General features: G+C 72.1%; 52 protein-coding genes and 1 pseudogene (1 of these 53 cut by a window edge). 28 read left to right on the forward strand and 25 right to left on the reverse strand.

Annotated elements, in window-relative coordinates; all coding sequences use genetic code 11:
- Positions 1 to 1,424: helix-turn-helix domain-containing protein (locus tag ACWEVN_RS07995; protein ID WP_452050691.1), on the forward strand; the 1,424-nt coding region annotated here is incomplete at its 5' end.
- Here ACWEVN_RS07995 and ACWEVN_RS08000 read toward each other — a convergent pair.
- On the reverse strand, positions 1,390 to 2,160 hold the full coding sequence (locus ACWEVN_RS08000) for an alpha/beta fold hydrolase (RefSeq protein ID WP_452050692.1): 771 nt from the start codon (positions 2,158 to 2,160) through the stop codon (positions 1,390 to 1,392). The genes ACWEVN_RS07995 and ACWEVN_RS08000 overlap by 35 nt on opposite strands.
- A gap of 534 nt (positions 2,161 to 2,694) precedes the next feature.
- Positions 2,695 to 4,395 carry a TIGR03086 family metal-binding protein gene (locus ACWEVN_RS08005; RefSeq protein WP_452050693.1) on the reverse strand — a complete coding sequence of 567 codons (1,701 nt, stop codon included), beginning with the start codon at positions 4,393 to 4,395 and terminating at the stop codon, positions 2,695 to 2,697.
- 87 nt (positions 4,396 to 4,482) lie between these two features.
- Between ACWEVN_RS08005 and ACWEVN_RS08010 the strand changes: the two genes are divergently transcribed.
- A complete protein-coding gene (locus ACWEVN_RS08010) occupies positions 4,483 to 5,115 on the forward strand; it encodes a TetR/AcrR family transcriptional regulator (RefSeq protein WP_452050694.1) in 633 nt (210 codons plus the stop codon).
- Positions 5,116 to 5,173: 58 nt separating this feature from the next.
- Here the strand turns inward: ACWEVN_RS08010 and ACWEVN_RS08015 are convergent, their stop codons facing one another.
- Positions 5,174 to 5,413 (reverse strand): hypothetical protein, encoded by a 240-nt coding sequence (locus ACWEVN_RS08015; protein WP_449686374.1) that lies wholly within the window; start codon positions 5,411 to 5,413, stop codon positions 5,174 to 5,176.
- Between ACWEVN_RS08015 and ACWEVN_RS08020 the strand changes: the two genes are divergently transcribed.
- A complete protein-coding gene (locus tag ACWEVN_RS08020; protein WP_452050695.1) occupies positions 5,295 to 6,122 on the forward strand; it encodes a hypothetical protein in 828 nt (275 codons plus the stop codon). The genes ACWEVN_RS08015 and ACWEVN_RS08020 overlap by 119 nt on opposite strands.
- 62 nt (positions 6,123 to 6,184) lie before the next feature.
- Here ACWEVN_RS08020 and ACWEVN_RS08025 read toward each other — a convergent pair whose 3' ends face one another.
- Positions 6,185 to 6,937, reverse strand: a complete 753-nt coding sequence (locus ACWEVN_RS08025; protein WP_449686367.1) for a trypsin-like serine peptidase — start codon at positions 6,935 to 6,937, stop codon at positions 6,185 to 6,187.
- 203 nt (positions 6,938 to 7,140) lie between these two features.
- Here ACWEVN_RS08025 and ACWEVN_RS08030 point away from each other — a divergent pair, with 203 nt between their 5' ends.
- The 3 genes from ACWEVN_RS08030 to ACWEVN_RS08040 are packed head-to-tail and all read left to right on the forward strand — an operon-like array spanning position 7,141 to position 9,974.
- Positions 7,141 to 7,722 carry a TetR/AcrR family transcriptional regulator gene (locus tag ACWEVN_RS08030; RefSeq protein WP_452050696.1) on the forward strand — a complete coding sequence of 194 codons (582 nt, stop codon included), beginning with the start codon at positions 7,141 to 7,143 and terminating at the stop codon, positions 7,720 to 7,722.
- A 20-nt stretch (positions 7,723 to 7,742) separates the two neighbouring features.
- The gene (locus tag ACWEVN_RS08035) at positions 7,743 to 8,915 is read left to right on the forward strand and encodes a Glu/Leu/Phe/Val dehydrogenase dimerization domain-containing protein (protein WP_452050697.1); all 1,173 of its coding nucleotides are present in this window, start codon (positions 7,743 to 7,745) and stop codon (positions 8,913 to 8,915) included.
- Positions 8,916 to 8,951: 36 nt separating this feature from the next.
- The gene (locus ACWEVN_RS08040; protein ID WP_452050698.1) at positions 8,952 to 9,974 is read left to right on the forward strand and encodes an LLM class flavin-dependent oxidoreductase; all 1,023 of its coding nucleotides are present in this window, start codon (positions 8,952 to 8,954) and stop codon (positions 9,972 to 9,974) included.
- On the opposite strand, the gene kstD is transcribed toward ACWEVN_RS08040, so the two are convergent.
- Together kstD and ACWEVN_RS08050 are read right to left on the reverse strand one after the other, a co-directional pair.
- Positions 9,971 to 11,695: a 3-oxosteroid 1-dehydrogenase gene (kstD, locus tag ACWEVN_RS08045; protein ID WP_452050699.1), complete on the reverse strand. Its 1,725-nt coding sequence runs from the start codon at positions 11,693 to 11,695 to the stop codon at positions 9,971 to 9,973. The two genes, ACWEVN_RS08040 and kstD, sit on opposite strands and share 4 nt — an antisense overlap.
- 142 nt (positions 11,696 to 11,837) lie before the next feature.
- A complete protein-coding gene (locus tag ACWEVN_RS08050) occupies positions 11,838 to 13,028 on the reverse strand; it encodes a cytochrome P450 (RefSeq protein WP_452050700.1) in 1,191 nt (396 codons plus the stop codon).
- A gap of 195 nt (positions 13,029 to 13,223) precedes the next feature.
- Between ACWEVN_RS08050 and ACWEVN_RS08055 the strand changes: the two genes are divergently transcribed.
- Positions 13,224 to 13,925 carry an SDR family NAD(P)-dependent oxidoreductase gene (locus tag ACWEVN_RS08055; protein ID WP_452050725.1) on the forward strand — a complete coding sequence of 234 codons (702 nt, stop codon included), beginning with the start codon at positions 13,224 to 13,226 and terminating at the stop codon, positions 13,923 to 13,925.
- On the opposite strand, the gene ACWEVN_RS08060 is transcribed toward ACWEVN_RS08055, so the two are convergent.
- Positions 13,922 to 15,202 carry a 6-phospho-beta-glucosidase gene (locus tag ACWEVN_RS08060; RefSeq protein WP_452050701.1) on the reverse strand — a complete coding sequence of 427 codons (1,281 nt, stop codon included), beginning with the start codon at positions 15,200 to 15,202 and terminating at the stop codon, positions 13,922 to 13,924. The two genes, ACWEVN_RS08055 and ACWEVN_RS08060, sit on opposite strands and share 4 nt — an antisense overlap.
- A 161-nt stretch (positions 15,203 to 15,363) precedes the next feature.
- Between ACWEVN_RS08060 and ACWEVN_RS08065 the strand changes: the two genes are divergently transcribed.
- Positions 15,364 to 16,389: a carbohydrate kinase family protein gene (locus ACWEVN_RS08065; RefSeq protein ID WP_449686360.1), complete on the forward strand. Its 1,026-nt coding sequence runs from the start codon at positions 15,364 to 15,366 to the stop codon at positions 16,387 to 16,389.
- A 159-nt stretch (positions 16,390 to 16,548) separates the two neighbouring features.
- Here ACWEVN_RS08065 and ACWEVN_RS08070 read toward each other — a convergent pair whose 3' ends face one another.
- From ACWEVN_RS08070 to ACWEVN_RS08085, 4 genes are all read right to left on the reverse strand, one after another.
- Positions 16,549 to 17,310, reverse strand: coding sequence for an alpha/beta fold hydrolase (locus ACWEVN_RS08070; RefSeq protein ID WP_452050702.1), 762 nt, complete (start codon positions 17,308 to 17,310; stop codon positions 16,549 to 16,551).
- Between the two features lie 74 nt (positions 17,311 to 17,384).
- Positions 17,385 to 17,993 (reverse strand): TetR/AcrR family transcriptional regulator, encoded by a 609-nt coding sequence (locus ACWEVN_RS08075; RefSeq protein WP_449686358.1) that lies wholly within the window; start codon positions 17,991 to 17,993, stop codon positions 17,385 to 17,387.
- A gap of 74 nt (positions 17,994 to 18,067) precedes the next feature.
- A complete protein-coding gene (locus ACWEVN_RS08080; RefSeq protein ID WP_452050703.1) occupies positions 18,068 to 20,119 on the reverse strand; it encodes a PQQ-dependent sugar dehydrogenase in 2,052 nt (683 codons plus the stop codon).
- Between the two features lie 67 nt (positions 20,120 to 20,186).
- Entirely contained in the window at positions 20,187 to 21,068 is an 882-nt protein-coding gene (locus ACWEVN_RS08085; protein WP_452050704.1) for an alpha/beta fold hydrolase, read from the reverse strand.
- 82 nt (positions 21,069 to 21,150) lie between these two features.
- On the opposite strand from ACWEVN_RS08085, the gene ACWEVN_RS08090 reads away from it, so the two are divergent.
- Positions 21,151 to 21,705: a CGNR zinc finger domain-containing protein gene (locus ACWEVN_RS08090; RefSeq protein ID WP_449686355.1), complete on the forward strand. Its 555-nt coding sequence runs from the start codon at positions 21,151 to 21,153 to the stop codon at positions 21,703 to 21,705.
- Between the two features lie 29 nt (positions 21,706 to 21,734).
- On the opposite strand, the gene ACWEVN_RS08095 is transcribed toward ACWEVN_RS08090, so the two are convergent.
- The 4 genes from ACWEVN_RS08095 to ACWEVN_RS08110 form a co-directional block, all read right to left on the reverse strand.
- Complete coding sequence (locus tag ACWEVN_RS08095; protein WP_452050705.1) at positions 21,735 to 22,490, reverse strand: SDR family NAD(P)-dependent oxidoreductase; 756 nt, start codon at positions 22,488 to 22,490, stop codon at positions 21,735 to 21,737.
- A 62-nt stretch (positions 22,491 to 22,552) separates the two neighbouring features.
- The gene (locus ACWEVN_RS08100; RefSeq protein WP_452050706.1) at positions 22,553 to 23,380 is read right to left on the reverse strand and encodes an SCO6745 family protein; all 828 of its coding nucleotides are present in this window, start codon (positions 23,378 to 23,380) and stop codon (positions 22,553 to 22,555) included.
- A gap of 47 nt (positions 23,381 to 23,427) precedes the next feature.
- Complete coding sequence (locus tag ACWEVN_RS08105) at positions 23,428 to 24,624, reverse strand: cytochrome P450 (protein ID WP_452050707.1); 1,197 nt, start codon at positions 24,622 to 24,624, stop codon at positions 23,428 to 23,430.
- A gap of 87 nt (positions 24,625 to 24,711) precedes the next feature.
- Positions 24,712 to 25,440, reverse strand: a complete 729-nt coding sequence (locus tag ACWEVN_RS08110; protein ID WP_452050708.1) for an SDR family oxidoreductase — start codon at positions 25,438 to 25,440, stop codon at positions 24,712 to 24,714.
- Positions 25,441 to 25,609: 169 nt separating this feature from the next.
- Here ACWEVN_RS08110 and ACWEVN_RS08115 point away from each other — a divergent pair, with 169 nt between their 5' ends.
- Positions 25,610 to 27,184, forward strand: coding sequence for a discoidin domain-containing protein (locus tag ACWEVN_RS08115; RefSeq protein WP_452050709.1), 1,575 nt, complete (start codon positions 25,610 to 25,612; stop codon positions 27,182 to 27,184).
- A gap of 76 nt (positions 27,185 to 27,260) precedes the next feature.
- On the forward strand, positions 27,261 to 27,884 hold the full coding sequence (locus ACWEVN_RS08120; protein WP_449686349.1) for an SAM-dependent methyltransferase: 624 nt from the start codon (positions 27,261 to 27,263) through the stop codon (positions 27,882 to 27,884).
- Between the two features lie 54 nt (positions 27,885 to 27,938).
- Here the strand turns inward: ACWEVN_RS08120 and ACWEVN_RS08125 are convergent, their stop codons facing one another.
- On the reverse strand, positions 27,939 to 28,955 hold the full coding sequence (locus ACWEVN_RS08125; protein WP_452050710.1) for a S1 family peptidase: 1,017 nt from the start codon (positions 28,953 to 28,955) through the stop codon (positions 27,939 to 27,941).
- Between the two features lie 151 nt (positions 28,956 to 29,106).
- A complete protein-coding gene (locus ACWEVN_RS08130; protein ID WP_310975853.1) occupies positions 29,107 to 29,403 on the reverse strand; it encodes a GNAT family N-acetyltransferase in 297 nt (98 codons plus the stop codon).
- A 166-nt stretch (positions 29,404 to 29,569) separates the two neighbouring features.
- Between ACWEVN_RS08130 and ACWEVN_RS08135 the strand changes: the two genes are divergently transcribed.
- The 6 genes and pseudogenes from ACWEVN_RS08135 (at position 29,570) to ACWEVN_RS08160 (ending at position 36,226) form a co-directional block, all read left to right on the forward strand.
- Entirely contained in the window at positions 29,570 to 31,726 is a 2,157-nt protein-coding gene (locus ACWEVN_RS08135; RefSeq protein WP_452050711.1) for a terpene synthase family protein, read from the forward strand.
- Between the two features lie 90 nt (positions 31,727 to 31,816).
- The gene (locus tag ACWEVN_RS08140) at positions 31,817 to 32,599 is read left to right on the forward strand and encodes an MBL fold metallo-hydrolase (protein WP_452050712.1); all 783 of its coding nucleotides are present in this window, start codon (positions 31,817 to 31,819) and stop codon (positions 32,597 to 32,599) included.
- Entirely contained in the window at positions 32,596 to 33,177 is a 582-nt protein-coding gene (locus ACWEVN_RS08145; protein ID WP_452050713.1) for a DedA family protein, read from the forward strand. The genes ACWEVN_RS08140 and ACWEVN_RS08145 overlap by 4 nt, the downstream gene beginning before the upstream one ends.
- Complete coding sequence (locus ACWEVN_RS08150) at positions 33,174 to 35,285, forward strand: phage holin family protein (protein ID WP_452050714.1); 2,112 nt, start codon at positions 33,174 to 33,176, stop codon at positions 35,283 to 35,285. The genes ACWEVN_RS08145 and ACWEVN_RS08150 overlap by 4 nt, the downstream gene beginning before the upstream one ends.
- Positions 35,282 to 35,413 (forward strand): annotated as a pseudogene (locus ACWEVN_RS08155) (putative acetyltransferase); the annotation flags it as partial. The gene ACWEVN_RS08150 and the pseudogene ACWEVN_RS08155, both read left to right, overlap by 4 nt.
- Positions 35,414 to 35,458: 45 nt before the next feature.
- Complete coding sequence (locus tag ACWEVN_RS08160) at positions 35,459 to 36,226, forward strand: methyltransferase domain-containing protein (RefSeq protein WP_452050726.1); 768 nt, start codon at positions 35,459 to 35,461, stop codon at positions 36,224 to 36,226.
- Here the strand turns inward: ACWEVN_RS08160 and ACWEVN_RS08165 are convergent.
- A complete protein-coding gene (locus ACWEVN_RS08165; RefSeq protein ID WP_452050715.1) occupies positions 36,204 to 37,004 on the reverse strand; it encodes a TetR/AcrR family transcriptional regulator C-terminal domain-containing protein in 801 nt (266 codons plus the stop codon). The two genes, ACWEVN_RS08160 and ACWEVN_RS08165, sit on opposite strands and share 23 nt — an antisense overlap.
- A gap of 76 nt (positions 37,005 to 37,080) precedes the next feature.
- Here ACWEVN_RS08165 and ACWEVN_RS08170 point away from each other — a divergent pair, with 76 nt between their 5' ends.
- The 3 genes from ACWEVN_RS08170 to ACWEVN_RS08180 all read left to right on the forward strand — a co-directional run bounded on the left by ACWEVN_RS08170 (position 37,081) and on the right by ACWEVN_RS08180 (position 40,714).
- Positions 37,081 to 39,354: an ATP-binding cassette domain-containing protein gene (locus tag ACWEVN_RS08170; protein WP_452050716.1), complete on the forward strand. Its 2,274-nt coding sequence runs from the start codon at positions 37,081 to 37,083 to the stop codon at positions 39,352 to 39,354.
- The gene (locus ACWEVN_RS08175; protein WP_452050717.1) at positions 39,351 to 40,154 is read left to right on the forward strand and encodes a siderophore-interacting protein; all 804 of its coding nucleotides are present in this window, start codon (positions 39,351 to 39,353) and stop codon (positions 40,152 to 40,154) included. The genes ACWEVN_RS08170 and ACWEVN_RS08175 overlap by 4 nt, the downstream gene beginning before the upstream one ends.
- Before the next feature lie 134 nt (positions 40,155 to 40,288).
- A complete protein-coding gene (locus ACWEVN_RS08180) occupies positions 40,289 to 40,714 on the forward strand; it encodes a nuclear transport factor 2 family protein (RefSeq protein ID WP_449686339.1) in 426 nt (141 codons plus the stop codon).
- Here the strand turns inward: ACWEVN_RS08180 and ACWEVN_RS08185 are convergent.
- The 3 genes from ACWEVN_RS08185 to ACWEVN_RS08195 form a co-directional block, all read right to left on the reverse strand.
- Positions 40,704 to 41,867, reverse strand: coding sequence for a cytochrome P450 (locus tag ACWEVN_RS08185; RefSeq protein WP_452050727.1), 1,164 nt, complete (start codon positions 41,865 to 41,867; stop codon positions 40,704 to 40,706). The genes ACWEVN_RS08180 and ACWEVN_RS08185 overlap by 11 nt on opposite strands.
- Before the next feature lie 98 nt (positions 41,868 to 41,965).
- Complete coding sequence (locus ACWEVN_RS08190) at positions 41,966 to 42,568, reverse strand: TetR/AcrR family transcriptional regulator (RefSeq protein WP_310975844.1); 603 nt, start codon at positions 42,566 to 42,568, stop codon at positions 41,966 to 41,968.
- Positions 42,569 to 42,651: 83 nt separating this feature from the next.
- Positions 42,652 to 43,356 (reverse strand): SDR family oxidoreductase, encoded by a 705-nt coding sequence (locus tag ACWEVN_RS08195; RefSeq protein WP_452050718.1) that lies wholly within the window; start codon positions 43,354 to 43,356, stop codon positions 42,652 to 42,654.
- A gap of 101 nt (positions 43,357 to 43,457) precedes the next feature.
- Here ACWEVN_RS08195 and ACWEVN_RS08200 point away from each other — a divergent pair, with 101 nt between their 5' ends.
- The 3 genes from ACWEVN_RS08200 (at position 43,458) to ACWEVN_RS08210 (ending at position 45,960) form a co-directional block, all read left to right on the forward strand.
- Entirely contained in the window at positions 43,458 to 43,943 is a 486-nt protein-coding gene (locus tag ACWEVN_RS08200) for a winged helix-turn-helix transcriptional regulator (RefSeq protein ID WP_449675216.1), read from the forward strand.
- 115 nt (positions 43,944 to 44,058) lie between these two features.
- On the forward strand, positions 44,059 to 44,613 hold the full coding sequence (locus ACWEVN_RS08205) for a snapalysin family zinc-dependent metalloprotease (RefSeq protein ID WP_449686337.1): 555 nt from the start codon (positions 44,059 to 44,061) through the stop codon (positions 44,611 to 44,613).
- Between the two features lie 189 nt (positions 44,614 to 44,802).
- The gene (locus ACWEVN_RS08210; protein WP_449686336.1) at positions 44,803 to 45,960 is read left to right on the forward strand and encodes an AAA family ATPase; all 1,158 of its coding nucleotides are present in this window, start codon (positions 44,803 to 44,805) and stop codon (positions 45,958 to 45,960) included.
- 97 nt (positions 45,961 to 46,057) lie between these two features.
- Here the strand turns inward: ACWEVN_RS08210 and ACWEVN_RS08215 are convergent, their stop codons facing one another.
- A complete protein-coding gene (locus tag ACWEVN_RS08215) occupies positions 46,058 to 47,062 on the reverse strand; it encodes a LacI family DNA-binding transcriptional regulator (protein WP_449686232.1) in 1,005 nt (334 codons plus the stop codon).
- A gap of 153 nt (positions 47,063 to 47,215) precedes the next feature.
- On the opposite strand from ACWEVN_RS08215, the gene ACWEVN_RS08220 reads away from it, so the two are divergent.
- The 5 genes from ACWEVN_RS08220 to ACWEVN_RS08240 are packed head-to-tail and all read left to right on the forward strand — an operon-like array spanning position 47,216 to position 54,250.
- Entirely contained in the window at positions 47,216 to 48,289 is a 1,074-nt protein-coding gene (locus ACWEVN_RS08220) for an ABC transporter substrate-binding protein (protein WP_449686231.1), read from the forward strand.
- Positions 48,286 to 49,851, forward strand: coding sequence for a sugar ABC transporter ATP-binding protein (locus ACWEVN_RS08225; protein ID WP_452050719.1), 1,566 nt, complete (start codon positions 48,286 to 48,288; stop codon positions 49,849 to 49,851). Before ACWEVN_RS08220 ends, ACWEVN_RS08225 begins: the two co-directional genes overlap by 4 nt.
- Positions 49,832 to 50,782, forward strand: a complete 951-nt coding sequence (locus ACWEVN_RS08230; protein WP_449686229.1) for an ABC transporter permease — start codon at positions 49,832 to 49,834, stop codon at positions 50,780 to 50,782. Before ACWEVN_RS08225 ends, ACWEVN_RS08230 begins: the two co-directional genes overlap by 20 nt.
- Entirely contained in the window at positions 50,779 to 51,762 is a 984-nt protein-coding gene (locus tag ACWEVN_RS08235; protein ID WP_452050720.1) for an ABC transporter permease, read from the forward strand. Before ACWEVN_RS08230 ends, ACWEVN_RS08235 begins: the two co-directional genes overlap by 4 nt.
- 28 nt (positions 51,763 to 51,790) lie before the next feature.
- On the forward strand, positions 51,791 to 54,250 hold the full coding sequence (locus ACWEVN_RS08240; protein WP_452050721.1) for a LamG-like jellyroll fold domain-containing protein: 2,460 nt from the start codon (positions 51,791 to 51,793) through the stop codon (positions 54,248 to 54,250).
- A gap of 47 nt (positions 54,251 to 54,297) precedes the next feature.
- On the opposite strand, the gene ACWEVN_RS08245 is transcribed toward ACWEVN_RS08240, so the two are convergent.
- The 3 genes in view from ACWEVN_RS08245 to ACWEVN_RS08255 are tightly spaced (at most 10 nt apart) and all read right to left on the reverse strand, a layout consistent with a single transcriptional unit that may run on beyond the window.
- Positions 54,298 to 54,939 carry a TetR family transcriptional regulator gene (locus tag ACWEVN_RS08245; protein WP_449686226.1) on the reverse strand — a complete coding sequence of 214 codons (642 nt, stop codon included), beginning with the start codon at positions 54,937 to 54,939 and terminating at the stop codon, positions 54,298 to 54,300.
- Positions 54,940 to 54,949: 10 nt separating this feature from the next.
- Positions 54,950 to 55,378: a PGPGW domain-containing protein gene (locus ACWEVN_RS08250; RefSeq protein WP_452050722.1), complete on the reverse strand. Its 429-nt coding sequence runs from the start codon at positions 55,376 to 55,378 to the stop codon at positions 54,950 to 54,952.
- A protein-coding gene (locus ACWEVN_RS08255; protein ID WP_452050723.1) for a serine hydrolase domain-containing protein crosses the window boundary here: on the reverse strand, positions 55,345 to 56,179 show its 3' portion. It continues 593 nt past the right edge of the window; only the last 835 of its 1,428 coding nucleotides appear in the window; its start codon lies off the right edge, out of view — the gene reads right to left on this strand; its stop codon occupies positions 55,345 to 55,347. Before ACWEVN_RS08255 ends, ACWEVN_RS08250 begins: the two co-directional genes overlap by 34 nt.

Genomic DNA, 56,179 nt, shown 5'->3' on the forward strand with positions numbered 1-56,179 from the left:
CGTCGGCGCCCGACCTGCTGCCCGGGATGGCCGAGCTGACGGCGTCCGCGCTGGCCGCGATCGGGCCCGATGCCGACCCGGCCGTGCGCGCGAAGCTCCTGGCCCAGTCGGCGGCCGTCACCGCCGACTACGGGCGGGCGACCGAGGCCGTCGGCACCGCCGCCGAAGCGCTGGCGCTGGCCGAGCTCTCCGGTGACCAGGAGGCGGTGCTCGACGCCGTCCGCGCCCGGATGAAGATCCGGCCGTTCGAACTCCCGCTGGCCGAGCGGCTGCGGCTGGGCGCGCTCGCGGTGTCCCTCGGCGGCCCCGCCCGGCCGCTGGTGGCGCTGTGGGGGCACAAGTGGCGGCTGGACGCGGCGTTCGAAGTCGGCACGATCCCGGTCGTCGACACCGAGCTGGCCGCGATCGCGGCGCTGGCGGCGACGACCCGGCTGCCGCTCGTGCGCTGGCACGAGCTGCGGCTGCGGGCCTCGGTCGCGGCCTACCGCGGCGCGTTCGCCGAAGCCCGCACGCAGAACCGGCTGGCGCGCGAGCTCGCCGAGGCGGAACTGGCCGAGGACCGGTCGGCGGTCGGGATGTCGTTCGCGTTCGCCCAGCAGCTGGCGGAGGTGGTCGGCGACCCGGCGGAGCTCCCGGACGGCTACGAGGAGCTGCTGGCGATCGCCCCGCCGTTGCCGATCACGGTCATCTCCCGGCCGCTGAGCGCGCTGGTCACCGGCCGCCGCGACGAGGCGTGGGCGGAGTACGACGCCCTGCGTCCCCGCCTGCGCGACCCCGACTTCATCGGGCAGGCACCCGGAATCGGGCCGAACCTGCTGCCGCTGCTGGAGGCGTTCGAGGACGTCGAAACGGCGGAATGGCTGGCCAAGCAGGTGGCCGGCGCGTCCCCGGTCGGCTCGGGCGGGGCGGGCACGTTCTGCAGCGACTGCTCCAGCAGCTGGGCCGGTCGCCTGGCGGCGATCCTCGGGCAGCACGCGGAGGCGGTGCCGTTGTTCGAGGAGGCGATCGCCTGGGACACCCGGCTCGGCGCGCGGCCGTACGTCGTGCACAACCGCGTCCGCTTGGCGGCCGAACTGGCGGCGCTCGGCGAACTGGCCCGCGCGGAAACCTTGGCCCGCCAGGCGGCCGACGAAGCCCGCCGGCTCGGCATGCCCGGCTGGGTCCGGAACGCGGCGGCGCTCCTCGACCGGGTCCGCGCCGAGGCCGACCCGCTGACCGGCCGGGAGCGCGAGATCGTGACGCTGGTGGCCGAGCCGTTGAGCAACCGCCAGATAGCTCAGCGGCTCGTGGTGTCGGAGCGGACGGTGGAGAGCCACGTCCGCAGCGTGCTGGCGAAGCTGGGCCTGGCGAACCGGACGGAGGTGGCGGCGTGGGCGCACCGCCGCGGTCTCACGCCGGACCGAACGCGAACACCGCCTCGGTGAACTGGCCGGGGTCGAAGTCCATGGCCTGGTGGGCTTGGCCGCGCATCGCCACGACGTCGGCGGCGGGGATCAGTTCGGCAACGGCGTGGGCGGCCAGCCGGAGGTAGCCGGGGCTTTCGGTGCCGGCGAACAGCCGGACGGGAATGGCGATCTCACTGAGCCGCGCATCGAAGACCATGTTTTCGACGACGTCCAGTTCCCGGGGGATCGTGTGCGCGGCGGCCACCCGCGAGCCCCAGACGGGGGTGCGGCGCATGGCCTCGACGTCCACCCGGAGCGCCTCCCGAAGGAAGATTTCGAGGATCTGCTCGGGATCGTCGGCCGCCCGCATCCGGCGCCGCGCCTCGGGCCCGACAACCGACCCGCCGGGCTCCGGCCGAGGCGGTTCGTAGGCGACCAGCCGGCTGACGGCTTCGGTGGTCCGCGCGGCTTCCAGGGCGCAGAGGGCACCGTAGGAGTGCGCAAGGAGATAGACATCGCCCCCGGCGGCTTCGGCCACGGCGGCGATGTCTTCGCCTTCGCGCCGGATGTCGTAGTCGGCGGCTTCGGCTCGGCTGAGTCCCCGCCCGCGCCGGTCGACGAGGTGGAGGCGATAGCGCTGGGCGAGCCGATCCCGGACGGCAGCCCAGCGGGTGTGGTCGGCACCGGTGCCGTGGACGAGGACCATCGGTGGGCCGTCGCCGAGGGTTTCGTAGCCGATGACCGTCCCGTCGGGCGAGGTGACCGATGCCGTCATGGTTTGGAGGCTAGTGGTGGGTTGGGGTTTTGGTTCTGCTTCGCGCTGACGGCGGCTCGTTCGGGCAGGTCGGGTGGGTGCGCCGCCTGGAGCCTGGTGCGGCGGGGAGGCGACGCGGCCGAGGGCTGTGGGGCAAAAGGAGCGGGCGCGGAGGCCGCGGGTGCGAACGGTGCGGGCGAAGGCGGTGCGGCGGGCGCGGGCGGGGTCTGGGTCGGGGGCTCGGGTGGAGCGAAGCCGGGGCGGGGGACGGCGGTGCAGAGGGTGCCGGTGCGGCGGGCGCGGGCGGGGAAGGCGCGGGGGGGCGGAGGGCGCGGGCGGGAAGGGCGCAGGGTCGAGCGAAGCGGCGGGCGGCGGGCGGCGGGTGCGGGTGCGGGTCACGTGCTCACCGAAAGCGCCAGCGCGGAGGAAGCGGACGTAGGCGGCGCGGGTACCGATGAGGCGCGGGCGCGAAAGCTGCGAGCGCGAGGGGTGCGCATGCGGGAGTGCCGGGCGCCGCCGCTGCGGCTCCCGGCACTTCTGCTCCCCCGCTCAGGCTCAAGCCGTCCACTCGGGGTTGCGGCCCAGGTACCTCAGCAGCGTTGCCACTGCGTCGTCGGCCGGGGACGGGTTCAGCGCCGGGGCGTATGCGAAGCCTCGCAGGGGCTCTGCCAGCTGGTGGGCCACCGGGAGGAGGTGAGCCGCCAATGCCGGCGTCAGCGGGGACTTCTGGCCCGTTGCCACCGCGATGTCCCATGCGTGGACCGCCGCGTCCAATGCTGCCGCTCCGACCGCTACCGGGGCCGGGAGGGCTCCCTGGGGCAACGGGGTCGGGACCGCCTCGGCGTCCCGGGACACCGTTGCGAACGCTGCGGTCGCCGCCGCCAGGGTGGGCTCCAGGAACTCCGAGGCCGTCACCGAAAGCGAACCCGAGGGGGCGAACGGGTTGAAGTCCGGGCCGCCCGTTCCGGTGATCGCCGCCGCGTAGCCGAGCTGGTCTCCTGCCGCGTGCTGGAGGACCTGGGTGACGTTCCACTCCGCGCACGGCGTGGGGGCCGACCAGTCCGTCACGCCCGCGATCGCCGCGCGCAGGGCTTCGTGGGCGGCCTCGAGAACCGGCCAGCCGGCCTGTACGCCCGCGAAGAACTTGCGGATGTCCGCCACCAGGACCTCCGTGGCTTCGTGCGCCGCGTAGTGGCCCGCCGCGTCGCGGGGGCCGCCGCCGGTCGCCGTGACGTCGTAGGTGTTCCAGCTGACGATGTTCGCGTGGTCGCGCTCGGCGAACCTGCGGATCGACTGGAAGTCGCCCTTGAACATCGCCAGGGCCGTCGGGACCGTCGTCGGGCCCTCCGGGTGCGCCGTCGCGCGGGCGTTCTCGTAGTAGAAGCGGATCGACGAGCCGCCCGTGCGGGTCAGCCAGTACAGCGCCACGTTCGCCACCACGAACTCCGGGTCCAGGTGCTCGCCGAACAGCTGGGCGTTCCACGCCAGCAGGCCCAGCGGCGAGTCCGTCAGCGCGAACGCCAGCGTGTGCGGCTGCTGGCTGTGCAGGATGTTGAACGAGAACATGTTCTCCGAGAACCACTGCAGGTGCGCCAGCGCGGCCTGGTCGGCCTCGCTCAGGTCCGCCATCTCCGCCGGGTCGCCCGACGGGAACGAGAACAGCTGCGTGACGTGCACGCCGACGACCTTCTCCGGCGCGAGCCGCCCGATCTCCGGCGAGATCATCGACCCGCCGTCGTTGCCGACCGCGCCGTACTTCTCGTAGCCCAGCCGGCTCATCAGCTCGGCCCACGCCGCCGCCGTGCGGTGGGTGTCCCAGCCCGCCGAGCGGGTCGGACCCGAGAAGCCGAAGCCCGGCAGGGACGGGATGACCAGGTGGAACGCCGGCTCATCGGCCGACGCCGGCTCGGTCAGCGGGCCGATCACGTCCAGGTACTCCACGATCGAGCCCGGCCAGCCGTGCGTCAGCACCAGGGGCGTCGCGTCCTCCCGCGACGAGCGGACGTGCAGGAAGTGGATCTCCTCGCCGTCGATCTCCGCCACGAACTGCGGGTACGCGTTCAGCCGCGCCTCGAACGCCCGCCAGTCGAACTTCTCCAGCCAGTACTCGGCCAGCGCGCGGACCCGCTCGTTCGTGACGCCGTACTCGGCGGGCAGCTCGTCCGGCCACAGCGCCCCGCGCAGGCGGCTCTCCAGGTCCGCGAGGGCGGCCTGCGGGATCTCGACGCGGAACGGGCGGAGGGCGGGGACCGTCATGGTGAACTCCTCGGAAGGGTGGAACGGAATGCTTCGTTCCGAACTGTATCAGACCGGAACGATCCGTTCCAGTGGTAATCTCGGCGGATGCGCGAGACAGACACCGCCCTGCCCGGCCGCCGCGGTCAGGCCGCCCGCAACAACCTCGTGATCCTCGACGCCGCCCGGCACGTCTTCCTCGGCGATCCGAAGGCCCCGATCTCGCAGGTCGCCGAACGCGCCGGCGTCGGCATCAGCGCGCTCTACCGCCGCTACCCCAGCAAGGAAGCCCTGCTCTGCAAGATCTGCCACGACGGCCTGCTCATGTACATCGGCGAGGCCGAAGTCGCCGCGGAGGAGCCGGACGGCTGGGCGGCGCTGACCGGGTTCCTCGCCCGGGTCGTCGAACTCGACGTGCACTCCCTGACCGTCCACCTCGCCGGCACGTTCACCCCGACCCCCGAGATGGGCCGGGACGCGCGGCGGGCGGGCGAGCTGACCAAGCACCTGGTCGAGCGGGCGCACGCGTCCGGGCGGCTGCGCGCGGACGCCGTCGCCGAGGACATCGGCATGATCCTCGAGTGCTGCGCCGCCATCCGCGTCGACGACCAGGACCGGACGTCGGAGCTGCGCCACCGGTACCTCGCGCTGCTCGTCGAGGGGTTGTCGGCGAAAGGTCCGGATCTGCCGGGCCCGCCGCCGCGGCCGGGTGAGATGAACGGCCGCTGGCGTCCCTCCTGACGGCGGCCCCGCAACGCGTCCGGATGGCGGTAACGAATTCCGGGAGTGCGACGACTGATCAGCGTCGGCTGTCCAGAAAAGACCCCAATGCACCATCAGTCAGAGCGGCATTCCCGGACCGGAACAGCGAGATGACGACTATGCAAAGAAGCTGGCGACGGACCACGATCCTGTCTTCGGTGGCCGCACTGGCCACGGCGTTCATCGCAATCGCCCCCGCCGCGCAGGCGGACACGCCCACCAGTTCCGTCGAAGTCAGTCCCACCACGGTACTTCCGGGACAGACGTTCACGGTCACGCAAACCATTCACAACGACCGCGATTTCACGGTGACTTTCGCGAAGGGCGCCATTTACGGCACGCCGACCGCGATCGTCGACGTCGCCGACATCGTGTCCTGCACCAACACCACGGCGGTCGGCTGTTTCCAGGCCGGCAGCAGCTACCGCGCCGCCTTCGGCGACCTCGAGGCGGGCGGCACGAAGACCACGGTGTGGACCTTGCGCGTCAAGGACACCGCGACGCCGGGGCAGTTCACGCTGCAGCACCAGTTCGTCGGGGACAACTACTCCTTCGAAACCCTCGACGGCCCCGTGATCACCGTCGCCGAGCCGTCCACGCAGGCGGACGTCAAGGTCGCGCTGGGCGCCACCGGGCACGGCGGGCTGAACGCGCGCATCGACTACACGGTGACCGTGACGAACAACGGCCCGGCCGCGGCGACCGGAACCCGGGTCGTGGCCACGTATCCGGCCGGTCTGTCGTTCGCCAGCGGCAGCGGCTGCACCCACGTCAGCGGCACCCGGACCGTGAACTGTGACGTTGCTTCGCTGGCCAGCGGCACGTCGGCGACGCCGAAGTTCTCGGTGAACGGCGGCCTGCTCGCGCTCGGTTCGTACACCACGACGGCGAAGCGGACGGCGAGTTCGCCCGCGGATCCCAATGCCGCCAACGACAGCGCGTCGAAGACGTGCTCGGCGCTCACCGGGCTCATCGTGACCTGCTGAGGGTTGACGAGAGGTGAACGGGCTCGTGTCCTCCGCCAGGGACACGGGCCCGGTTCGCGTTTTCAGCCCGTGACCGAGGCGTACAGCTTCGCGATGTCGTCGTCGAAATAGGCGCTGTAGGAAACGTCCGGGGTGTCGCCGCCGAGCTGGTAACCGCCGATCACGCCGATGACGGCGCCGTCGGTGACCCACGGCCCGCCGCTGGTTCCGTCCGGGAAACCGGGGCACGCCACGCGCAGCTGATAAGTGTCGGAACGCGTCGTGTCGCCGGCGCAGACCACCGGGGAATCGGTCGTGTCGGGGTAGCCCGTGAGGGTGATCCGGTGCTCGAATCCGCGATTCGTGCCGAGCACGTTCGCGCCGGTGAGGCTTTCCAGCGAGGCGGGGTTTCCGGCCTGCCGGACGGTCAGGAACGCGAAATCCAGATCGGGATCGTTCGACGACGTCCAGCCACCGGCGACGGCCACCGAGGTCACCGCCCACTGTCCGAACGGCGCGACGCCGTCGTGGTAGCCGGGGGCGAAGGTCATGCCGTCCCGGACGCAGTGCGCGGCGGTGAGGACGAGGTCGCCCGCCGTCGAGTGGACGACGCTCGCCGTGCAGAAGTGGCTTCCGTTCGCGAACAGCGCACCGACCGGGGACGCGGCGGGCTTCGCCGGGGCTGCGGTGGGGGTGGTGGGGACGGGAGTGGTGGTGATCGCGCCCGCGGCGTAGGCGTCGTCGGCGGTCGTGCCGGTGCCGAGGACCAGCCCGGTCCCCAGGACCAGCAACGCCGCCGCGGCCGTCAGCGCGGTGCGGGGAAACTTGATCGCCACCGGTCCAGATCACCACAGGGACGCCGTGTCCGCAGCGTGCGCGGGCCGATGCACAGCGACCTCATAGTGACCTCACAGCGCGGCACAGGCTCGGCTGCCGCGAGGGTCACCCATCCTCACCTGCGCTCCTGACTGTCCGCACAGGCCGAGGAACCCACATTCGGCGCCTCCCACGCACCCATCCCCCTCGGTACGGTGACCGCATGATGCGGAAGGCCGTCGCCGTGCGGCGGGACGAGATCGTGCGGGCCGCTCTCGCGCAGATCCGGTCCCGGGGGATCGCCGGGGTGCGGGCCGCCGATGTCGCTCACTCACTCGACGTCAGCACCGCGCTGATCTTCTACCACTTCGGGACCCTCGAAACGCTCGTCATCGAAGCCTTCCGGCAGGCCGCCGAGCACGAACTGGGCAAGCTGGACCACGAGCTCGGCAAAAGCGGCCCCGCCGACAAGCGGCTGCGCGCCGTTCTCGCCCTGTACGGGCCCACCAAGCACGACAACTGGCCGCTGTGGATCGAAGCCGGCGCCGCCGCGATGCGCGACGCCGCCCTGCGGGCCGTGCTGCAGCGGCTCGACCTGCGGTGGCGGGACGCCGTCGTCGCGCTGATCGCGGAGGGTGTCGGGGCCGGGACCTTCCGGTGCCCCGATCCGCACGGCGCCGCGTGGCGGCTGACCGCGCTGCTCGACGGGCTCGCCGTCCAGGTCGTCGCCCGGCAGGGCACGGTCACCACCGGGGACTGCGAGCGGTGGGTCGCCCAGGCGATGGCGCACGAGCTCGGGTGTTGACCGGGGGATCAGGAGGGGCGATGAGCGGAACGGCGTTGCTCGAAGTGGCGTGGACCGACCCCGTCACCGGGTGCCGCGGCTACCTGGTGATCGACCGGCTCGTGCGCGGCGTCGCCAGCGGCGGGCTGCGGATGCGCCGCGGCTGCTCGCTGTTCGAGGTCCGCGGCCTGGCCCGCAGCATGACGCTCAAGGAAGGCCTCAACTACGACCCCGACGGCCGCTACATCCCCCTCGGCGGCGCCAAGGGCGGTATCGACTTCGACCCCTACGACGAGCGCGCCCGCGACGTCGTCGCCCGGTACCTGCACGCCATGCGGCCGCTCATCGAGCAATACTGGACCATGGGTGAGGACCTGGGCCTGCGCCAGGACGTCATCGACGGCGTCATCGCCGAAATCGGCCTGCTCAGCCCGGTCCAGGCCGTCTACCCGCTGCTCGAAGACCGCGACGCGGCGACCGCCCGGCTCGCGGAGGCCTTCCGGATCGAGGTCGGCGGCCTGGGGCTCGACGAGCTGGTCGGCGGCCTCGGCGTCGCGCAGGCCACGCTCACCGGGCTCGAGCTGCTCGGCATGGCCGGCCGGCCGAACCGGGTGGTGCTCCAGGGGTTCGGCGCGATGGGCGGCGCCACCGCCCGCTTCCTCGCCGACGCCGGGCTGCGTGTCGTCGGCGTCTCGGACGTGCGCGGGGTGGTCGCCAACCCGGACGGGCTCGACGTCGAAAACCTGCTCCGGCACCGCGACCGCTTCGGCGGCATCGACCGCGACAACCTCAAGCCCGGCGACGAGCTGCTGCCCCCGGAAGCGTGGCTGGACGTGCCGGCCGAGGTGCTGGTGCCGGCGGCGATCTCCTACTGCATCGACGCCGACAACCAGGCCAAGATCGGCGCGCACCTCATCGTCGAGGCCGCGAACCTGCCGGTCACCCCGGACGCCGAGGAGCTCCTCGACCGGCGCGGGATCCGCGTGGTGCCGGACTTCGTCGCCAACTCGGCGACCAACTCCTGGTGGTGGTGGACGCTGTTCGGCGACGTCGGCGCGGACGCCGAGGAAGCCTTCGGCAAGGTCCGCGCCCGGATGCGCGGCCTGGTGACCGGCATGTTCGAGGTCGCCACGCTCGACGGCCTCAGCCTCCGCGACGCCGCGCTGCAGCTGTCGGAGAAGAACCTCGAGGCCATCCAGGCCCGGTTCGGGTGAGGGAACGAATCCGCCCCCAAAGTAGTTGAGCGTTGTATGAAACTCGGCATCTACAGCTTCGGCGACCGCGCGCCGGACCCGCGCACCGGCGACCAGCCCACCGTCGCGCGGACGCTGGCCAACACCCTCGAGCGGATCAAGCTCGCCGACGAGCTGGGCCTGGGCTTCTACGGCCTCGGCGAGCACCACCTCGACCAGTACGCGATCTCGAACCCCGGCACGGTGCTGGCCGCCGCCGCGAGCGTGACGAACCAGATCACCCTGAGCTCCGCCGTCACCGTGCTGAGCACCGAGGACCCGGTCCGCCTCTACCAGCAGTTCACCACGCTCGACCAGCTCAGTCACGGCCGCGCCGAGCTGCTCGCCGGGCGCGGGTCGTTCACCGAGTCGTTCCCGCTGTTCGGCAACGACCTCGGCGACTACGACGAGCTCTTCGAGGAGAAGCTCGCGCTGCTCCTGCGCATCGACCGCGAAGACCCGCTGACCTGGTCCGGCAAGTTCCGGCCGCCGCTGGAGAACGCGCGGATCCTGCCCCGGCCGTACGGGGAGCGCCTGCGCATCTCGGTCGGCACCGGCGGCAACCCCGAGTCGTCGATCCGCGCCGGCCTGCTCGGCCTGCCGGTGGTGTACGCGGTGATCGGCGGACAGCCCGAGCGCTTCGCCCCGCTCGTCGACCTCTATCGCCGCGCCGGGGAAGCGGGCGAACAGCAGGACCTGCACGTCACCATGGGCGCGATCGGCTTCATCGCCGAGAAGTCCCAGGACGCCAAGGAAGTCTTCTACCCGTACTGGCTCGAGACGATGAAGTACGGCGCCCGCGCCCGCGGCTGGGCGGTCCCGACCCGCGCGGAGTACGACGAGTTCACCCGCGACGCGAACGCGTTGTTCGTCGGCAGCCCGCAGGAGATCGCCGAACGCCTGATCGCGGTCGGCAAGCTCACCGGCGCGGACCGGTACGCCATGCAGATGGACTGGTCCGGTGTCCCGCACGCCGAAGTCATGCGGGCCATCGAACTGCTCGGCACCGAGGTGCTCCCGCTGGTGGAAAAGGAGTTCTAGACGTCGTTCGCGGCGATGTAGCCGAACGTCATCGCGGGGCCGATGGTCGACCCCGCGCCGGCGTAGCTGTGGCCCATCACCGCCGCGCTCGCGTTGCCCGCCGCGTACAGGCCGGGGATCACCGAGCCGTCCGGGCGCAGCACGCGCGCCCGGGCGTCCGTGCGCATGCCGCCCTTCGTGCCGAGGTCGCCGGGGACCAGCCGCAGCGCGTAGTACGGCGCCTGCTTCAGCTGGGCCAGGCAGGAGTTCGGGGCCACCGACGGGTCCGTGTAGTAGTGGTCGTACGCACTCGCGCCGCGGCGGAAGTCGGGGTCGGCGCCGGCGCGGGCGAAGCCGTTGAAGCGGTCCACAGTGGACTTCAAGACGGCGGACGGCACGCCGATCTGCGTGGCCAGGCCCTGGACGCTCGACGCCTTGAAGACCGCGCCCGCGCTGTACCAGGCGTCCGGGAACGGCAGCAGCGGCGCGATGTCGCGGAAGAGGTACCGGTTGCGGTAGTTCTGGTCGACGATCAGCCAGGCCGGGATGTCCGGGGCCGCCGGGTTCTTGTCGTACATGGTGTGCACGACGTCGCTGTAGGGCGCGGCTTCGTTGACGAACCGCTGCCCGGCCTGGTTCACGATCAGCCCGCCGGGCAGGGTCCGCTCGGCCAGGCAGAAGTACGGGTCGCCCGGGGTCGGGAGGGCCGGGCCCCACCAGGCGTCGTCCATCAGGTCGAGCGCGGCGCCGGCCCGCTGCCCGGCGCGGTGGCCGTCGCCGGTGTTCTCCTTCGCGCCGACGGTCCAGTCGGTGCCGATCGGCTGCCGCTGGTACTGCGCGCGCATCGCCGCGTTGTGCTCGAACCCGCCGGAGCCGACGATCACCCCGCGCCGGGCCCGCACCAGCCCGCTCGGCGTCACCACCCCGGTCACCGCGCCGTTTTCGACGTTCAGGTCGACGAGCGGGGTGTTGAGCAGCACCGGGACGTTCGCCCGCTGCAGGCCCACGCGCAGGCCGGCGGCGAGCGACTGCCCCATGGTGAGCGGCTTCTGCCCGGCCAGCGCGGCAGCGGTGCCGCGGGCGAGACACTCGGCGGCGACCGCGGCACCCTTGGCGTTCACCAGGGCCAGGTTCAGCCACTTGTAGTCGGCGCTGAAGACGACGAGCCCGGGCGGGGTGGCGAGGTAGGGCGGGTTCAGGTTCGCCAGCTCGGCACCGAGCAGGTTCCCGTCGAACTGGTCCGGCTCGATCGACCGGCCGTTCGGCAGCCCGCCCGGCAGCTCCGGGTAGTAGTCGCTGTAGCCCTCCATGAAGCGGAACCGCAGCGGGCTGTTGGCCAGGACGAACGAGATCATCGCCGGGCCGTTGCGCAGGAAGGCCTCCTGACGCGCGGCCGGCACGTCCGGGCCGACGACGGCGGCGAGGTACTGCGCGGCCTTCGCGGGCGTGTCCGGGACGCCCGCGGCGAGCAGCACCTGGTTGTTGGGGATCCAGATGCCGGCCCCGGACCGGGCCGCGGACCCGCCGAAGGTCGGCGCCTTCTCGAGCACGACGACGCTCAGCCCGCGTTTGGCCGCGGCCAAGGCCGCGGTCATGCCGGCGGCGCCGGAGCCGACCACGACGACGTCGTACTCCCCCGCCGGCGCCGCGGCGGCCGGAGCCGCGAGCCCGGCGGTGACGGCGAGGCCCACCCCGGCGGCGCTGCCGCGGAGGAGCTGGCGGCGGGTCAGGTCGGCATCCATGGCGACTCCTCGCTCGCGGGAACGGCGAGGGTCATGGTCTCCGGCACGACCTTAAACTGGAACAGGTTCTACCCGAGTGGAGCAGTGCCGCCCGGCGCGGCTCGGCCGCCGGAGTCAATGGGAACGGGCATTCGGCGCAGGCTCACCCCCGCCAGGTCACCGGCACCTCCTCCGGCCCGCGCACCGACAGCGGCGGCCGCCAGGTGATCGTCTCCCACGGTACCGCCAGGTCCAGCCCCGGCAGCCGGTCCAGCAGCGCCCGCAGCGCGATCTCGCCTTCGAGCCGGGCGAGTGCCGCGCCCAAGCAGAAGTGGATGCCGTGCCCGAAGCCGAGCTGCGGTGCGTCCTTCCGGCGGATGTCGAACGCCGCCGCCGGCGGGAACGCGTTCTCGTCCCGGTTCGCGGCCCCGACGTGCGCCAGCACCGCCTCCCCGCGGCGCACCAGCACCCCGCTCAGCGTGACGTCCTCCAGCGCGACGCGCAGCAGGGACGAGTCGACCGGGCCGTCGTAGCGCATGATCTCCTCGACCGCCCCCGGCGTCAGCGCGGGATCGGCACGCAACGCCGCCAGCTGCTCCGGGTGCCGGCTCAGCAGGACGATCCCGCAGCCGATCAGGCTGACCGTCGTCTCGTGGCCGGCGAGCAGCAGCTGGGTGGCCAGGTCGATCAGCTCCGGCTCGGTGAGCCGGTCGCCGTCCTCGTCGCGGGCGTGCACCAGCGCGCTCAGGAAGTCGTCCGCGGGCCGGGCGCGCTTCTCCGCCACCAGCGCGGCCATGTCCTCGGCGCCGTCGCGGCGGGCCTGCTCGACGTCGGCGGGCGCGTGCTGCATCGGCGTCACGATCACGCGCGACCACCGCGCGAACCGCGCGCGGCCGGCGAACGGGACGCCGAGCAGCTCGCACATGACCAGCGTCGGCAACGGGAAGGCGAACGCCTCGACCAGGTTCGCCGGCGGCCCGTGCGCGATCATCGCGTCGACGAGCTCGTCGGCGATCTCCTGGATCCGCGGCCGCAGCGCGGCGATCCGGCGGACGGTGAACGCCTGCGCCGACAGCCGCCGCAGGCGCGTGTGGTCGGGCGGGTCCAGGTTCAGGATGCTGTGCTCGCCGGTCGAGAAATCGCCCGGCTCGATCAGGCACGGCGCACCCGGGTACAGCAGGTTGCGGCTGAACCGCGGGTCGGAGAAGACCGTGCGGACGTCGTCGTAGCGGGTCACCAGCCAGCCTTCGTGCCCGCTGGGGAACGCGATCCGGGACATCGGCGGGTGCCCGGCGTAGACCTCCCCCATCGGGACGGCGGGGTGGTCCTTCTCGGCGGGGTAGACAGCGGTCATGCCGCCGATGATGGGCGCCCCTCCCGGCATCGCGGAAGGCGGTCGACCACGGGAAACCCGTCCGGACGCCGGAAACCGCCCGGACGGCCTCACCCGCGTGGTGTCCTATGTGGACACAAGCAGTAAGTTGACGTCCTCCTCAAGTTGTGGCTAAGTTGAGAGTGTACTCAACTTGAGGAGGTTGCTTTGCCAAAAGTGCTCGCCGTCCTGGGGGCCGGCCCCGGACTGGGCCTGTCGATCGCCCACCGGTTCGGCCGCGAAGGCTTCACGACCGCGCTGGTTTCCCGCACCGACACGCGGCACGCGAGTTACCGCGCGTCCCTGGCCGGGATCGATGCCCGCACCTACACGGCCGACGTCACCGACGAAGACGGGCTCCGCGACGTGCTCGTCCGCATCACCGCCGACGCCGGCGAGATCGACACGGTGTACTTCGGGCCGGCCGACGCCACGGCGGGCCCGGGCATCACGCCGCTCACCGAAGCCGGTGCCGGCACCCTGCGCGCCACGTTCGATTCCGTCGTGCGCCCGGCGGCGCAACTGGTCGAAGCCGTGCTGCCGGGCCTGGTGAAGCGCGGCTCGGGGTCGTTGCTCTTCGCCGGTGGCCTGAGCGGCAAGTACCCGATGCCGATGCTCGGCAGCCTCGCCCCGGCGTCGGCGGCGCTGCGGATGTACGTGCTCACGCTGCACGAAGCCCTGCGCGAAACGGGCGTCCACGCCGGGATCCTCACCATCGGCGGCCTCATCGAACGCGGCGACATCCACCGCGCGTTCACCGCGCAGGACCACGGCTTCAGCGTGGGCACGCTCGATCCGGACGACATCGCCGAACGGGCATGGCAGGTCTACACCGAGCGGGAAGCCGAAGCGGAGTTCAACGCGATGGCGGCGGTCTAGGCGAGATAAGCGAGTTCCGGGTGCGCGGCGGCGTAGGCGTCGAGCAGCCGCCGGGCGACCGGCACCGAGCCGACCAGCGGGTGCAGCGCGAACGCCCGCAGCGCCGCCGCCCGCGAACCCGTCGTCGCCGCTTCGATCACGGCCCGCTCGACGGCCTTGACCGTCGTCACCAGGCCGAGCGCGTGGTCGGCGAGGGGCCCGGTGGCGAGCGGGCGGGCGCCGCCGGCGTCGACCACGCACGGGACCTCGACGACCGCGTCACCCGGCACGCCTGGCAGGGCGGAACCGTTGCGGACGTTGAGGATCAGCGTCGTGCGTTCGCCGTGCGCGAGGGCGCGCATCAAGGCCAGCGCGACCTTCTCGTAGCCGCCGCCTTCGAGGTCGTCACGCTCCCCTTCGCGCGTTTCGGCCATGTACGTCGCTTCGCGTTCCAGGCGCGTGCGTTCCCACGAAGCCAGCGAAGGCTCCGCGTAGAAACCGCGTTGCTGCTCGAGGAGGAACGCCCCGCGCGACTCCGAACCCGCGGCCTCGCGGGCGAAGTAGTAGTAATGCAGGTATTCGTTGGGGATCGCGCCGAGCGTGCGCAGCCAGTCCGCGCCGAAGAGCCGGCCCTCCTCGAACGACTCGCACGCGGCGGAGTCGGCCAGCAGCCGCGGCAGGACGTCCTCGCCGCCGACCCGCACCGAGCGGAGCCAGCCGAGGTGGTTGAGCCCCGCGTAGTCGAACTTCGCCGCCGCCGCGTCGATCCCGAGCGCCCGGCCGACGCGGCGGCAGAGCCCGACCGGCGAGTCGCAGATGCCGATCACCCGGCCGCCGAGGTGCGCGGCCATCGCTTCGGTGACCAGCCCCGCGGGGTTGGTGAAGTTGATGACCCACGCGCGCGGCGCCAGCTCGCCGACCAGCCGCGCGAGGGCGACCGCGACCGGGACCGTCCGGAGTCCGTAGGCGATCCCGCCCGCGCCGGCGGTTTCCTGGCCCAGCACGCCTTCCGCGTGCGCGATCCGCTCGTCCAGCCGGCGGCCGCGCAGGCCGCCGACGCGGATGGCCGAGAACACGAAGTCCACATCGGACACCGCGGTGGCGAGGTCGGTGGTGGTGCGGACCCGTGGCGCGTCCGCGACGCCGTCCGCCTGCTCGGCCAGGACCCGTTCGATCGCCGCGAGGCGCCCGGCGTCGACGTCGTGCAGGACGAGCTCGGTGACCTCGCCGCCGGCCAGCAGCGCCCCGTGCACCAGCGGCACGCGGAACCCGCCGCCGCCGAGGATCGCCAGCCTCATGGGCGGCCGCTTCGCTCGTTCGAGTCACAGCCGTGCCGCATTCGCCGACCCTAGCAGCCGGGAGCACGCAATCCGTGGCCGAAACGGCCCAGCTCTTGCGATTCTCCGTTCGCTGACGCAGGCTCGGGCCGACCACCCGAGTGATCGCCGTGGAGGCGCCCGTGCCGGCTGAGCCCACCCCCGAAGTCGACGTCTTCCTGTCCGGCCTGCTGTTCTTCGACCTGGTCTTCACCGGGCTCGAACGCCCGCCGGCGCCGGGCACCGAGGTGTGGACGGGCGGCATGGGCTCGGGGCCGGGCGGGATCGCGAACTTCGCCGTCGCGCTGAGCCGGCTCGGCCTGCGGACGTCGCTGGCGGCGGCGTTCGGCACCGACGTCTACGGGCGCTACTGCTGGGACGTGCTGGCCCGCCAGGAGCACATCGACCTGTCGCGGTCGCGGCGGTTCCCGGAGTGGCATTCGCCGGTGACGGTCTCGCTGGCCTACGCGGACGACCGCGCGATGGTCACCCACGGCCACCCGCCGCCCGTCCCGGTCGCGGAGCTCGCCGGTTCGCCGCCGCCGAGCCGGGCGACGGTGGCGCACATCGGCCTCGACACCGCCGAATGGGTGCACAGCGCGCACCAGTCGGGCAGCCTGGTGTTCGCCGACGTCGGCTGGGACCCGTCCGAGGCCTGGTCGCCGGCGCTGCTGGAGCAGCTGGGGTGCTGCCACGCGTTCGTGCCGAACGAGATCGAGGCGATGCGCTACACCCGCACGGACACGCCCGAGGCGGCGCTGGCCCGGCTGGCGGAGCTGGTCCCGATCGCGGTGATCACCCGCGGCGGCGAGGGGGTGCTGGCGGTGGACGGGACGACCGGCGAGACGGCGGCGGTCCCGGCGCTGCCGGTCGACGTGCTCGACGCGACGGGCGCGGGCGACGTGTTCGGCGCCGGGTTCGTGGCCGCGACGCTGACGGGCTGGCCGCTGGTGGAGCGGCTGCGGTTCGCGTGCCTGACGGCGAGCCTGTCGGTCCAGCACTTCGGCGGCGCGCTGGCCGCCCCGGGCTGGCACGAGATCGCGCAGTGGCACGCGCGGACCCGCAGCCCGGAGTACGCGTTCCTGGACGACGTGCTGCCGTCCGAAACCGTGGCCGGCACCCGCCGCGGCCCGGTGACCCTCGGCTTCGGCGACGACGCCTGGCGCTGACCCGGCCCAGGTGCCGGCCCTGACCAGCTGATGGACGCCGAGCCTGCCTTCCACGTGGACAGCGCGCTGCTGCCGGGGATGGTCGAGGTCGACTGGCTGACGGCGTCGGCCGCGAGGAGACGCGAGAGCACCTCCTGCGCTCTCGCGTCTCCTCGGCGGCTAACCGTCCAAACGGGACCAGAACGCGGTCAGGGCGCGCGCCACCGGGTGCGGGTCCGTCACCGGCCACCAGTGCCCGGTACCGGGGAGCTCGGCGATCTCGGCACCGGCGGCCTCGCCGGCGAACCGGTGCTGCGCGGGAGTTCCGCTGGCCTGGTCGGCGTCCGCGAGGGCGATCAGGGCCAGCCCGGGCCGTTGCCGGGCCTTCGCGAGGTCGCGGCCCGCCTCGGCCATCGCGGGCTGGGCGGCCGACCGCAGGAGCGAGAGCACCGCCCGCCCCATGCCGTCGTCCATCCCGGCGGCCACGCGTTCCGCGGCCGGGCCGGTCATCCCGAGCGCGGTGACGACCGCCAGCCGCTGCTCGAAACTGCCGCCGAAGATCTCCTTCACCGAGGCCTCGCCCGCCCCTTCCTGCTGCCACACCTGCGCCCGCGCGTGCCAGACGTAGTCCGGCGCGAAGAGGCCGAGCGCGTCCGAGGCCCAGCTGCGGATCAGGTCCGGGCGGGTCATCGCGATCTGGGCGACGTGCGCGCCGCCCCAGTCGTGGCCGACCAGGTCGACCGGTTCCTTGAACTGCTCCAGCCGCGCGGCGAGCCACTCGCCGTAGCCCGCCACCGTGGCGGAGAAGCCGTCCGACGCGGGCACCCCGAAACCGGGCGGGGACAGCGTCACCGCGTCGTCCCGGCCGAGGGCGGCGATCAGCGGTCCCCACACGCCTGAGTTCTCCGGGTTGCCGTGCACGAGTACCAGGGGAACAGCCATCTCCACTCCTAACTTGCGTGCATGTCTGCAAGTAAGTGTAGCAGCGACCGGCGCCGGGCGGCCACGGCCGGAAACTACGGCGCGACGGCGAACGCCGCGCGGACCGAGCGCGTCGCCTCGCGGATGAGGGCGGGGACGTTGCGCACCGGGGGCTGGGCGATCAGCTGCAGCCCGGTCCCCCGGACCAGGGCGACGACCAGCACAGCGGCCGCGGCCGGGTGCACGTCGGACCGGACGGACCCATCGGCGACGCCCTGGCGGACCACGTCCGCCAGCAGCTGCCGGAAGTCGGCGTCCCGGCGGGCGAACAGCGGCGCCAGCAGGGGGTCGGCCGCGATCGCCTCGCCCCACAGCTGCAGGAAGGCGCGCGCCGACGGGGTGCGCCGCACGACGTTGCGCAGGTACGCCTCGACGATCCGCACCAGGTGCTCCAGGCCGTCCCCGTCGTAGGCGGGGACGTCGAACCGCTGCGCCGCGTCGAGCACGGCTTCCAGCAGCCGTTCCCGGCTGCCGAAGTGGTGGTAGACGATGCCGCGGCTGTAGCCGGCGGCTTCCCCGACCTCGGCGAGGGTGACGGCGCGCGAGCCGCTGCGCGCGATGAGCGCCATGGCCGCGTCCAGCACGCGCCGCTCGGTCTCGGCGCGTCGTTGCTCCTGCGTTCGCCTCGCCGGACGATCGGTCATGCGCGGTGCTCCCCTGCCGGGCGAAGTGGTCGACGAAGTGTGCCACGCTCCGCCGACCACCGGGCCGGCCGGACCTACCCCACCGACACCCGCAGGATCTTGTTGTGGCTGTTGTGCGGTGTGCTGTCCTTGTCGCCGTCCACGCTGGTGGCCAGCCACATCTGCCCGTCCGGCGCGGGCTCGGCCGTGCGGAGCCGGCCGTAGGTGCCGTTGAAGAACGTCTGGAAGTTCGTCAGCGAGCTGCCGCTGATCACCGCGCGGTAGAGCCGCGCCCCGCGCTGGCAGGCCACGTACAGCGCGTCACGGATGATCGTGATGCCGCTGCACGAACCCTGCGCCACCGGGTACGTCTTCTTCGGCGCGATGAACCCGTCGCACGAACCCGACGTCCCTTCGCAGGACGGCCAGCCGTAGTTGCCGCCCTTCACGATCAGGTTCGTCTCGTCCATGACGCTGTTGCCGAACTCCTGCTCCCATAACCGGCCTTGGGAGTCGAACGCCAGGCCCTGGACGTTGCGGTGGCCGTAGCTCCACACCGCGTTGTGGAACGGGTTGTCCGCCGGGATCGAGCCGTCCGGGTTGATCCGCAGCACCTTTCCGTTGAGGCTGCCGGTGTTCGGGGCGTTGCCGCTGTTCTGCGCGTCGCCCGTGCCCGCGAACAGGTACCGGCCGTCCGGGCTGAACCGCAGCCGGCCGCCGTTGTGGAACTTGTTGCGCGCGATGCCGGTCAGCAGGACCTGCTCGGTGCTCGTGGTCAGCGAATCGGCGGCCGGGTCGTACTTGATCCGCACGATCCGGTTGTCGCTGCCCGAAGTGTGCATGATGTAGAGCCAGTGGTCGGAGCCGAACGACACCGGGTTGATCTCCAGCCCGGTCAGGCCGCCTTCGCCGTCGGTGCTCTGCACGTTCGGAACGGTGCCGATCGTCTTCTTCGCGCCGGTCTTCGGGTTCAGGTGGACGATGGCGTGCGCGTCACGCTGGTTGTAGAGGATCGTGCCGTCCGGCAGGGTCACCAGGCCCCACACGACGTCGTCGTCCGTGCCGACCTGCGTGGCGCCGCAGACCCCCTGCGACGGCGTGCAGTTCGACCCGCCGGTGGTGGTGACGTCCAGGACCGGCGTGCTCGGGTCGCCGAGGTTGCCGTTCCCGTCGACCGCCCGCACCTGGAGGTGGTAGGCGGTGTTCGGGGTCAGGCCGCCGAGCGTGGTGCTCGCCGTGTCGGACGTCCCGATCTGCGTGGTGCCGTGGTAGATCCGGTAGCCGGTGACGCCGACGTCGTCGGTCGACGCCGTCCACGCGAGCCCGATCGAGGTGCTGTTCACGGCGGTGGTGTGCACGTTCGTCGGCGCGGACGGCGGCGTGTGGTCGTCCCACGGCGGCGTCTTCACCTGGAGCGTTCCGCTGGCCTGGGAGACGTTCCCGGCGGCGTCGCGGGCGTTGACGTAGAAGCCGTAGCTGCCGTTCGGGCCGAGGTTGCCGCAGGTCGCGGTGAGCGCGCCGGTGGTGCCGGCGCAGAGCTGGCCGTCACGGTAGACGTCGTAGCCGGTGACGCCGGTGTTGTCGGTCGCCGCGGTCCACTCGATCGTGGCACTCGTGGGGGTGACCCCGACGAGCGTCGGCGTGCCGGGCGGCGACGGCGGCTGGACGTCGCCACCCGAACCGTAGACGCCGAATTCCTGCAGCGAATAGCCCTTCGACGAGTCGGTGCGGCAGCGTTTCGTGCCGTACACCCGGACGTACCGGCCGGTGCCGTCGAGGGCGGTGAGGTCCTCGACGCCGCCCTTGCCCGCGTCCGTCGCGTAGATCTTCGTCCAGGTGACGTGGTCGGTGGACGTGTCGATTTCGTAGGCGGTGGCGCAGGAAGCGTCCCACTGCAGCCGGACGCGGCTGACGTGCACCGCCGCGCCGAGGTCCACGTAAATCCACTGTGGATCGACACCGGCCGCGCTCGCCCAGCGGGTCGCGCTGTCGCCGTCGACCGCGTTCGCCGCCGGGCAGCAGCCGCCCGACGAGGACGCGGTGACCGGCTTTCCCTGCGACAGCAACGGGTCCGCGGCGGCCGCCGGGGTGCTCGCCGCGGCGGTGAGCGCGACCGCGATCGCCCCCGCCCGGATCAGTCGACTCATACCGTCCTCCATGGCTGATGACGACGGCGGAGGTCGGGAAAACCCTACGAGCACGGCGGTCCGGTGGTCAACCGGCGTCCCGGCCAACGGGCAGCACCCGGCCGAGGAAACCGCGGATGTACCCGGCGATCGAATCCAGGTGCGTCTCGAGGGCGAAATGGCCGGAATCGAGCAGGTGGACTTCGGCGTCGGGCAGGTCGCGGGCGTAGGCGCGGGCGCCGTCGGCGATGAAGATCTCGTCGTTGCCGCCCCAGACGGCGAGCAGCGGCACCCGGCTGGTCCGGAAGTACTCGTGGAACTTCGGGTACAGGGCGATGTTGTGGTGGTAGTCGGCGAGCAGCGCCTGTTGGATCGCGGCGGCGCCGGGCCGGTCGAGCAGCGCCTGGTCGTGGATCCAAACGTCCGGGCTGACCAGCGTGGGGTCGGGCACGCCGTCGAGGTACTGCGCCTTGGTGGCTTCGAGGGTGACCATGCCGCGCAGGTCGTCCTCGGTCAGCGTGCCGGCGGCGAGCTTCTGCGGGAGCCCGGCGCCGAGGCCGTCGACGTAGGCGTTGCCGTTCTGGGTGACGATCGCGGTCACCCGATCGGGGTTCGCGGTCGCGATGCGCAGGCCGACCGGCGCGCCGAAGTCCTGGATGTAGAGCGCGAAGCGGCCGAGGCCGAGCTGGTCGAGCAGGCCGAGCGTGAGTTCGGCGAGCGCGTCGAAGGTGTAGGTGAACTCGCTGGTGGACGGGGCATCGGAGGCACCGGCGCCGAGGTAGTCCGGCGCGACGACGTGGTAGCGGTCGGCCAGGGCGGGGATGAGGTGCCGGAACATGTGCGAGCTCGTCGGGAAGCCGTGGAGCAGCACGATCGTCGGGGCGTCGGCGGGGCCGGCCTCCCGGTAGAAGAGCCGGTGGCCGTCGACGGTGGCGTAGCGGTGGTGCACGGTTGCCTCCCTGCGTCTCATGTTTACTTGCTCATTTATCCATGAGACGGCGTAGGCTGTCAACGGTCGGGGACACTCGGGGGACGGACATCGGGAGGCGGACATGGTCACGGCGGCACCGGGCGAGGACCGCTCGCCGGCGTTGGCGCTGGTCAACACCCAGCGCGTGGCGGCGGACGACCTCGCCTCACCCGGCTCGGCGGTTTCGTGGCTGGGCTCGCGCGGGCTGGCGGCGGCGGTGCCGGACGCGGCGTCGCTGCGCCGGCTGACGGAGTTGCGTTCGGCGGTCCGCGAGCTGCTGGCGGCGCTGGCCTCGGGCGGTGCGCCCTCCCCGGCGGCGGTGTCGGCGGTGAACGCGGCGGCCCGCGCGGACGGGGCCGCGCTCGCGCTGACCTGGGGCGACGGGCCGGCCCGCTCGTGGGACAGCGCCCGGCCGGGCGGCCTCGACGCGGCGGTGGGGGCGCTGGCCCGCGACGCGATCGAGGTGGTGAGCGGCGAACTGGGGCCGTTGCTGCGGCCGTGCGAGGCCCACGGGTGCATCAGGTACTACGTCCGCGAGCACGCCCGCCGCCGCTGGTGCTCGACCACCTGCGGCGACCGGGTGCGCGCTGCCCGGCACCAGCGATTGGTGGTCGAGCAGCGCGACGGATCCCGCTGAGGCCCGGCCGCCGCGGGCCTGCTGTCGCGCTAGTCGACCAGCGCGCCGCAGCTGACGTTGACCGTGGCGGCCGTCATCGAGGCCGCCCGGTCCGACGCGACGAACGCCGCCACCGCTCCCACGTCGGCCAGGGTGGCCGCGCGGCCGAGCATCGTCTTGCCCGCGATGTTCTCCTCCAGCTCCGCGCGGCCGGCGAAACCGTCCGGGATCGTCTCCGGGATGCCACCGGTGCGGAGCGTCACCGTGCGGATCCCGTGCGGCCCCAGTTCGGCCGCGAGCTGGCGGCGCATCGCCTCCAGCGCGTGGAACGCCACCTGCAGCCCGCCGACCGAGAACTCCCGCACCGGGTCGCCCGCGCCGCCGAAGAACAGGATCGCCCCCGATCGCCGGCCGATCATGTGCCGGGCGGCCGCGCGGGCGGTCAGGAACTGGGTGCGGACCGCCGTCAGCACCGGGCGCTCGTAGTCCGCGAGGGCCATCTCCACCAGCGGGGTGCCCTGGACGTCGCCGTGGCCGATCAGGTTGAACGAGACGCCGATCCCGCCCTCGGCCGCCACCGCCGCGGCGTGCTCGTCGACCGCGCGCTCGTCGAGGGCGTCGACCTCCGCCGTCTCGGCCCGGCCGCCGGACGCGCGGATCCGGCCGGCGACCTCCTCCAGCCGGGAGCGGGTGCGGCCGGCGAGGAACACCCGCGCGCCCTCCTCCGCGAAGGCGGTGGCCACCGCCGTGCCGATCCGCCCCGCGGCGCCGTAGACGATCGCGTTCTTGCCGGCGAGCAACGTCATGAAGTCCTCCCGAGTGTCCGGTTTTACCGGTGCGTCGAACGGGCGCGCCCGGAATCGACACGTCAGGGCCGCGGAACCCCGACCGGGTTCGGCATGGTGACCAGCCCGCGGTCGATCACCGCCCGGCTCAGCGGCACCGCCAGCGCCAGCAGCCGGTCGACGTCGGGGCCCAGCGCCGCCACCGGGGCCGCCGCCAGCCGGTCCGTGTCGTCCTCGACGCCGCGGCGCAGGGCACGGCCCGCCTCGGTGAGGACGCCGTCCGCGTCGAGGATGCCGCGGGCCCGCAGCCGCTCGGCGGCTGCGTCCCACTGCGCGTCCGTCCAGCCGCGGTGGGGCTGGATGCCGGCGCGGGCGAGCACGCCGTCCCCGATGTGGGTGAGCGTCGTCTCCAGGCCGCTCAGCCCGGCGTGGACCGCCGCGAGGACGTGGCCGTCGCCGCGGTGCTCACGCAGGATCGTCGCGGCCAGCCACAGGCTCGACAGCGCGTCCGCCGGCTTCGGCACCGCCGCCCACGCCGCCGCGAGCGGGCGGCCGCCGAACTCGCACGCGTCCACCGCCCGCCACAGCAGCGCGCTCAGCTCCGAGACGTCGTCCGCGACCGTGCACAGCGCCGACGCCACCGCGGCCATCCGCGAGCCGACGACGGCCTCGGGCGAGGCGAACGACCAGGCGTCCGGCAAGGCCCGCGCCACCATCGACGGCGCGAAGCCGAACAGCATCGCCGTCGCAGCTTCGGGGCCGATCGGGCCGAGAGGAGCCAGCCGCCCCGCGAAGTAGCCCATCCAGTAGCCACGCAGGCCGGCCGCCTTCGCCGCTTCGGCCGTCTGAGGCGCGAAGTAGACGACGGCGTGCAGTGGTTCCACAGCCACCCAGAGGCGACGAGCTGTCATGGGCCCTCCTCACGGGGTCAGCCGGTGCCGTCACATGCTCCCGGATTTCACCCCCAGGCGACCGGCAGTTCCCGGACCCCGTACACGAGCGTGTTGTGCTTGAACTCCAGCTCCTCCCGCGCCACCCCCAGCCGCAAATCCGGCACACGCCGGAACAAGCCCGTCAACGCTTCCTGCAGCTCCACCCGGGCCAGCTGCTGACCCACGCACTGGTGCGCTCCGAAGCCGAACGCCACGTGCGTCCGGGGCGACTCGCGGCCGAAGTCCAGCTTGTCCGCGCCCGTGAACACGGACTCGTCCCGGTTCGCCGAGTTCAACGCCGCCACCAGCCACTCGCCCGCCCGCACCGACCGGGCGCCGATCTGCACGTCCGCTGTCGCGTACCGCAGCACGCCCCACTGCACCACCGACAGGTACCGCAGCAGTTCCTCCACCGCGCGGTCCGGCGAGGCGAGCGCGCCGGCGAGCAGGCCCGGGTTCTCCAGCAGGACCAGTGTGCTCAGCGCGATCATGTTGGCCGTCGTCTCGTGGCCCGCCACCAGCAGGCTCAGGCCGAGCACCACCAGTTCTTCCATGGTCAACGCGTCGGAAGCACCGGATGACAGCCTGCTGAACAGATCGTCCTGCGGATTCCGCTGCTTCGAGACGAACAACTCGGCGAGAAACCCCGAAAGCGTGTCGTACGCCTCCTCGCCTTCCTCACGCGTCGCGTCCGTGCTCACCAACGTCGCACTCTGGCGCTGGAAGTGCGACCGATCCTCGTACGGCACCCCGAGCAGCTCGCAGATCACCAGCGACGGGATCGGCAACGCGAAGTCCTGCACCAGATCCGCGTGGCCGGGCCGCGCGAGCATCGCGTCGAGGTGGCTCTCCACCAGCGAACGCACGTACCCCCGCAACGCCTCCACGCGCCGCACCGTGAACTCCGCGATCACCTTCTTCCGGAGCCGGGCGTGCGCGGCCCCGTCGAGCTGGATGATCGAACCCGGGCTGACCTCGAAATCCAGGTCCGCGTTCGGGTTCACGTGCACCGAAGACGCGCCGCGCGAGCTCAGCGTGCGGTCGGCGAGCACCGCGCGGACGTCGGCGTACCGGGTCACCAGCCACGCGTCCATGCCCGCCGGGCAGCGCACCTTGGCCGTCGGTGCGGTTTCCCGGAGGGTGGCGAAGGTCCCGGGCGGGTCGAACGGGCAGCCGGCCGGCCGGGTCGTCGGGAGGGCCGGGGTTTCGGGAGCGGCCGTCACGGCGGATCCCCTCTCTCTTCCGGTGGTTCCAACACTTCCACCATGGAGAGAACGGCGGCCGCGCGCCGCCCATCCGACCCGGATGGCCTAGCGGGCGCCGTACGCGCCGCCGTTCACGGGCACGACCTGGCCGGTGACGTGCGCGGCGTCCGGCGCGGCCAGGAACAACACCGTGGCCGCGATCTCCTCCGGGCGGCCGGCCCGCCCGTTGAACGCCAGTGCGATCCGCGGCTCCAGCCACTCGTCGGTCAGCGTGCCGTGGAAGAACTCCGTGTCGAGGACGACCCCCGGCGCGACGACGTTCGCCGTGCCCGTGGCGCCCAGCTGCCGCGCGAGGTCGGTGTTCCACGCCTCGATCGCCGCCTTCGCCGCGCCGTACGAGCCTGAGCCCTGCTTCGCCGCGATGGAGCCGAGCGTCACAACCCGCACGTTGTCCGCGAAACGCGGCTTCAGCGCCGCGGTGACGAGCACGGCGGAGAGCACGTTGGCTTCGAAGTTCGCCTGCCACGCGTCGGCGAGGCCCTTCAGGTCGCCGGCCGCGGGGGCTTCCCGGACCCGGTCGGTGTTGCCGCCGGCGTTGTTCACCAGGACGTCCACCTGCTCGGGCAGGTCCGCCAGCGCGGCCTGCACCGCCGCCGGGTCGCTCGCGTCGAAGGACACCGCCCGCGCGCCGATCTTCTCCGCCGCCGCTTCGAGGACGTCCTTGCGCCGCCCGGTGACGGTCACCCGCTCGCCCGCCGCCGCGAACCGGGCGGCGATCGCCAGCCCGATGCCGGTGCCGCCCCCGGTGACCACGATTTCCCGCTGTTCGCTCATGCCGCCATCTTCGCCGAGAACTCCCGGCGGCCACCGGATTTTCCCGGCGAGCGGGACACGGGACCCAGTTCGTTAGGAAACTTTACGAACAGGTCTTGACGCACCGGCGAACCCCGGCGAACCTGGACGCACGCCGCAGTCATCGTCCGCCCAGTCCCCCGGAGGCAGCATGACCCGGCGCGCGCTCGTGCTCGTCGTGACCCTGTTCCTCGCCCTGGCCACCGCCCTCGCCGGCGGGAGCACGGCCAGCGCGGCGACCACGCAGCCCACCTTCCTCACCTTCTACGGCTGGTGGGACAACACCCCGCCCGGCGGGGACATCTCCTACCCGCAGATCCACGACACCGCGGGCGGCAAGGGCACCTACGCCGACCCGATCACCTTCGCCACCAGCAGCGACGAACTCAAGCCCGGCACCAAGGTCTGGGTGCCGCGGGTGAAGAAGTACTTCATCATGGAGGACGGCTGCGACGAGTGTTCCGACGACTGGAACAGCCACGGCCCGAACGGCGGCCCCGGCCTGCGCCACATCGACCTCTGGCTCGGCGGCAAGGGCGGCAGCGCCTTCGACGCGATCGACTGCGAAGACGCGCTCACGCACTACAACGCCGACAACACCCCGGTCATGGAGCCGGTCGTCGTCGACCCGCCCTCGAACGAGCCCTACGACGCCACGCCGATCTTCGACACCAGCACCGGTGCATGCTGGGGCGGCGCGCAGCCGAACACCACGGTGGGCCAGTACAAGAACAACTCCACCGGCACCTGCCTGGCCGCGCCGAGCAGCGGGAGCACGCTGAAGGTGGCCGCCTGCACAGGGACCGCCGAGCAGCGGTTCACCTTCCACGGCGCGTTCCTGGTGCTCGACGACAAGTGCGCGGGCATCTCCGGCAGCTCGATCGTGCTCCAGACCTGCACCGGCGGCCCGGCCCAGCAGTGGTCGATCAACCCCGACGGCACCATTTCCGACATCCAGACGAGCAACAAGTGCTTCCGCGCCTCGGGCACCACCCTGACCGCGGGCAGCTGCTCCGGCACCCAGGCCCGCTGGACGTTCACCGCGGCCGGCACCCCCTCGGGCCTCAGCGTGACGCCGTCGTCGGTGTCGGTCGCACCCGGTGCTTCGGCGACGGCCACCGTGACCTCCACCGACGCCGTCACGCTCTCGGCGAGCGGCGCTCCGGCGGGCGTCACCGTGGCCTTCTCCCCGACGTCGGTGCCCGCGGGCGGCTCCTCGACCGTCACGGTCGCCGCCGCGGCCACCGCGTCCCCCGGCTCGGCGACGATCACCCTCACCGGCGGCACGAAGACGGCGTCGCTGGGTGTCACGGTGACCGGCGGCTCGGAAAGCCTGCTCTCGCAGGGGAAGACCGCAACGGCGTCCTCCACCGAATCGTCGTCCTACCCGGCGAGCGCGGCCTTCGACGGCAACGTGACCGGCACGCGCTGGGCGTCCAAGGAAGGCAGCAACGCGGAATGGCTGCGCGTCGACCTCGGCGCCACGAAAGCTGTCTCGCACGTCAAGCTGACCTGGGAAGCCGCGTACGGGAAGGCGTACAGCATCCAGACCTCGCCCGACGGCGCCACCTGGACGACGATCTACAGCACCACGACCGGCAACGGCGGCACGGACGACCTCACCGGCCTGACCGGCACCGGCCGGTACGTGCGGATGAACGGCGTCACGCGCGGGACGTCCTACGGCTACTCGCTGTACGAGATGCAGGTGTACGGCGCGGCCTAGTTGCCAAACCGGCAACGAGGTTTGCCTTCTCGGGGACGTCGCCCGCATGCTCGGGGGACGTCCTTGAGGAGGAACCATGTCCCACGACCACCCGATGACCGTCGACGCCATGCTGAAGCAGGACTTCTGGGAAGCGCTGTACCAGCGTGACGAGCACCGGATCTGGAGCGGGAACGTCAACGCCAACCTGCGCACCGAGGTCGAAAGCCTGAAACCCGGGCACGCCCTCGACCTGGGCAGCGGCGAGGGCGGCGACGCGATCTGGCTGGCCAAGCACGGCTGGACGGTCGACGGGGTCGACATCTCGACCACCGCGCTCGCCCGCGCGGCGGAGGCCGGCGCCGAGGCGGGCGTGACGGTGAACTGGCTGCACCGCAACATCCTCGAGTGGCGGCCGGAAGCGCAGTACGACCTGGTCTCCGCGCAGTACATGCACCTGCCGCCGGACCTGCGCCGCGACGTCTTCACGGCGGCCGCGGCGGCGATCCGGCCGGGCGGCTCGCTGCTGGTCGTCGGGCACTCGCCGAAAGCCATGCGGCAGTTCGACGGCCAGAAGCCGCCGGAAGAGCTGTACTTCGAGCCCGAGGAGATCACCGGCTACCTCGGCGACCCGTGGCAGTGGGTGGTCGAGACGTGCGAGACGCGCGGCGAGGGCCACCACACCGACGCCGTCTACCGCGCGCGGCGCCTGGACGCGTGACGTGCGAAGGCCCGCTCACCTCCCCGACGGCGGTGAGCGGGCCTTCGTCGCGGATCAGGCGAGCTCGAGGCCGTAGGCCTGCAGCTCGAGGGTGAGCGGGTAGAAGTAGCTGGTCACGGTGTCGCCGCCGGACAGCGTGCCGAGACCCTTGGAGCCGTCGTAGGCCGGGCCGCCGGAGTCGCCGTGGTCGGTGTGCGCGGTGGTGCCGAACTCGTGGTTGAGCACGCCGACGTCGAAGTTGACCGACTCGTCGACCGAGGTCACCTCACCACTGCCGCCGCCGGTGGTCGAACCCTGCTTCTGCATCTGCTCGCCCACGGTCGGGGTCGCCGCGCTGGTGATCTGCTGGCCGGTGTTGATCTCGCCGGGGCCGGAGCCGTTCGGGCGGGTCAGCAGGCCGGAGTCGGCGCCGGGGCAGTCGCTTTCGACGACCTGCGCGCCGGAGACGTCGCCGCCGGACCAGGTGCCGCCGAGGTTGGTGCAGTGGCCCGCGGTGAGCAGGAACGGCGAGCCGCCGCGCGTCACGTTGAAGCCGAGCGAGCAGCGGCCCTGGCTGTTCTGGATCGCGTCGCCGTCGGCGATGTACAGCGACAGCTTGCCGGTGCGGTGCTCGACCCGGACGCTGTCGCCGTACTTCGCGGCGGCCGCGGAGACCTTGTCGGCGGTCTCCTTGCTCGCCGCGTCGTACACCTTCACCACGACCTGGTTGGTCTTCGTGTCGATGCCCCACGCGGTCTGCGGCACGTTCTTCACCGCGTCCAGCTGGTTCTTGACACCCGTGAGCGCCGCGAAGGTGTGCTTGACCTTCTTCGCGGTGAAGCCGGCGGCCTGCACCCGCTGCACCGCGGCGTCGTCGACGACGTTCACGACGGCCTTGCCGTTTTCGAGGTAGATGCCGCCGGACGCGGCACCGAGCGCGTCCGCCACCTGGGTGGCGCCGGCGATGGCGTTGGCCTGCAGTTCGGCGAAGGCCAAGGGGGACGCGGTGGCCGCCGAGGCGCAAACACCGCTGGTCAGCGCGGCGGCCGACCAGACGGCGAGGGTCTTGAGGGCGGTCTTCCGGGGAGTCATCAACTTCCTCCAGGTTGCCGTTCGAAGCCTGTGCCGACACTTTCGTTGCCAGGCAACCAACGCACTACCGACGAAGGTTGGTTAATAACCAATGGATCCGGACATACCTCTCAGACCGCCCCGAACGGCGTAACGCGTCTCCCCTTCCGGCCTACTCGCGCGGCCAGCGGACGTGGTCCTCGTACCCCGGGTTCTTCCGCAGGTACCCGGCGATGAACGGGCAGACCGGCACGATCGTCCGGCCGTGGGCGACGACGTCGTCGAGCGCGCCCGCGGCCAGGACCTTGCCGAGGCCCTGCCCGGCGAAGGCGTCGTCGATCTCGGTGTGGGTGAACACCGTGAGGTCGCCACGCCGGTCGTACTGCGCGATCCCCGCCAGCTTCTCGCCCTGCCACAGCTCGTAGCGGTTCTCGTCCGGGTTGTCGGCCACCCGGTTTTCGTCGGTCATCTGCTCTCCTCGCTCGCCGGACTCCCCCATCGTGCGACGGCCCGCCACCGCGTGCCGATCGGGCCGGGAAGCCCGCTGGGCCGGCCGGGGGAAGCGCCCGTCCCGTTCGTGTGCATCCCGGCTGTTCCCCTTGGCGGACACCGCGGCCGGCTGGTTGCCTCGCGGTGTGCCTGAACAGCCGTTCGTCCTCCCCGAGTTCTACCTGCCCCACCCGGCGCGGCTGAACCCGCACCTGGAGCGGGCGCGCGAGCACAGCAAGGCGTGGGCCCGCGAGCTGGACATGATCGACGTGCCGCAGCACGGCACGGTGATCTGGACCGAGCACGACCTCGACGCCCACGACTACGCGCTGCTCTGCGCGTACACCCACCCCGACGCCGGCGCCGCCGAGCTCGACCTGATCACCGACTGGTACGTCTGGGTCTTCTACTTCGACGACCACTTCCTCGAGCTGTACAAGCGCACCGGCGACATCGAGAGCGCCCGCGCCTACCTCGACCGGCTGGAGCTGTTCATGCCCGCCGAGGGCGAGATCACCGCGACCCCGGAGAACCCGGTCGAGCGCGGCCTCGCCGACCTGTGGCACCGGACGGTCCCGCAGCGGTCGGCCGGCTGGCGGCGCCGGTTCGCCGCCAGCACGAAGGCGCTGCTGGACGAGTCGCTGTGGGAGCTGGCCAACATCAACGAAGGCCGGCTCGCCAACCCGATCGAGTACGTCGAAATGCGGCGGAAGGTCGGCGGCGCGCCGTGGTCGGCGAACCTGGTCGAGCACTCGGTGCACGCGGAGGTCCCCGCCGCGATCGCCGCGTCCCGGCCGATGGAGGTCCTGCGCGACTGCTTCGCCGACAGCGTCCACCTGCGCAACGACCTGTTCTCCTACCAGCGCGAGGTGCAGGACGAGGGCGAGCTGTCCAACGGCGTGCTCGTGTTCGAGAAGTTCCTCGGGCTGGGCACCCAGCAGGCGGCCGACGCGGTCAACGACCTGATCACCTCCCGGCTGCACCAGTTCGAGCACACCGCGCTCACCGAGGTGCCCGCGCTGCTCGACGACCACTGCGTCGACCCGGAGGCGCGCGCGGCGACGTTCGCGTACGTGAAAGGCCTGCAGGACTGGCAATCCGGTGGGCACGAATGGCATCTACGGTCCAGCCGGTACATGAACGAAGGCGCGCTGGCCGGCCGCGGCACGTCCGCGGCGCGCATTTTCGCTTCGGTGCTCGCCACCGCACCGCAACGGCTGCGGGCGTACGGCTCGACGCCGTTGCGCGCGACCGACGTCCCGCGGCCGTCGCTCGACCTGCCGTTGTCGCCGCGGCTCAGCCCGCACCTTCCCGCGGCCCGCGCCCGGAACGTCGACTGGGCCCGGCAGACCGGCCTGCTCGACGGCGTGGTGTGGGACGAGCGGAAGCTGCGGGCGGCCGACCTGCCGCTGTGCGCGGCGGGCATCCACCCGGACGCGACGGCCGACGCCCTCGACGTCACGAGCGACTGGCTGACCTGGCGCACCTACGCCGACGACCACTACCCGCTGGTGTTCGGCGCGACCCGCGACCTCGCCGGCGCGAAGGCGGCCAATCGCCGCCTGTCGGCGTTCATGCCGGCGGACGGCGCGCACCTGCCGGCGCCGACGACGCCGCTGGAAGCGGGCTTGGCCGACCTCTGGCCGCGCACCCCGGCGGAGAGCCGGCCCGCCGTGCGCCGGGCGGTCGAGGCGATGGCGGCCGGCTGGCTCTGGGAGCTGGCGAACCAGGCCCAGAACCGCATCCCGGACCCGATCGACTACGTCGAGATGCGGCGCCGGACGTTCGGCGCGGACCTCACGATGACCCTCGCGCGCGGCCACGCGGTGCCGCCGGCCCTGCAGCGCCTGCGTCCGGTCCAGACGCTCGAGCACGCGGCGGCGGACGTGGCCGGCCTGGCCAACGACCTGTACTCCTTCCGCAAGGAGGTCCGATACGAGGGCGAGCTGCACAACGCGGTGCTGGTGGTGCGGAACTTCCTGGAGTGCACGGACGAGCGCGCGGCGGAGGTGGTCGCCGACCTGATCCACGCCCGCCTGGCCGAGTTCGACCACGCGGCGGCGACCGAACTGCCGGCCCTGTACCGCGACGACACGACCGAGCAGGCGCTGCTCGCGTTCGTCCAGCAGCTGCGCGACTGGATGGCCGGGATCGTGCACTGGCACGAAAACACGGCCCGCTACACCGAACCCGAGCTCGGCTACCACCCCACACCGGCCCCGGTGCCCACCACGGTCTTCGGCGGCCCGACCGGCATCGGCACGTCCTCGCTCCGCATCTCCGCTCTGCTCCCGACCCCCTGAGTACACAAACCGACCTGCCGGGGTCGCTGAACGGCGTTGCCCTGGCCACTCCGCCGGGCGTTCCCCGCCGGTGAAGGTGATACTCGGGGCGTGAGCGGCTTCAGCCTGCGGTTCCTCGGCCATTCGACCGTCCGCCTGGACCTCGGCGGCCGGGTCCTCCTGACCGATCCCGTGCTCACCGCGCGCGTCGGCGGGCTCGTCCGGGTCGTTCCCCCGCCGCCGCCCGAAAGCTACGCCGACGTCGACCTCGTCCTGCTGTCCCACCTGCACGGCGACCACCTGCACCTGCCGTCGCTCAAGCTGCTCGGCACCGGCACCCGGATCGTCGTCCCCCGCGGGGCGGGCTCGTGGCTCGGCAGGAAGGGCTTCCGCAACGTCGAGGAGATCGCGCCCGGCGAGACGCTCACCGACGGCGGCGTCACCATCACCGCGACCGAGGCCGTCCATTCCGGACACCGGTGGGGCCCGCGGCTGACGCACGGGCCGCAAAGCCCCGCGCTCGGCCACCTGATCGAAGGCGACGGCAAGAAGGTCTACAACGCCGGCGACACCGACCTCTTCGACGGCATGCGCGACCTCGGCCCGGTCGACGTCGCCCTGCTGCCCGTCTGGGGCTGGGGACCGAACCTCGGCCCAGGCCACCTCGATCCCGCCCGCGCCGCGCAGGCCGCCGCGCTGGTCCAGGCCCGCGCGGCCGTCCCCGTGCACTGGGGCACCCTCGCCCTCCCCGGCGTCCGGCGCACCGCCCGGATGCGCCGCCTGCTCGCCGATCCGCCGCGCGTGTTCGCCGCCGAAGTCGACGGCCGGACCGAAGTGCTGTTCACCGAGCCGGGCGCCGACGTCGTCCTGCCCGCGCCGAAGGACCGCTCGTGAACTGGACCGACCCCGCCGCCATCGGGTACCCCGCGGTGTTCGGCGGCGTGCTGCTCGGCTCGATCGTCCCCATCGTGCCCACCGGCGCGGTCGTCGGCGCCGCGGCCGCCGTCGCGACGACGACCGGCCACCTCTCCCTGCCGCTCGTGATCGTCCTCGCCGTCCTCGGTGCGTACGTCGGCGACGTCGTGACGTTCGGGATCCCGCGGCTCGGCAGCGAAGCCGCCTTCCGCTGGATCAGCCGCCGCCAGCCCGCCGAACGGCTCGAGAAGGCCCGTGACCAGTTCGCCCGCCGCGGCTGGCAGCTCATCGTGATCGGCCGGCTCGTCCCGGCCGGGCGCATCCCGGTGCTGCTCGCCGCGGCCGCGCTGAGCTACCCGTGGCGGCGCCTGCTGCCCGCCGCGCTCGGCGCCTGCGTGCTCTGGGCCGGCGCGTACGCCGTGCTCGGCATCGTCTCCGGCGGCATCTTCGACTCCCCGCTCATCGCGACGCTGCTGGCGACCGTGCTCGTCCTGCTGGTCACCGTGCTGGCCAACCTGATCGCCCGGTGGCGGCGCAAGACGAAGGAGCCGGTGTGACGACGACCGCGCCGAAGGGCCGGCTGCTGCGCGGCGGCCGGGCCGTCGCCCGCGCGGTGGCGGTCTGGATCGCGGTGACCGGCGCGCTGCGCCTGCTCGACGTCCTCCTCCCCGGCTTCCGGATGACGCACTGGTGGCAGCCGACGGTCTGCGCGCTGCTGCTCGCCCTGCTCACCGCCGTCGTCTGGCCGCTGGTCATGCGGATCGCCTACCCGCTGGCGTTCTTCACCTTCGGCGGCTTCGGGTTCCTGCTGCTCGGCGCCGGCACCCTCGCCGTCTTCCGCACGGTGCCCGGCGTCGAGGTCGCCGGCTTCCGTGCCGCGGTGATCGTGACGCTCGGCATGGCCGCGGTCGGCGCGCTCATCTCCAGCCTGCTCGCCGTCGACGAGGACGAGATCTTCTTCCGCCGCGCCGCCCGCCGCCGGCGACGTCACCACCACGAGCCCGGCGCCGAGCTTCCGCCCGGTGTGCTGTTCCTGCAGATCGACGGCCTCGGGTATGACACCGTCCGCCGCGCGATCCGCGACGGCGACATGCCGACCTTCGCCGCCTGGCTCGCCGAGGACAGCCACGCGCTGGACCGGTGGCACACCGACTGGAGCTCCCAGACCGGGGCGAGCGTCTGCGGCATCCTGCACGGCTCCAACCACGACATCCTCGGTTTCCGCTGGTACGAAAAGGACCGCGACCACGTGATGGCGTGCGCGCACCCGGCCGACGCGGCCGAGATCGAGGCGCGGCACTCCGACGGCCGCGGCCTCCTGGCGGGCGACGGCGCGAGCCGCGGCAACCTGTTCTCCGGCGACGCCGCCCACGTCAGCCTCACCATGAGCTCGATCCCGGTCCTGGTGCCCAAGAAGCTGCAGCGCCGTCACCGGGACCGCGTCGGCGCGGGCTACTACGCCTACTTCGCGAACCCGGTCAACGCGCTGCGCACGTTCGCCGTCGCGCTCGTGGACGTCTTCCGCGAGATCAGCGCGTCGGTGCGCCAGCGCCGCGCCGGCGTCGTGCCGCGGATCCCGCGCGGCGGCTGGTATCCCCTGGCCCGGCCGGGCACGACGGTGATCGCGCGGGACGTCGTCGTGTCGGCGATCCTCGGCGACATGCTCGCCGGCCGGCCCGCGGTGTACGCGGACTTCCTCGGCTACGACGAGGTCGCGCACCACTCCGGCATCGAGCGGTTCGACACGCTGTCGGTGCTGCGCTCGATCGACCAGCAGATCGCGCGGCTGCACCGGGCGAGCCGGCTCGCCCCGCGCCGCTACCACGTCGTGGCACTGTCGGACCACGGCCAGACCCAGGGCCAGGCGTTCTCGCAGCGGTTCGGCGAGACGATCGAGGCGTACGTCGGCCGCCTGTGCGGCGGGTCGCCGTCGCCCTCGGCGGGCAAGCGGCGGCAGGCCGAGAGCTGGCAGATCAACGCGGCCCTGGCGGAGGCGACCAAGAGCGGCGGCCTCATCGCGCGCCGGCTGCGTGCCCGGGTGGAGGACGCGGAGTGCGCCGAAGACCGCCCGCGCACGGTGTCCGGCTCGCCGGGCGCGGTGACCCGCGTGGCGCCCGGCGTGGTGGTGGTCGTGTCGGGGCACCTCGCGATGGTGTCGTTCACCGAGCACGAAGGCCGCGTCGAGCTGGAGACGATCGAGCGGGAGTTCCCGGACCTGCTGCCGTCCCTGGTGGACCACCCGGGTGTCGGGTTCCTGCTGGTCCGCAGCCGCGAGTTCGGCCCGGTGGTGCTGGGCCGCGACGGCCTGCACCGGCTCGCCACCGGCGTCGTCATCGGCGAGGACCCGCTGACGCCGTACGGTCCGCACGCGGCGGACCTGATCCGCCGGGTGGACACGTTCCCGCACTGCGCGGACGTGATGATCAACAGCCGCTACGACCCGGAGTCGGACCAGGCGTCGCCGTTCGAGACGCACGTGGGTTCGCACGGCGGGCTGGGCGGGCCGCAGCAGCGGGGTTTCGTGGTGCACCCGCGTGAACTGGCGTTTCCCGGCGAGGTCGTCGGGGCGGAGGCCCTGCACCGGGTGTTCCGCGGCTGGCTGACAGAGTTGGGCCACCCCGAGCCGGCGGACGCCGGGGCCTCGGTTTCGGAGGTGGTTTCGTGAAGCTGCTGCGGGAACTCCCGCTCGGCACTCGGGTCGTCGTGCGCTACCGCATCGACGGCGGTTTCACCGACGCGCTCGGCGACCTGGTGGCGCGCGACGACGTCTCCTGCACGATCGAGACCCGGCGCGGCCCGGTCGTGGTCGCGTTTTCCGCGGTCACGCTGGCCAAGCCGGTGCCTCCGCCGCCGGTCCGGAAGTCGAAGTTCGACACTCTGGTGGCCGAAGCCGCGGCGGTGTCCGTCGACGGCTGGGACTTCTCCTGGCTCGACGGCCGCGCTACCGAGGCGCGCCCTTCGTGGGGCTACCAGCGTCTGCTCGGCTCCCGGCTCGCGGTCGTGGAAGCGGCCCTCGACCTGGAGACCGGCGGCGGCGAAGTCCTCGACGGCTGCCCGTCCCTGCCGCCGGTCACGATCGCGACCGAGTCGTGGCCGCCGAACGTCGCGAAGGCGTCGGCCCGGCTGCGGCCGCGCGGAGCCCTGCTAGTGGCGACCGCGGGATTTCCCTTCCGCGACACCGCGTTCGACCTGGTCAGCAGCCGGCACCCGGTGACGACCGACTGGCGCGAGATCGCCCGCGTCCTGCGTCCCGGCGGAACGTACTTCTCCCAGCAGGTCGGCCCGGCGAGCGTGTTCGAGCTGGTCGAGTTCTTCCTCGGCCCGCAGCCGGAGGAGGCCCGCAACAGCCGTCACCCCGACCACGCCGTGCGGGCGGCCGCGGAGGCCGGGCTCGAAGTGACCGACCTGCGTTCGGAGTCGCTGCGCACGGAGTTCTCCGACATCGGCGCGGTGGTCTACTTCCTGCGCAAGGTGATCTGGATGGTCCCGGGGTTCACGGTCGGGCAGTACGAGGAAAAGCTGCGGGAGCTGCACGAGCTGATCGAGCGCGACGGCCCGTTCGTCGCGCACACGACGAGGTTCCTCATCGAGGCCCGGAAGCCTTGACGATCGCGGCTTCGACGCCGTCCAGGAGCAGCTCCAGGCCGGCCTCGAACGACAGCCGCGCCTCGCGCTCCAGGTAGGGCTCGTCGGACCCCGACGCCTCGTACTCGCCCTCTTCCCCCAGGCGGGCCACCGTCGGGAACCGGGCCGGGAGGTCCGGCGCCAGCTCGCCCAGCAGTGCCGACCGCGCGTACCACCAGTCCTCTTCGGACTGCCCGGTCTCGCGCGTCGCCTGCCGGGATTCCGCCGCCGCCTGGACCGATCCGCGCACGATGTTGAACAACGCCGCCACCACCCAGCGCACCCGGGCCAGCGGCAAGCCGGTCGACGCCAAGACCGAAAGCAGCGTCTCCTGGACGTGGAACTCCCCCGGCCCGAGCACCGGCCGCGCCGGCGACACCTGGAGCAGCCACGGGTGGCGCAGGTGCAGGTCCCACAGCGCGTCGGCCAGCGCCAGCGCCGCCGCACGCCACCCCGAAGAATCCGGGAACGACGACGGCAGCTCGCCCAGCGTCCGGTCGTACATGAGGTCGACCAGCTCGGTCTTGCCCGGCACGTACGTGTAGAGCGCCATCGCCGTGCGGCCGAGCCGTTCGCCGACCGACCGCATCGACAGCGCCGCCATGCCGTCGGCGTCCGCGATCTCAATCGCCGCCGCGACGATCGCCTCGACGGACAGGCCCGGCTTCGGCCCCGGGCCGGTGCGCGGCGCCACCACGCGCGGCCCCCACAGCAGCTCCATGGACCGCCGGGCGTCGCCCTGACCCGCGAAGACGACCACCTTGCCGACTCCTTACACCCTAAAGTAATGTACGCTGGCAGATCACTTTACAGCCTAAAGTATCAAGAAGGACGGTATGACTTCACCCAGGCGGGCCGCCGACACCCACGACGTGATCGAGGTCCGGGGGGCCCGGGAGAACAACCTGACCGGCATCGACCTGGACATCCCGAAGCGCCGGCTCACGGTGTTCACGGGCGTCTCCGGCTCCGGCAAGTCGTCCCTGGTCTTCGGCACCATCGCGGCCGAGTCCCAGCGGCTGATCAACGAGACCTACAGCGCCTTCCTCCAGTCCTTCATGCCGAGCCTGTCGCGCCCGGACGTCGACCTGCTGGAGAACCTGAGCGCGGCCATCGTCGTCGACCAGGAGCGGATGGGCGCCAACTCGCGCTCCACGGTCGGCACCGCGACCGACGCCTACGCCATGCTGCGGATCGCCTTCTCGCGGCTCGGCGAGCCGTACGTCGGCACGTCCGGCGCGTTCAGCTTCAACCTGCCCGAGGGCATGTGCCCGGCCTGCGAGGGCCTCGGCCGGGTCTCCGACCTCGACGTCGACGCCCTGCTCGACTTCGACCTCTCGCTCAACGAAGGCGCGATCCAGGTGCCGGGCTTCACGCCGGACACCTGGTACGTGCAGACCTACCTCTCCTCCGGCTTCTACGACCCCGACGCGAAGATCCGCGACTTCACGCCGGAGCAGCTGGACGCCCTGCTGCACAAGGACTCCTGCAAGGTGAAGGTCGGCAAGACCAACGTCACCTACGAGGGTCTCGCGGTGAAGGTCCGGCGGCTCTACCTGCACAAGGACGTCGAATCGCTGCAGCCGAAGCTGCGGGCGTTCATCGAGAAGGCCGCGGCCTTCGCCACCTGCGGCGAGTGCGGCGGCGCCCGGCTCAACCAGGCCGCACTGGCGGCGAAGATCGACGGCAAGAACATCGCCGACTGCGCCGCGCTGCAGATCAGCGACCTCGCCGAGTTCGTGCGCAACCTCGACGCGCCGTCGATCCGGCCGCTGCTGGGCAACCTGCGCGACACCCTCGACTCGCTGGTCGAGATCGGCCTCGGCTACCTCTCCCTCGACCGCGAGTCCGCGACGCTCTCCGGCGGCGAGGCGCAGCGCGTGAAGATGGTGCGCCACCTGGGCTCCAGCCTGACCGACGTCACCTACGTCTTCGACGAGCCGACCGTCGGGCTGCACCCGCACGACATCGAGCGGATGAACAACCTGCTGCTGTGCCTGCGGGACAAGGGGAACACGATCCTGGTCGTCGAGCACAAGCCGGAGACGATCCGGATCGCCGACCACGTCGTCGACCTCGGTCCCGGCGCGGGCACCGACGGCGGCCGGCTCTGCTACACCGGCAGCGTCGACGGCCTGCGCGCGTCCGGCACGCTCACCGGCCGCCACCTCGACCACCGGGTCACGCTGCGTTCCGCGGTGCGCGAACCGACCGGGCACGTGTCGATCACCGGGGCCAAGCTGCACAACCTGAAGGACGTCAGCGTCGACGTCCCGCTCGGCGTGCTGACCGTGGTCACCGGGGTGGCCGGGTCCGGGAAGTCGTCGCTGATCCACGGCTCCCTGGCTCACCGCGGCGACGTCGTCGTGGTCGACCAGTCGGCGATCCGCGGGTCCCGCCGGTCCAACCCGGCGACCTACACCGGCCTGCTCGACCCGATCCGGGCCGCGTTCGCCAAGGCCAACGGGGTCAAGGCGAGCCTGTTCAGCGCCAACTCCGAAGGCGCCTGCCCGAAGTGCAAGGGCCTCGGCGTGATCTACACGGACCTGGCGATGATGGCCGGGGTCGCGTCGGTCTGCGAAGAGTGCGAGGGTCGCCGGTTCACGCCGAAGGTACTGACGTACGAGCTGCGCGGCAAGAACATCAGCGAGGTCCTGGCGATGTCCGTCACCGAGGCGCGGGAGTTCTTCGCGGGCGGCACCGCGCGGACGGTCCTCGACCGGCTCGCCGACGTCGGCCTCGGCTACCTGACCCTCGGGCAGCCGCTGACCACGCTGTCCGGCGGCGAGCGGCAGCGGCTCAAGCTGGCGATCCGGATGGCCGAACGCGGGTCGACCTACCTCCTCGACGAGCCGACGACCGGGCTGCACCTCGCCGACGTCGACCAGCTGCTGGCCTTGCTGGACCGGATCGTCGACGCGGGCAACACGGTGATCGTCATCGAGCACCACCAGGCCGTGATGGCCCACGCCGACTGGCTGATCGACCTCGGCCCCGGCGCCGGCCACGACGGCGGCCGGGTCGTCTTCGAGGGCACACCGGCTTCGCTCGTCGCGGACGCCTCGACGCTGACCGCCCGTCACCTGCGCGAATACCTGGGGAAGCCGTGAAGCCGGCCGGTCTGCTCGAGGTGACGGCGGTGCGCCGGGTGACGCCGCGCGTCGTGCGCGTCACCTTCACCGGCGACGGCCTGGCCGAACTGGAGGCGTGGCCGGACCAGCAGCTCAAGCTGCTGTTCCCGCCGCCCGGCCGTCCGGTGCGGCTGCCGTCGGCCGACGACGACGTCATGCGCTGGTACCAGGCGTACCTGGCGATCCCGGCGGACGAACGCCCGGTGATGCGCAGCTACACGGTGCGCGCGCGGGACGGCGACACGATCGACGTGGACTTCGTGCTGCACACCGGCCACGCGGGCCCGGCCACCGCCTGGGCCGCGCGGGCGGCGGTGGGCGACGTCCTCGGCCGGTACGGGCCGGACCCGGCGTACCGCCGTCCACTGTCCACAGCGGACGGACTGCTGTGCGCGGGCGACGAGACGGCGATCCCCGCCGTCGCGTCCATCCTGTCCGAAGTGGACAATGTGGTGGTCTTCCTCGAGGTCGAGGACGCGGCCGAGGAGCAGCCGCTGCCCGGCGTCCGGTGGCTGCACCGGAACGGCGCCGAGCACGGCAGCCGCCTGCTGGAGGCGGTGCGCGGGACGGCCCTCCCGGAAGCGGCGTGGCTGGCCGGGGAGGCGTCGACGGTCCGTGCACTGCGCCGCCACCTCGTCGAACGCGGTCTGCCCAAGAGCGCCATCGAGTTCACCGGCTACTGGCGGCGCAGCCTGACCCAGGACGACGCCCCGACCCCGGACGACCTGGCCGACGCGGCGGAAAAGCTGGAAGACTCGGCGGGGTGGACGGGGACCTGACGGCCGCGGGCGGTGGTCGGTGCGGGGCCGGCGCCTTCGACACCCCGGCCCGCCGGCGGCTGAACCTGGCCGCCTTGGGATGACGTCGCGAATCCGCCAGCCCGCGAAGACCGCGCGCGGTTAGTGTCGCGGGCATGCCGAGCCGCGAGATCGTCGAGAACGCCTGGAAAGCCTTCGCCACCCACGACGCGGACCGGATCGCCGCCGTCTTCACCGAGGACGCCGAATGGCTGGCCCCGCCGGGCAACGCCACCGCGGTCGCCCTCGGCGGCCCCTCGCACCTCGTCGGCCGGCCGGCGATCGTGCGGTTCCTCGCCGAGGACTTCCCGCGCTTCTTCGTCAGCGACGTCACCGTGACGTTCCACGGCTTCCACGCGGACGGCGACCGGGTGGTCGTGGAGGAGACGATGACGGCCACCCTGGCCAACGGCCACCACTACGCCAACGACTACTGCTTCGTCTTCGAACTCCGCGACGGGCGGATCCACCGCGTCCGCGAATACCTGGACACCGCCCGCGGCCACCGCATGGTCTTCGGCGAGGCCGCCGTCACCACGTGACCGGCAGGCTGTGCACGCCGTACACCAGCATGTCGTCCTTGAAGGCCAGCTCCTCCATCGGCACCGCGAGCCGCAGTCCGGGGATGCGGCGGTACAGCGTCCCGTACACCACCTGCAGTTCCACCCGGGCCAGCGTCTGGCCGAGGCACTGGTGCACGCCGTACCCGAACGCCACGTGGTGGCGGGCTTCGCGCGTCACGTCGAGGCGGCCGGGGTCCTCGAACACCGCCGCGTCGCGGTTGGCTGCGTCGCCCGCCGCGATCACGCCCTCGCCCGCGCGGATCGTCTCGCCGCCGATCTCGATGTCCTCGGTCGCCACGCGGCGGCGGCCCGTGTGCGTGATGTTGAGGTAGCGCAACAACTCCTCGACCGCGCGGCGCAGCACGTCCGCGTCCCCCGCGCGCACCAGCTCCAGCTGCGCGGGGTGCGCCAGCAACGCCACCGTGCCGAGGGCGATCATGTTCGCCGTCGTCTCGTGGCCGGCCACCAGGAGCAGCTGGCCCGTCGACGCCACCTCTTCGGCCGTCATCTTCCCGGTCGCGTACTGCGTGACCGCCAGCTTGCTCAGGACGTCGTCACCCGGTTCGGTCACCTTCCGCTCGACCAGGCCGCCGAGGTAGGCCAGCAGTTCTTCGGTGGCTTTCACCGCTTCTTCCGGCGTCGCCGTCCTCGACACCATCACCTTCGTGATGTCCTGGAACAGTTCGCGGTCTTCGTACGGCACGCCGAGCAGTTCGCAGATCACCAGCGACGGCACCGGCAGCGCGAACGCCGGCACCACGTCGACCGGCTTCGGGCCGGCCAGCAGCCGGTCGACGAGGTCGTCGACGATGCGCTGGATCGCCGGGCGCAGCGCCTCCATCTTCTTGACCAGGAAGTCGCCGGTCAGGAGCTTGCGCCGGGCCGCGTGCTCGGCGCCGTCCATGGTGATGAACGACTTCGCGCGGTGGCGGCGGGCCGCCGAAGCCGCGCTCTGGTGCGGGTAGCCCGGGTGGTCGGAGTCGGCGCTGATCCGCGGATCCCGCAGGAGCGCGCGGACGTCGCCGTAGCGCGTCACCAGCCACGGCGTGCTGCCGTTCCACAGCCGCACCCGCGACACCGGGGGCAGTTCGGCGAGTTCGGCGGGCGGGTCGAAGGGACACCGCCGGGTCATCGGAAACGCGGGCACGCCGTCCACCGGATACCTCCCGGAGCCGTCGGAAATTTACGTAGCTATGCTAAGCATCGTCCCGTGACCCCGCCACCGTCCGATCAGGCGAACACCAGCGACACCAGCTCGTCCACGAACGGCTCCACCAGCTCGGCGCCGGTCCGGTTCAGCGCGCTGTGGAACAACGCGACCCGCCCGTGCGCGCCGACGAACACCACCGCCGCCGCACGGCCCGGGGTCACGCGCAGCTCGCGGCCCGCCTCGACGCAGCGCTCGAAGCCCGCCGTCAGCCGGTCGATCACGTCCAAGAGCGGGCCCGTCGGGCGGGTGCCGGGCTCCAGGTCGGACGCGCCGTTCGCGAGCATCAGCCGGTAATGCCCCGGATTCTGCATCGCGAACGCGCAGTAGGCGTGAATCTGCGCCCGGATCCGGCCGACGGGGTCGGTTTCGCCGATTGACTCCTCCGCCGCCCGCATCGAATCGGCCAGCCGCGCGTATTCGTGGTCGAGCAGCCCGCGAACCAATTCCGCACGGTCGGAAAAATGCTGGTAGATGCTCGCCGGGGCGATGCCGACGGCGCGGGCGACGCCGCGGATCGTCAGCCCGTCCTCGCCGCCGAGCTCGGCGAGCAGCCGGCCGGCCGCGGCCAGGATCTCGCCGCGCAACCGTTCGCCTTCGCCCCAGCGGTTTCTCGTCCGTCCCATTCCGGCTTCGACGCGTTCCGCCACCCGCCTATTCATACGCCCGCGCCGGAGACCCCGGTATTCCGGGGTCGGCGAAAACGCCTTCAGGAAACCAGCGCGGGGTACAACCCGGTGAGATCTCCGGCGAGCCCGGCCCGCACGTTCCGGCTGACGTCGTCGGCGAGCACCTCGAACCGGCCGTCCTCGACGCCGTCCAGGGCCAGCCCCGCCACGACCGCCGGATCGACCTTGGGACCGTCGACGTCCTTGGCCATGTCGGTGTCCATGTACCCGACGTGCAGCGCGGTCACCTGCGTCTTCTGCGGGGCCAGTTCCAGGCGCAGCGCGTTGGTCAGCGACCAGGCCGCCGACTTCGCCGCGGAGTACGCCGCGACCCGCGGGGCGGTGAACCAGGAAAGCACCGACAGCACGTTCAGCACCGCGCCGCCGCCGTTGCGCTCCAGGACCGGCGCGAACTCGCGCGTCACGGCCAGGGTGCCGAAGTAGTGCGTGTCCATCTCCAGCCGGATGTCCTCGAGGGACCCGCCGAGCAGCGACGCCCCGGTCGACGAACCGGCGTTGTTGACCAGCAGCGTGACGTCGCCGGCCAGCGCAGCGGCCGCCCGGATCGACTCCGGGTCGGTGACGTCCAGCTTCAACGGGACGACCCCCGGCAGGTCGATCGACTCCGGATTCCGCGCGGCGGCGTACACCTTGGCCGCGCCCCGCTCCAGCAGTTCCGCGGCGAAGCGGCGGCCGAGGCCCCGATTGGCTCCGGTCACCAGCGCCACCGCACCCGAGATCTCCATGGCGAACTCCTCTCGCACCTGGCTTGCTCGTTGCAAGCTAGCTGAGGACGACACTACGACGTAGACTTGCTCCGAGCAAGTCAGGTCGAAGGGATCACACGATGAGCCGTCGCATCACCTGGGCGGACGCCGCCTGCCCGATCGCCCGCGCCGCCGACGTCCTCGGCGAGCCGTGGACGCTGCTGATCCTGCGCAACGCCACCGCGGGCACCACCCGGTTCGAGGACTTCCGCGCCCAGCTCGGCATCGCCGACAACGTGCTGACCACCCGGTTGGCCAAGCTCGTCGACCGCGGCCTCCTGACGAAGCTGCCCTACCGCGACGGCGGCCGCACCCGCCACGAGTACCGCCTCACCCAGGCCGGCTCGGACGCGTTGCCGGTGCTGCACGCCCTCGGCACGTGGGGACACACCCACACCTCCTCGGAAGCCGGGCCGACGACGCTGGTCCACACCCGCTGCGGGCAGGCCACCCGGCCGGGCGCGAAGTGCGACGCCTGCGGGAAACCCCTGGCCAGGGGCGATCTGGCGTGGCGCGGCTCCTGGCTCGGCGAAGGCGAAATCCCGCTGGCCGATCCGGTCGGCTGAGCCGAACGGCCCCAAGCCGGTACGAAAGTCGGGTCACAAACGCCGGGCAATTCCGTAAGTTCGACACCCAGCGCGCGCAGACCCGGTTAATTCCCCACGGCAAGGAGTCGTCCCGATGTCCCGGAAATACCTGCTGCCCGGTGCCGCCGTCGCCCTGGCGATGATCGCGACCCCGCTGACGGCCGGCCCGGCCTTCGCGGCCCCGGAAGCGGCCACGATCGTCTACTACGACACCTCGGACGCCCCCAGCTTCCGCGCGGTGATCAACGCGGGCGCGGCCCACTGGAACGCGGCGGTGTCGAACGTCAAGCTCCAGGAAAGCTCCTCGGGTGCGTCGCTGCACTACACCGAGGGCAACGACCCGCGCGGGTCGTACGCCCAGACCGACGGCCACGGCAGCGGCACGATCTTCATCGACTACACCCAGGCCCAGCAGTACGACCAGACCCGCATCGCGGCCCACGAAACCGGGCACGCGCTCGGCCTGCCGGACCACTACGAAGGCCCGTGCTCGGAACTGATGTCCGGCGGTGGCCCCGGCCCGTCCTGCACCAACGCCGACCCGAACGCGACCGAGGCGTCCCAGGTGGAATCCCTCTGGGCCAACGGCTTCACCGGCGCCCGCAAGGCCGCGTCCCGCGTCTACGAAGTCACCATGCCCGTGCGCTGACGGGCTTCACGCGTGCGCCAAGGGGCATCACGCGTGATCGGGGCGGCATCTGCGCGATGCCCCCTGGATCACGCGTGATGCCCCGGGGCGCACGTCAGCGACGAGCCGCTCACCGCAGGCCGCCGATCACCGGCCGACGGCCGCGGCCGGGCCGCCTTCCGCGTCGCCGGACAGGCTAGGTTCGGGAGCATGCTCACCACGCTGGCCGTCGAGAACTACCGCTCGCTGCGTGACCTGGTGCTGCCGCTGTCCGGCCTGACCGTCGTCACCGGGCCGAACGGCAGCGGCAAGTCGAGCCTCTACCGGGCGCTGCGGCTGCTGGCGGACGCGTCCCGCAACGGCGCGGTGGCGGCACTGGCCCGGGAGGGCGGGCTGCCGTCGACGCTGTGGGCCGGCCCGGAGAACGGCGTCCGCCGGGGCACCACGCGGGTCCAGGGCAAGGTGCACACGAAGGCCGTCGGGCTGCGGCTCGGCTTCGCGGGTGACGAGTTCGGCTACGCGCTCGACCTGGGCCTGCCGGTGCCGGGCGCGACGCTGTTCAACCTCGACCCGGAGTTCAAGCGGGAAGCGGTCTGGTCGGGACCGTACCTGCGGCCGGCCGCGTTGCTCGCGGACCGCGCGGGCCCGTCGGTGCGCACGCGCGTGGCGTCCGGGGCGTGGGGCGACGAACGGTTCAAGATCCGGTTGACCGACAGCATGTTGAGCGAGTTCGCCGACCCGCGGGCGTGCCCGGAGCTGGTGGTGCTGCGCGAGCGGATCCGGTCGTGGCGGTTCTACGACCACTTCCGCACGGACGCCGGCGCCCCGGCCCGCCAGCCTCGCATCGGCACGCGCACGCCGGTGCTCTCCCATGACGGCGCCGACCTCGCGGCAGCCCTGCAGACGATCATCGAGGTGGGCCGGGCCGCGGAGCTCGAGGAGGTGATCGACGCGGCCTTCCCGGGCTCGACCGTGGAGGTCCGGCGTTCCGAGGACGGCCTGCTGTCGGTCGAGTTCCGCCAGCACGGCCTGCTGCGCCCGCTGTCGGCCGCCGAGCTGTCGGACGGCACGCTGCGGTTCCTGCTGTGGGTGGCGGCCCTGCTGACCCCGCGCCCGCCGGAACTGCTGGTGCTGAACGAGCCGGAGACGAGCCTCCACCCGGACCTCCTCCCGGCCCTGGCGACGTTGATCGCCACCGCGGCGAAGGAGACCCAGCTGGTGGTGGTCTCCCACGCCCGCCCCCTGATCCGCGCCCTGGCCGAGGTGACCGACGTGGCCACGGTCGAGCTCGAGAAGGAGTACGGCGAGACGAAGGTCTCCGGCCAGGGCCGCCTGGACCGCCCGTCCTGGCACTGGCCGGCCCGCTGACCAAGCGCCCCAATGTGGCGTTGGTTGCATCCAACGCACCGAACGCCACATTGGGTGCGTCTGACGCACCCAACGCCACATTGGGGCGTTTGGAGCCTCAGCGGCCGCCGGTGCTTTCGCGGATCTCCAGGGCGAACGGGGTCTGGATGTCCTGGGGCGGGGACGTCTTGTCGCCGGTGATGCGGCGGTGCACGAGGTCCACCGCGGCCTCCGCCAGGGCCGTTTTGTCCGGGGCGATCGTCGTCAGCGACGGGAGTGAGAATGCGCTCTCTTCGTTGTTGTCGAAACCCACGATCGCGACGTCCTCCGGCACCCGCAGGCCCAGCTCGGCCACCGCGCGCAGCGCGCCGATGGCCAGCAGGTCGTTGAAGCAGAACACCGCGTCCGGCGGCGAAGGCAGGGCCAGCAACGACTTCATCGCCGCCGCGCCCACCGAGCGGTGCCACTTCTCCGCCGGGGCCACCAGAGTGTCCGAATAGGACAAACCCGCCGCGGCCAGCGCCGCCCGGTAGCCGGCCAGGCGCTGCGACGACGTCCCGCGGGAAGGGTTCCGCCCGATCGCCGCGATGCGCGTGCGCCCCAGCGAGGCCAGGTGGGACACCGCCGTGCTCGCGGCCAGGACGTTGTCGATCGCCACGTGGTCGATCGGCACGTCCACCGCGTGCTCGCCCAGCATGACCAGCGGGATTCCGCCCGGATCGGCCGGGAAGTCCGCCGCCTCCAGGGCTTCCGGGTGCACCAGGGCGCCATCGACCAGGTGCGGCCCCAGCGACGAAAGCGTCTCGCGCTCCCGCGACCGCGTCCCCTGCGTCTGTTCGATCAGGACGCTCCAGCCGCGCTTCTGCGCCGCCGTGATCACCAGGCCGGCCAGCTCACCGAAGTACGGAATGGACAGCTCCGGCACCATCAGCGCCAGGAAGCCGGTGCGGCCGCGGCGGAGGTTGCGCGCCCCGACGTTCGGCCGGTACCCGGTCGCCGCCAGGGCTTCCTCGACGCGCCGCCGGTTCTCCGGCTTGACGAAGGCGTAGCCGTTCACGACGTTCGACACCGTCTTCACCGACACTCCGGCAAGCGTGGCGACGTCCTTGAGCGTCACGGTCACGGGCGGTCCCTTCAGAGAGTGAGCACGAAGTGTAGCCAACGGCTGCCGGTTTACAACGTTGTTCCAACGATGTAAAAAGTACCCCAAGGCTCCCGTGGTGACCCCGATCACCCCGGCGAGCGGGCCACCAACGACGCTGCCCGAGGAGTCGACGTGCTTCTGCCCTCCCGTCCCCGACTGGTCCTGGTCACCGCGGCCGCCGCCGCGTTGACCCTCACCTCCTGCACCGCCCGGGAAGAAAGCCCCGCGGCGCCCTCCAGCGGCGGCGGACCGGCCGCCAGCGCCCAGTCCGCCGCGCCGTCCGCCGACGGCTGCACGCTCCAGAAAACCGGTTACCCCAAGGTCGACCTGAAGACCGCGGTGGTGGGTTTCTCCCAGTCCGAAAAGGAGGCCAACCCCTTCCGGATCACCGAGACGCAGTCCATCCGCGACGAAGCCGCGAAGCTGGGTATCGGCAACCTGCTGGTCACCAACGCCCAGAGCGACCTCAACCGCCAGATCAGCGACATCAAGTCGATGCTCGACCGCGGTGCCCAGCTGCTCATCGTCGCGCCGCTGAACTCCGACGGTCTCCAGCCCGCCCTCGACGCGGCGAAGGCCAAGAAGGTCCCGGTCGTCACCATCGACCGCAAGGTGACGTCCCAGCCGTGCACCGACTACCTGACCTTCATCGGCTCGAACTTCGTCGAGCAGGGCAAGCGCGCCGCCCAGGAGACCGCACGGGTCACCGGCGGCACCGGCAAGGTCGCGATCCTGCTCGGCTCGTCCGGCAACAACGTCACCACCGACCGCACCAAGGGCTTCAAGGACGAGCTCGCGAAGACACCGGGCCTGTCCGTGGTCGCCGAGCAGACCGGCGAGTTCGACCGCTCCAAGGGCCAGGCCGTGATGGAGCAGCTCATCCAGAGCCACCCGGACATCACCGCCGTCTACGCCGAGAACGACGAAATGGGCGTCGGCGCGGTCAACGCGCTCAAGACGGCGGGCAAGACCCCCGGCAAGGACGTCAAGATCGTCTCCATCGACGGCACCCGCAACGCCGTGCAGCTCATCGTCGACGGCAGCTACAACGCGGTGATCGAGTCGAACCCGCGCTTCGGCCCGCTGGCCTTCCAGACGCTGCAGAAGTTCGCCGACGGCGAGGCGATCCCGCCCAGCATCGTCATCACCGACGACCAGTACGACGAGACCAACGCGGCGCAGAAGGTCGGGAACTCCTACAAATGACGGCCACCACCGAAGTGCGGACCGCACCGGTGCTCGAGGTGACCGGGGTGACCAAACAGTTCCCCGGCACCCTCGCGCTCGACAACGTCAGCTTCGCGCTGGCCCCGGGCGAGGTGCACGCGCTGGTCGGCGAGAACGGCGCCGGCAAGTCCACGCTGATCAAGGTGCTCACCGGCGTCTACCAGCCCGACGAGGGCGAGGTGCGGCACCTCGGCGAGCCGGTGACGTTCAAGCGGCCTATCGACGCCCAGCGCGCCGGGATCTCCACCATCTACCAGGAGGTCAACCTCGTCCCGCTGATGAGCATCGCCGGCAACGTCTTCCTCGGCCGCGAGCCGCGCACGAAGACCGGCCTGGTCGACTGGTCGAAGATGTACGCCGACGCCCGCGAGCTGCTCAAGGGCTACGGCATCACCGACGACGTCAAACGGCCGCTGCACACCCTCGGAGTCGGCGCCCAGCAGATGGTCGCCCTCGCCCGCGCGGTGTCGACCGACGCCAAGGTCGTCATCATGGACGAGCCGACGTCCTCGCTGGAACCGCGCGAGGTCGAGACGCTGTTCGAGGTGCTGAACCGGCTGCACGCCCACGGCATCGCGATCGTCTACGTCAGCCACCGGATGGACGAGCTGTACCGGGTCTGCGACAGCGTCACCGTGCTGCGCGACGGCCGGGTAGTCCACAGTGGACCACTGAAGCCGCTGCCGCGCATCGAGCTCGTGTCGCTGATGCTCGGCCGCGAGATCCGGCAAATCCGCGAAGAGGGCGTCACGGCGTTCGGCGAGGAGCACGACGTCGAGCGCGAGCCGCTGCTCAAAGCCGAAAACCTCAGCGGCATGCGGAAGCTGCACGACGTCTCGGTGAGCATCCGGCCCGGCGAGGTCGTCGGCCTGGCCGGGCTGCTCGGCTCGGGCCGCAGCGAGACAGCCCGGGCCATCGTCGGCGCCTTCCCCCTCGACGGCGGCAGCGTGCTGCTCGCCGGGAAACCGCTCAAGAAAGGCCGGATCGCCCAAGCGATGCGGGCCGGGATCGCGCTGCTGGCCGAGGACCGCAAGACCGACGGGATCATCCCGAACCTGTCGGTCCGCGAGAACATCGTGCTCGCCGCGCTGCCGGCCCTCTCGCCGTTCGGCCTGGTCAGCAAGGCCAAGCAGGACCGGATCGTGAAGGTCTTCATGGAGCGGCTGCGGATCAAGGCGGCCAGTCCCGAACAGAAGGTGTCGGAGCTGTCCGGCGGCAACCAGCAGAAGGTGCTGCTGGCCCGCTGGCTCGCCACCGGCCCGAAGATCCTCCTGCTCGACGAGCCGACCCGCGGCATCGACGTCGGCGCGAAGGCCGAGGTCCAGGCGCTGATCGACGAACTCGCGCAGGAAGGGCTCGGCGTGCTGCTCATCTCGTCCGAACTGGAGGAACTGATCGACGGCTCCGACCGCGTGGTCGTCCTGCGCGACGGCGCGGTGGCCGGCGAGCTGACCGGCGACCGCATCACCGAAGAGAATGTCCTGACGGCCATCGCGGCGGAAACCACCGGGGGTGACAACGATGTCCACGGCCACCCTTGAGCGCGCGAAGGTCACCGCGTGGCTGCAGAACTACGGCGTCTACCTGGCCGTCGTCGTGCTGCTGCTGTTCAACGTGGTGTTCACCGAGAACTTCCTGTCCGCGGCCAACTTCCGCACCCAGCTGGTGCAGGCGGCGCCGGTCTGCATCGTCGCGCTCGGGATGGCGCTGGTGATCGGCACCGAGGGCATCGACCTCTCGGTCGGCTCGGTGATGTCGATCGCCGCCGCGCTCATCCCGCTCTACCTGGGCGCGGGCCCGCTGACGGCGATCGTCGTGGCCGTCATCGCCGGGATCGTCTCCGGCCTGTTCAGCGGGTACCTGGTGGCCTACCTGGGCATCCAGCCGATCATCGCGACCCTCGCCCTGCTGGTCGGCGGCCGCGGGCTCGCGCTGGTCATCGCGCACGGCCAGCTCGTCCAGCTGCACAACCGGGACTTCCTCGAACTCGGCACCGGCGACGTCCTCGGCGTCCCGATCATGGTCGTCGTCGCGGGTGTCCTCGCCGTGCTGGCCGGGCTGGTCGTCCAGCGCACGACGTTCGGGCGGCACCTGGTCGCCGTCGGCGGCAACCGCGCGGCGAGCACCCTGGCCGGGCTGCCGGTGAAACGCGTGCTCGTCGGCGTCTACGTCATCTCCGGGGCACTGGCCGCGGTGGCCGGCGTGCTGGCGACGTCGAGACTCGGCGCCAGCGACCCCAACGACCTGGGGCTGCTCATGGAACTGTCCGCGATCACCGCGGTCGTCGTCGGCGGCACGCCGCTGACCGGCGGCCGGGTCCGCGTGCTCGGCACCGTGTTCGGTGCGCTGCTCATGCAGCTCGTCCACGCCACCCTGATCAAGCACAACCTGCCGGACTCGACGGCGCAGATGGTCCAGGCGGCCATCATCGTCGTCGCCGTCTACGTCGCTCGCGAGCGGAGCAGCCAGTGACCACACAGCCCGCAACGCAGACCACGGAACGCAACGCCGCCTTCGCCGGAGTCCTGCAACGCCAGGGCGCGGCCGTCGTGCTCGTGTTGGGCATGGCCGCCGCGTGGTTCGCCTTCCCCCGCTTCGGATCCGCGGACAACCTGCGGGACCTGGCGCTGCAGAGCTCCTTCCTGGCGGTGGTCGCGCTCGGGATGACGTTCGTGATCATTTCCGGCGGCATCGACCTCTCGGTCGGATCGAACTACGCGCTCGGCGGCGTCCTGGCCGCGTACGGCGCCCAATACGGCCTGGTCGTGGCGATCCTGCTGCCCCTGGCGGTGTGTTCGCTGATCGGGTTCGTCAACGGCGTGCTCATCGCGCGCACCGGGATGGCGCCGTTCATCGTCACGCTCGCGTCGCTGCTGTTCGCCAGGGGACTGCTGCTGGCGCTGACGTCCGAGGGGGCGACGACGTACAAAGTGGACGCCGGGTCGGCGTTCCTCTGGCTCGGCCAGGGCACGATCTTCGGCATCGGCGTCCCGGTGTACCTGACGCTCGTCCTGTTCGCCCTCGGCGGGCTCCTGTTGCGCCGCACGCGCTTCGGCCAGTCCGTGTTCGCCATCGGCGGTGCCGAGCAGTCGGCGCTGCTGATGGGACTTCCGGTGGCCCGCACCAAGATCGGCCTCTACACGCTCAGCGGCGCGCTCGCCGGCGTCGCGGGCATCCTCACCGCCGCCTACCTGCAGTCCGGCGTCACGGTGATCGGTGTCGGCACCGAACTCGACGCGATCTCCGTCGTGGTCATCGGCGGCACGCTGCTCACCGGCGGCGCCGGGACGATCATCGGCACGCTCGTCGGCGTGCTGCTGCGCACGCTCATCCAGAACGTCATCAACCAGATCGGCACCCTCGACTCCAACTACCAGACGGTGGTGAGCGGGGCCTTCCTGCTCGTCGTCGTGGTGATCCAGCGCCTGCTCGCGCGCGCCCGAACCCGCTGACCCCTGTCCCCTACCAGGAGGTTCGACGATGCTCCGCCCCGCCCGCCTGGCCGCCGTGCTGGCCCTGGCGCTCACCGGACTCGCGGTGCCCACCGCGAACGCCGCGGCGCCACCTCAGTGGCAGCGGCTCGCCCCGCCGCTGTCGACGCCGTGGACGAACGACGTCTCCCCCACCAACGCCCTGCCGGACTACCCGAGACCGCAGCTGACCCGCGCGAAGTGGCAGAACCTCAACGGCGTCTGGGAATTCTCCTCGGCCAAGCCCGGGGAGGCCGCGCCGGTGGGCAAGACGCTGGGTGAGCGGATCCTGGTGCCGTACCCGGTCGAATCGGCGCTGTCGGGGATCATGCGCCACGAGACGAACATGTGGTACCGGCGGACGTTCCAGCTGCCCCGCGACTGGCGGGGCCAGCGCATCCTGCTGCACTTCCAGGCGGTCGACTACGACACGACGGTGATCGTCAACGGCAAGACCGTCTCCCGGCACACCGGGGGCTACGACGCCTTCTCGGTCGACGTCACCGACGCCCTGACCACCGCCCGCGACCAGGAGCTGATCGTCGGCGTCGCCGACCCGAACGACCAGGGCGGGCAGCCGATCGGCAAGCAGCGCCAACCCGGGGACGGCATCTTCTACACGCCGTCGTCGGGCATCTGGCAGACGGTCTGGATGGAACCGGTCGCGCCCGCGCGCATCGATCGCCTGGACGTGACGCCGGACCTCGGTTCCGTGACGGTGACCGCGGTCGTCGGCGGGCCGGTGAAGCAGCGCGTCGAAGCGACCGCCTACGACCACGGCCGCCCGGTCGGGCGCGTGTCCGGCGACGCGAACAAGCCGTTGAAGCTCAAGGTGGACCGGCCGCACCTGTGGTCGCCCGACGATCCGTTCCTCTACGACCTGCGGGTGAAGCTCGTCCCGTCGGGCGACGAGGTCGGCTCGTACTTCGGGCTGCGCACGGTCGGGCTCGGCAAGACCGCCGACGGCAAGCAGCGGATGCTGCTCAACGGCAGGTTCGTCATGCAGGTCGGCCCGCTCGACCAGGGTTTCTGGCCGGACGGCATCTACACCGCGCCGACCGACGCCGCGCTGAAGTTCGACCTGGAGCAGGAGAAGGCGCTCGGCTTCAACATGGTGCGCAAGCACATCAAGGTCGAGCCGGACCGCTGGTACTACTACGCCGACAAGCTCGGTCTCCTGGTCTGGCAGGACATGCCGGCGATGAAGGACGACGTCGAGCCGTCCGCGGCTTCGCGGGTCAACTTCGAGTCCGAGCTGAAGCGGATGATCGACCAGCACCGCAGCTTCCCGTCGATCGTCAGCTGGGTGCCGTTCAACGAGGGCTGGGGCGACTACGAAGTCGGCCGCATCGCCGACCTGGTCAAGTCGTGGGACCCGACGAGGCTGGTGAACGCCGAGTCCGGGGTCAACTGCTGCCGGTCCGAACCGGACAGCGGCAAGGGTGACGTCTACGACGACCACACCTACACCGGCCCGGGCACCCCGGCGCAGACCGGCACCCGCGCGGCGGTCGACGGCGAGTACGGCGGCCTCGGCCTCAAGGTCGCCGGGCACGAGTTCGACCCGGCGGGCAGCTTCGCCTACGAAATGGAGCCCGACAGCGCGACGCTGACCCGGCGCTACGGCGAACTCCAGCAGCGCCTGCTGCTGGTCGCCCAGCGGTGCGGGGTGTCCGCGGGTGTCTACACGCAGACCACCGACGTCGAGAAGGAGGTCAATGGCTTCTTCACCTACGACCGGCAGGTGAAGAAGATGGACTTCGCGGCGGTCCGCGCGGCGAACCTCGCGGTGATCAAGGGGGCCACCGGCGCCCCGGTGTCCGGTCCGTCGGTTCCCGCCGGAACGCCCGGGATCGACGGCATCGCCGCCTACCCCTTCGACGAGAACGTGGGCACGGTGGCCGAGGACGTCGCCGGCAGCCACGACGCCACGCTCGTCGGCGGCGCGTCCTGGACGGCCGGCAAGAGCGGGTCGGCGTTGGCCACCAACGGTTCCGGTCAGTTCGCCGACACCGGCGCGGCCCTGGTGAACACCGAGGGCAGCTACAGCGCGGCGGCGTGGGTCCGCTTCAACGCCGTGGGCGACGGCTTCCAGACCGTGGTGAGCCAGGACGGCGACGACCACAGCGCGTTCTTCCTGCAGTACTCGGGCGCCGACCACCGGCTCGCGATGAGTTTCGTGGGCACGCGGGCCCTGGCGCCCACGGCTCCGGAGGCGAACCGCTGGTACCACGTGGTCGGCGTCCGTGACGCGGCCGCGGGCACGCTCAAGCTGTACGTGGATGGTCAGCTGGCGGCGACGAAGAGCGTCTGCCTCGGCGAAGCGTCGACGGGCCACACGGTGATCGGCCGCGGCAAGTACGGCGGCGGCCCGGTCGACTTCCTCAACGGGGCGGTCGACCAGGTCCACGTCTACGACCGGGTCCTGTCCGATTCGGACGTGAGCGCGTTGTACTCGAGCGGGAAGTAGCGAAGCAACCGGACGGCCCCGGGGACCGCGGTCCCCGGGGCCGTCCTTCACCCTTGCCGCGCGACCAGCCCGGCCAGCAGGTTCGTGAGGCCCTCGGCCAGCCCGAACACCGGCCCTTCGACGGCCGCCACGGCGGCCGTCGGGTTGGCCGCGGGCCACGAGCCCGACAGCAGGACCACCACCCCGCCGGCGAAGTGGCGGGCCGCGTCGGGCGGCAGTTCCGGCAGGCGGACGCGCACCAGCTCGCCCAGCCGTTCGGTGTTCGCCGCGGCCCGGCGTTTGAAGCTGCGGGCAAACGCCTCCGGGATGTTGCGCTCCAGCACCGGCGCCATCGAACTCAGCAGCTCGCACAGCACCCGGCGGCCGGTCAGCGTCGCCGCGATCGTGCTCGCGATCCGTTCCTCGCGCGCGAAGCCGGGCTCCGCCGGGCCCGGTGCGCCGAGCGCCTCCCCGAGGTCGTCGAGCCACGCCGTCCACGCGCTGTCGAGGACCTCCAGGAAGATCGCCTCGCGGCTGTCGAAATACCGGATCACGTTGGACTTCGCCAGCCCGACCCGGCAGCTGAGTTCCCGCAGGCTGATGTCGGCGACCGGGCGCTCGGCCAGGAGCTCCCTCGCCGCGGCGAGGATGGCCCGCCGGCGCGCCTCGACCTGCTCGGGACGGCGGGCGCGCTGGAATCCGGCGCTCATGGCGCCGAGGCTACCGATCGGTCGACGCCTTCGCCCCGGCCTCGCGCCGCGACTTGACCCGGTGGTAGCTCCAGCCCAGCAGCGCGAACAGGATGATCGAGGACAGGATCAGGCTCGACCCGGTGCTCCAGCCGCTGAACGGCAGCGACTTCACGGTGCCCCAGACGATCCCCGCCGCCAGCAGCGCCAGCCCGGCCAGCACCGAGCCGGCGATCCGCAGCGGCGACGACACGCTGTCCTCGGCCGCCTTCATCGCGCGGTCGCGCACCGGGTCGACGTACTTCTCCAGCGCCGGGAACTCCGAGGCCAGCACCAGGAGACCGGCGAGCACGAGCAGCAGCCCGGGGCCGGGGAGGACGAGCAGCACCACGCCGACCACCAGCAGGACCGCACCCGCCACGGTGATCAGGATCCGCTTCGCCTGCTTGCCGATGCCCACTGGGCGTCTCCCCTCGTTTTCCCCGATTGTTCCTGGTCGCGGCGCCGCGTGCCACTCACCAGGACCCGGGCCCTGGCCACGGCCACGATCAGTCCCGCCAGCGCGGCCACGCCGAGCGCGGCCACGAGCCCCGGCCAGACGTAGAGCACCTGGGCGTAGGTACCCCGCCGTCCGGCGAATACCCACCCGAGCAGCTGCGGCAGGAACACCAGCGGGACGAGCGGCAGCAGCGGCGGCACGACCCGCCACCACCGGGGCTTCCGCCCGGCCCGGCGGACGCCCAGGACGGCGAGGCCTGCCGCGGCCAGGGCCAGGGCGCCGAGCACCCGGTCCGCGACCACCCCGGCGGGCAGGGCCGGCTCCGGCGCGCCGCCTTCCAGCAGGCTCGCGAGGCCCTCGGCCAGCTGCTCCGCGTCGTTGTCCAAGGCCAGCCCGGTGTTCGCGAGCACGGCGATGCCGTACCCGCCGGGCAGCAGCACCTGCGCCGCGGTGTGGGTGAACAGCTCGCCGGTGTGCGACGTCCGCCCGTCCCGGACGCGCCAGCCCAGCGCGTAGTCGCGTCCGGGCGCGGGCGTGTGCGCGGTCCGGACCGATTCCGGGGTCAGCACCCCGCCGCCGTCCCGCTGCGCCCGCAGCCACTTCGCCAGGTCCGCCGCGGTGCTGAGCACGCCGTGGCTGCCGCCGGTGAACCAGTCCGGTTCGGACGCCGGCACCTCGACCCCGAAGGCCCGGACGTACCCCTCGGTCCCGGACGGCGGCGCGTCCACGGAGGTGCTGCCGGTCATCCCCAGCGGCCGGAAG

It is taken from the genome of Amycolatopsis sp. NPDC003861, assembly GCF_053605405.1.

Coding starts and splice junctions, on each gene's coding strand:
- ACWEVN_RS08000 (WP_452050692.1), bottom strand. CDS start 2,160: ATGACGGCATCGGTCACCTCGCCCGACGGGACGGTCATCGGCTACGAA.
- ACWEVN_RS08005 (WP_452050693.1), bottom strand. CDS start 4,395: ATGACGGTCCCCGCCCTCCGCCCGTTCCGCGTCGAGATCCCGCAGGCC.
- ACWEVN_RS08010 (WP_452050694.1), top strand. CDS start 4,483: ATGCGCGAGACAGACACCGCCCTGCCCGGCCGCCGCGGTCAGGCCGCC.
- ACWEVN_RS08030 (WP_452050696.1), top strand. CDS start 7,141: ATGATGCGGAAGGCCGTCGCCGTGCGGCGGGACGAGATCGTGCGGGCC.
- ACWEVN_RS08035 (WP_452050697.1), top strand. CDS start 7,743: ATGAGCGGAACGGCGTTGCTCGAAGTGGCGTGGACCGACCCCGTCACC.
- ACWEVN_RS08040 (WP_452050698.1), top strand. CDS start 8,952: ATGAAACTCGGCATCTACAGCTTCGGCGACCGCGCGCCGGACCCGCGC.
- kstD (WP_452050699.1), bottom strand. CDS start 11,695: ATGGATGCCGACCTGACCCGCCGCCAGCTCCTCCGCGGCAGCGCCGCC.
- ACWEVN_RS08050 (WP_452050700.1), bottom strand. CDS start 13,028: ATGACCGCTGTCTACCCCGCCGAGAAGGACCACCCCGCCGTCCCGATG.
- ACWEVN_RS08060 (WP_452050701.1), bottom strand. CDS start 15,202: ATGAGGCTGGCGATCCTCGGCGGCGGCGGGTTCCGCGTGCCGCTGGTG.
- ACWEVN_RS08070 (WP_452050702.1), bottom strand. CDS start 17,310: ATGGCTGTTCCCCTGGTACTCGTGCACGGCAACCCGGAGAACTCAGGC.
- ACWEVN_RS08075 (WP_449686358.1), bottom strand. CDS start 17,993: ATGACCGATCGTCCGGCGAGGCGAACGCAGGAGCAACGACGCGCCGAG.
- ACWEVN_RS08080 (WP_452050703.1), bottom strand. CDS start 20,119: ATGAGTCGACTGATCCGGGCGGGGGCGATCGCGGTCGCGCTCACCGCC.
- ACWEVN_RS08085 (WP_452050704.1), bottom strand. CDS start 21,068: ATGAGACGCAGGGAGGCAACCGTGCACCACCGCTACGCCACCGTCGAC.
- ACWEVN_RS08090 (WP_449686355.1), top strand. CDS start 21,151: ATGGTCACGGCGGCACCGGGCGAGGACCGCTCGCCGGCGTTGGCGCTG.
- ACWEVN_RS08095 (WP_452050705.1), bottom strand. CDS start 22,490: ATGACGTTGCTCGCCGGCAAGAACGCGATCGTCTACGGCGCCGCGGGG.
- ACWEVN_RS08100 (WP_452050706.1), bottom strand. CDS start 23,380: ATGACAGCTCGTCGCCTCTGGGTGGCTGTGGAACCACTGCACGCCGTC.
- ACWEVN_RS08110 (WP_452050708.1), bottom strand. CDS start 25,440: ATGAGCGAACAGCGGGAAATCGTGGTCACCGGGGGCGGCACCGGCATC.
- ACWEVN_RS08115 (WP_452050709.1), top strand. CDS start 25,610: ATGACCCGGCGCGCGCTCGTGCTCGTCGTGACCCTGTTCCTCGCCCTG.
- ACWEVN_RS08120 (WP_449686349.1), top strand. CDS start 27,261: ATGTCCCACGACCACCCGATGACCGTCGACGCCATGCTGAAGCAGGAC.
- ACWEVN_RS08125 (WP_452050710.1), bottom strand. CDS start 28,955: ATGACTCCCCGGAAGACCGCCCTCAAGACCCTCGCCGTCTGGTCGGCC.
- ACWEVN_RS08130 (WP_310975853.1), bottom strand. CDS start 29,403: ATGACCGACGAAAACCGGGTGGCCGACAACCCGGACGAGAACCGCTAC.
- ACWEVN_RS08170 (WP_452050716.1), top strand. CDS start 37,081: ATGACTTCACCCAGGCGGGCCGCCGACACCCACGACGTGATCGAGGTC.
- ACWEVN_RS08180 (WP_449686339.1), top strand. CDS start 40,289: ATGCCGAGCCGCGAGATCGTCGAGAACGCCTGGAAAGCCTTCGCCACC.
- ACWEVN_RS08185 (WP_452050727.1), bottom strand. CDS start 41,867: ATGACCCGGCGGTGTCCCTTCGACCCGCCCGCCGAACTCGCCGAACTG.
- ACWEVN_RS08190 (WP_310975844.1), bottom strand. CDS start 42,568: ATGGGACGGACGAGAAACCGCTGGGGCGAAGGCGAACGGTTGCGCGGC.
- ACWEVN_RS08195 (WP_452050718.1), bottom strand. CDS start 43,356: ATGGAGATCTCGGGTGCGGTGGCGCTGGTGACCGGAGCCAATCGGGGC.
- ACWEVN_RS08200 (WP_449675216.1), top strand. CDS start 43,458: ATGAGCCGTCGCATCACCTGGGCGGACGCCGCCTGCCCGATCGCCCGC.
- ACWEVN_RS08205 (WP_449686337.1), top strand. CDS start 44,059: ATGTCCCGGAAATACCTGCTGCCCGGTGCCGCCGTCGCCCTGGCGATG.
- ACWEVN_RS08210 (WP_449686336.1), top strand. CDS start 44,803: ATGCTCACCACGCTGGCCGTCGAGAACTACCGCTCGCTGCGTGACCTG.
- ACWEVN_RS08225 (WP_452050719.1), top strand. CDS start 48,286: ATGACGGCCACCACCGAAGTGCGGACCGCACCGGTGCTCGAGGTGACC.
- ACWEVN_RS08230 (WP_449686229.1), top strand. CDS start 49,832: ATGTCCACGGCCACCCTTGAGCGCGCGAAGGTCACCGCGTGGCTGCAG.
- ACWEVN_RS08240 (WP_452050721.1), top strand. CDS start 51,791: ATGCTCCGCCCCGCCCGCCTGGCCGCCGTGCTGGCCCTGGCGCTCACC.
- ACWEVN_RS08245 (WP_449686226.1), bottom strand. CDS start 54,939: ATGAGCGCCGGATTCCAGCGCGCCCGCCGTCCCGAGCAGGTCGAGGCG.